This window comes from Xanthomonas cassavae CFBP 4642, assembly GCF_000454545.1.
Lineage (GTDB): Bacteria > Pseudomonadota > Gammaproteobacteria > Xanthomonadales > Xanthomonadaceae > Xanthomonas > Xanthomonas cassavae.
Genome location: NZ_CM002139.1, coordinates 1434109 through 1490919, shown reverse-complemented (window position 1 = coordinate 1490919; position 56811 = coordinate 1434109). Strand labels below are relative to the sequence as shown.

Annotated in this window: 47 protein-coding genes, 1 other RNA gene, 5 pseudogenes and 1 riboswitch (1 of these 54 only partly in view); of the genes and pseudogenes, 19 read left to right on the top strand and 34 right to left on the bottom strand. The window is 65.7% G+C overall.

Going from position 1 to position 56811, the window contains the following annotated elements; translation table 11 throughout:
• Positions 1–661: 661 nt before the first annotated feature.
• The 7 genes and pseudogenes from XCSCFBP4642_RS0106505 to XCSCFBP4642_RS28315 form a co-directional block, all read right to left on the bottom strand.
• The gene (locus tag XCSCFBP4642_RS0106505; protein ID WP_029219092.1) at positions 662–1858 is read right to left on the bottom strand and encodes an OmpA family protein; all 1197 of its coding nucleotides are present in this window, start codon (positions 1856–1858) and stop codon (positions 662–664) included.
• A gap of 108 nt (positions 1859–1966) precedes the next feature.
• Positions 1967–3919 (bottom strand): esterase/lipase family protein, encoded by a 1953-nt coding sequence (locus XCSCFBP4642_RS0106500; RefSeq protein WP_152527332.1) that lies wholly within the window; start codon positions 3917–3919, stop codon positions 1967–1969.
• Positions 3920–3996: 77 nt separating this feature from the next.
• Positions 3997–5034, bottom strand: a complete 1038-nt coding sequence (locus XCSCFBP4642_RS0106495; RefSeq protein ID WP_029219090.1) for an Lnb N-terminal periplasmic domain-containing protein — start codon at positions 5032–5034, stop codon at positions 3997–3999.
• Positions 5031–5603 carry a TetR/AcrR family transcriptional regulator gene (locus tag XCSCFBP4642_RS0106490; RefSeq protein WP_029219089.1) on the bottom strand — a complete coding sequence of 191 codons (573 nt, stop codon included), beginning with the start codon at positions 5601–5603 and terminating at the stop codon, positions 5031–5033. The genes XCSCFBP4642_RS0106495 and XCSCFBP4642_RS0106490 overlap by 4 nt, the downstream gene beginning before the upstream one ends.
• An 80-nt stretch (positions 5604–5683) precedes the next feature.
• Positions 5684–8398, bottom strand: coding sequence for a phosphoenolpyruvate carboxylase (gene ppc / locus XCSCFBP4642_RS0106485; protein WP_029219088.1), 2715 nt, complete (start codon positions 8396–8398; stop codon positions 5684–5686).
• A gap of 281 nt (positions 8399–8679) precedes the next feature.
• Positions 8680–9072 (bottom strand): annotated as a pseudogene (locus XCSCFBP4642_RS0106480) (alpha/beta hydrolase family protein); the annotation flags it as partial.
• Entirely contained in the window at positions 9021–9554 is a 534-nt protein-coding gene (locus XCSCFBP4642_RS28315; RefSeq protein ID WP_152527230.1) for a hypothetical protein, read from the bottom strand. The gene XCSCFBP4642_RS28315 and the pseudogene XCSCFBP4642_RS0106480, both read right to left, overlap by 52 nt.
• A riboswitch (S-adenosyl-L-homocysteine riboswitch) is annotated at positions 9510–9624 on the top strand. (Overlaps the previous gene by 45 nt.)
• Positions 9625–9653: 29 nt before the next feature.
• Between XCSCFBP4642_RS28315 and ahcY the strand changes: the two genes are divergently transcribed.
• The 5 genes and pseudogenes from ahcY (at position 9654) to XCSCFBP4642_RS0106445 (ending at position 12890) form a co-directional block, all read left to right on the top strand.
• A complete protein-coding gene (gene ahcY, locus XCSCFBP4642_RS0106470; RefSeq protein ID WP_029219085.1) occupies positions 9654–11096 on the top strand; it encodes an adenosylhomocysteinase in 1443 nt (480 codons plus the stop codon).
• A gap of 383 nt (positions 11097–11479) precedes the next feature.
• A complete protein-coding gene (locus XCSCFBP4642_RS0106465) occupies positions 11480–11764 on the top strand; it encodes a CopG family ribbon-helix-helix protein (RefSeq protein ID WP_029219084.1) in 285 nt (94 codons plus the stop codon).
• Position 11765: 1 nt separating this feature from the next.
• Entirely contained in the window at positions 11766–12065 is a 300-nt protein-coding gene (locus tag XCSCFBP4642_RS0106460) for a type II toxin-antitoxin system RelE/ParE family toxin (protein ID WP_029219083.1), read from the top strand.
• Positions 12049–12473, top strand: a pseudogene (locus XCSCFBP4642_RS0106455) (type I restriction endonuclease subunit R); the annotation flags it as partial. The gene XCSCFBP4642_RS0106460 and the pseudogene XCSCFBP4642_RS0106455, both read left to right, overlap by 17 nt.
• Positions 12474–12563: 90 nt before the next feature.
• Positions 12564–12890 carry a type I restriction-modification enzyme R subunit C-terminal domain-containing protein gene (locus XCSCFBP4642_RS0106445; RefSeq protein WP_029219081.1) on the top strand — a complete coding sequence of 109 codons (327 nt, stop codon included), beginning with the start codon at positions 12564–12566 and terminating at the stop codon, positions 12888–12890.
• Positions 12891–13250: 360 nt separating this feature from the next.
• On the opposite strand, the pseudogene XCSCFBP4642_RS24225 reads toward XCSCFBP4642_RS0106445, so the two are convergent.
• Positions 13251–13759: pseudogene (locus XCSCFBP4642_RS24225) on the bottom strand (class I SAM-dependent methyltransferase); the annotation flags it as partial.
• Between the two features lie 258 nt (positions 13760–14017).
• A complete protein-coding gene (locus XCSCFBP4642_RS0106430; RefSeq protein WP_029219079.1) occupies positions 14018–14326 on the bottom strand; it encodes a class I SAM-dependent methyltransferase in 309 nt (102 codons plus the stop codon).
• Between the two features lie 734 nt (positions 14327–15060).
• Here XCSCFBP4642_RS0106430 and XCSCFBP4642_RS0106425 point away from each other — a divergent pair.
• The 3 genes and pseudogenes from XCSCFBP4642_RS0106425 (at position 15061) to XCSCFBP4642_RS24215 (ending at position 17940) form a co-directional block, all read left to right on the top strand.
• Positions 15061–16329 (top strand): cytochrome P450, encoded by a 1269-nt coding sequence (locus tag XCSCFBP4642_RS0106425; protein WP_029219078.1) that lies wholly within the window; start codon positions 15061–15063, stop codon positions 16327–16329.
• Positions 16326–17240 (top strand): annotated as a pseudogene (locus XCSCFBP4642_RS24220) (sulfotransferase domain-containing protein). Before XCSCFBP4642_RS0106425 ends, XCSCFBP4642_RS24220 begins: the two are co-directional and overlap by 4 nt.
• Positions 17237–17940: pseudogene (locus XCSCFBP4642_RS24215) on the top strand (sulfotransferase family protein). The pseudogenes XCSCFBP4642_RS24220 and XCSCFBP4642_RS24215 overlap by 4 nt, the downstream one beginning before the upstream one ends.
• A 169-nt stretch (positions 17941–18109) precedes the next feature.
• Here XCSCFBP4642_RS24215 and XCSCFBP4642_RS0106410 read toward each other — a convergent pair.
• Both XCSCFBP4642_RS0106410 and XCSCFBP4642_RS0106405 read right to left on the bottom strand, forming a co-directional pair.
• Positions 18110–18667, bottom strand: a complete 558-nt coding sequence (locus tag XCSCFBP4642_RS0106410; RefSeq protein WP_029219077.1) for a DUF3228 family protein — start codon at positions 18665–18667, stop codon at positions 18110–18112.
• A gap of 228 nt (positions 18668–18895) precedes the next feature.
• Positions 18896–19441 carry a DUF2058 domain-containing protein gene (locus XCSCFBP4642_RS0106405; RefSeq protein WP_029219076.1) on the bottom strand — a complete coding sequence of 182 codons (546 nt, stop codon included), beginning with the start codon at positions 19439–19441 and terminating at the stop codon, positions 18896–18898.
• 113 nt (positions 19442–19554) lie between these two features.
• Between XCSCFBP4642_RS0106405 and XCSCFBP4642_RS29935 the strand changes: the two genes are divergently transcribed.
• From XCSCFBP4642_RS29935 to XCSCFBP4642_RS29925, 4 genes are all read left to right on the top strand, one after another.
• Positions 19555–19929 (top strand): hypothetical protein, encoded by a 375-nt coding sequence (locus XCSCFBP4642_RS29935; RefSeq protein WP_235048276.1) that lies wholly within the window; start codon positions 19555–19557, stop codon positions 19927–19929.
• A gap of 21 nt (positions 19930–19950) precedes the next feature.
• Positions 19951–20244 (top strand): hypothetical protein, encoded by a 294-nt coding sequence (locus tag XCSCFBP4642_RS29930; RefSeq protein ID WP_228325733.1) that lies wholly within the window; start codon positions 19951–19953, stop codon positions 20242–20244.
• 579 nt (positions 20245–20823) lie between these two features.
• Positions 20824–22194: an alpha-amylase family protein gene (locus tag XCSCFBP4642_RS0106390; RefSeq protein WP_029219075.1), complete on the top strand. Its 1371-nt coding sequence runs from the start codon at positions 20824–20826 to the stop codon at positions 22192–22194.
• A 419-nt stretch (positions 22195–22613) separates the two neighbouring features.
• A complete protein-coding gene (locus XCSCFBP4642_RS29925) occupies positions 22614–24281 on the top strand; it encodes a histidine phosphatase family protein (RefSeq protein WP_228325732.1) in 1668 nt (555 codons plus the stop codon).
• A gap of 278 nt (positions 24282–24559) precedes the next feature.
• Here XCSCFBP4642_RS29925 and XCSCFBP4642_RS0106370 read toward each other — a convergent pair whose 3' ends face one another.
• Complete coding sequence (locus tag XCSCFBP4642_RS0106370) at positions 24560–25495, bottom strand: Gfo/Idh/MocA family protein (RefSeq protein ID WP_029219073.1); 936 nt, start codon at positions 25493–25495, stop codon at positions 24560–24562.
• Between the two features lie 378 nt (positions 25496–25873).
• Between XCSCFBP4642_RS0106370 and XCSCFBP4642_RS0106365 the strand changes: the two genes are divergently transcribed.
• A complete protein-coding gene (locus XCSCFBP4642_RS0106365; protein WP_029219072.1) occupies positions 25874–26272 on the top strand; it encodes a VOC family protein in 399 nt (132 codons plus the stop codon).
• A gap of 88 nt (positions 26273–26360) precedes the next feature.
• On the opposite strand, the gene XCSCFBP4642_RS0106360 is transcribed toward XCSCFBP4642_RS0106365, so the two are convergent.
• Positions 26361–27338 carry an NAD(P)H-quinone oxidoreductase gene (locus XCSCFBP4642_RS0106360; RefSeq protein WP_029219071.1) on the bottom strand — a complete coding sequence of 326 codons (978 nt, stop codon included), beginning with the start codon at positions 27336–27338 and terminating at the stop codon, positions 26361–26363.
• Between the two features lie 566 nt (positions 27339–27904).
• On the opposite strand from XCSCFBP4642_RS0106360, the gene metF reads away from it, so the two are divergent.
• Both metF and XCSCFBP4642_RS0106350 read left to right on the top strand, forming a co-directional pair.
• Positions 27905–28732: a methylenetetrahydrofolate reductase [NAD(P)H] gene (gene metF / locus XCSCFBP4642_RS0106355; protein WP_029219070.1), complete on the top strand. Its 828-nt coding sequence runs from the start codon at positions 27905–27907 to the stop codon at positions 28730–28732.
• Between the two features lie 113 nt (positions 28733–28845).
• A complete protein-coding gene (locus XCSCFBP4642_RS0106350) occupies positions 28846–29436 on the top strand; it encodes a hypothetical protein (protein WP_029219069.1) in 591 nt (196 codons plus the stop codon).
• Positions 29437–29655: 219 nt separating this feature from the next.
• On the opposite strand, the gene XCSCFBP4642_RS0106345 is transcribed toward XCSCFBP4642_RS0106350, so the two are convergent.
• The 4 genes from XCSCFBP4642_RS0106345 to XCSCFBP4642_RS0106330 form a co-directional block, all read right to left on the bottom strand.
• Positions 29656–30603: a Nudix family hydrolase gene (locus tag XCSCFBP4642_RS0106345; RefSeq protein WP_029219068.1), complete on the bottom strand. Its 948-nt coding sequence runs from the start codon at positions 30601–30603 to the stop codon at positions 29656–29658.
• Between the two features lie 128 nt (positions 30604–30731).
• Positions 30732–31100 (bottom strand): VOC family protein, encoded by a 369-nt coding sequence (locus tag XCSCFBP4642_RS0106340; protein WP_029219067.1) that lies wholly within the window; start codon positions 31098–31100, stop codon positions 30732–30734.
• A gap of 197 nt (positions 31101–31297) precedes the next feature.
• Positions 31298–34024, bottom strand: a complete 2727-nt coding sequence (secA, locus tag XCSCFBP4642_RS0106335; protein WP_029219066.1) for a preprotein translocase subunit SecA — start codon at positions 34022–34024, stop codon at positions 31298–31300.
• A gap of 176 nt (positions 34025–34200) precedes the next feature.
• Positions 34201–35145 (bottom strand): M23 family metallopeptidase, encoded by a 945-nt coding sequence (locus tag XCSCFBP4642_RS0106330; RefSeq protein WP_029219065.1) that lies wholly within the window; start codon positions 35143–35145, stop codon positions 34201–34203.
• Between XCSCFBP4642_RS0106330 and XCSCFBP4642_RS0106325 the strand changes: the two genes are divergently transcribed.
• The gene (locus XCSCFBP4642_RS0106325) at positions 35146–35592 is read left to right on the top strand and encodes a DciA family protein (RefSeq protein ID WP_024938332.1); all 447 of its coding nucleotides are present in this window, start codon (positions 35146–35148) and stop codon (positions 35590–35592) included.
• A gap of 186 nt (positions 35593–35778) precedes the next feature.
• On the opposite strand, the gene lpxC is transcribed toward XCSCFBP4642_RS0106325, so the two are convergent.
• The 15 genes from lpxC to mraZ all read right to left on the bottom strand — a co-directional run bounded on the left by lpxC (position 35779) and on the right by mraZ (position 53470).
• Complete coding sequence (gene lpxC, locus XCSCFBP4642_RS0106320) at positions 35779–36690, bottom strand: UDP-3-O-acyl-N-acetylglucosamine deacetylase (protein WP_029219064.1); 912 nt, start codon at positions 36688–36690, stop codon at positions 35779–35781.
• A gap of 230 nt (positions 36691–36920) precedes the next feature.
• Positions 36921–38165 carry a cell division protein FtsZ gene (ftsZ, locus tag XCSCFBP4642_RS0106315; RefSeq protein ID WP_029219063.1) on the bottom strand — a complete coding sequence of 415 codons (1245 nt, stop codon included), beginning with the start codon at positions 38163–38165 and terminating at the stop codon, positions 36921–36923.
• Between the two features lie 308 nt (positions 38166–38473).
• Complete coding sequence (ftsA, locus tag XCSCFBP4642_RS0106310; RefSeq protein ID WP_003485272.1) at positions 38474–39709, bottom strand: cell division protein FtsA; 1236 nt, start codon at positions 39707–39709, stop codon at positions 38474–38476.
• On the bottom strand, positions 39706–40533 hold the full coding sequence (locus XCSCFBP4642_RS0106305; RefSeq protein ID WP_029219062.1) for a cell division protein FtsQ/DivIB: 828 nt from the start codon (positions 40531–40533) through the stop codon (positions 39706–39708). Before XCSCFBP4642_RS0106305 ends, ftsA begins: the two co-directional genes overlap by 4 nt.
• 124 nt (positions 40534–40657) lie before the next feature.
• Entirely contained in the window at positions 40658–41614 is a 957-nt protein-coding gene (locus XCSCFBP4642_RS0106300; protein ID WP_029219061.1) for a D-alanine--D-alanine ligase, read from the bottom strand.
• Complete coding sequence (gene murC / locus XCSCFBP4642_RS0106295; protein ID WP_029219060.1) at positions 41611–43044, bottom strand: UDP-N-acetylmuramate--L-alanine ligase; 1434 nt, start codon at positions 43042–43044, stop codon at positions 41611–41613. The genes XCSCFBP4642_RS0106300 and murC overlap by 4 nt, the downstream gene beginning before the upstream one ends.
• On the bottom strand, positions 43041–44306 hold the full coding sequence (gene murG, locus XCSCFBP4642_RS0106290) for an undecaprenyldiphospho-muramoylpentapeptide beta-N-acetylglucosaminyltransferase (protein ID WP_029219059.1): 1266 nt from the start codon (positions 44304–44306) through the stop codon (positions 43041–43043). The genes murC and murG overlap by 4 nt, the downstream gene beginning before the upstream one ends.
• Positions 44303–45667 carry a putative lipid II flippase FtsW gene (gene ftsW / locus XCSCFBP4642_RS0106285; RefSeq protein ID WP_029219058.1) on the bottom strand — a complete coding sequence of 455 codons (1365 nt, stop codon included), beginning with the start codon at positions 45665–45667 and terminating at the stop codon, positions 44303–44305. The genes murG and ftsW overlap by 4 nt, the downstream gene beginning before the upstream one ends.
• Positions 45667–46752 carry a phospho-N-acetylmuramoyl-pentapeptide-transferase gene (gene mraY / locus XCSCFBP4642_RS0106280; protein ID WP_029219057.1) on the bottom strand — a complete coding sequence of 362 codons (1086 nt, stop codon included), beginning with the start codon at positions 46750–46752 and terminating at the stop codon, positions 45667–45669. The genes ftsW and mraY overlap by 1 nt, the downstream gene beginning before the upstream one ends.
• Positions 46742–48298, bottom strand: coding sequence for a UDP-N-acetylmuramoyl-tripeptide--D-alanyl-D-alanine ligase (locus XCSCFBP4642_RS0106275; protein ID WP_029219056.1), 1557 nt, complete (start codon positions 48296–48298; stop codon positions 46742–46744). The genes mraY and XCSCFBP4642_RS0106275 overlap by 11 nt, the downstream gene beginning before the upstream one ends.
• The gene (locus XCSCFBP4642_RS0106270; protein WP_029219055.1) at positions 48295–49770 is read right to left on the bottom strand and encodes a UDP-N-acetylmuramoyl-L-alanyl-D-glutamate--2,6-diaminopimelate ligase; all 1476 of its coding nucleotides are present in this window, start codon (positions 49768–49770) and stop codon (positions 48295–48297) included. Before XCSCFBP4642_RS0106270 ends, XCSCFBP4642_RS0106275 begins: the two co-directional genes overlap by 4 nt.
• Positions 49771–49778: 8 nt before the next feature.
• On the bottom strand, positions 49779–51641 hold the full coding sequence (locus XCSCFBP4642_RS0106265) for a peptidoglycan D,D-transpeptidase FtsI family protein (protein WP_029219054.1): 1863 nt from the start codon (positions 51639–51641) through the stop codon (positions 49779–49781).
• 55 nt (positions 51642–51696) lie between these two features.
• Entirely contained in the window at positions 51697–51960 is a 264-nt protein-coding gene (ftsL, locus tag XCSCFBP4642_RS0106260) for a cell division protein FtsL (RefSeq protein WP_005991913.1), read from the bottom strand.
• Positions 51957–53000 carry a 16S rRNA (cytosine(1402)-N(4))-methyltransferase RsmH gene (rsmH, locus tag XCSCFBP4642_RS0106255; RefSeq protein WP_029219053.1) on the bottom strand — a complete coding sequence of 348 codons (1044 nt, stop codon included), beginning with the start codon at positions 52998–53000 and terminating at the stop codon, positions 51957–51959. Before rsmH ends, ftsL begins: the two co-directional genes overlap by 4 nt.
• 14 nt (positions 53001–53014) lie before the next feature.
• A complete protein-coding gene (gene mraZ, locus XCSCFBP4642_RS0106250) occupies positions 53015–53470 on the bottom strand; it encodes a division/cell wall cluster transcriptional repressor MraZ (protein ID WP_005910933.1) in 456 nt (151 codons plus the stop codon).
• 314 nt (positions 53471–53784) lie between these two features.
• On the opposite strand from mraZ, the gene XCSCFBP4642_RS0106245 reads away from it, so the two are divergent.
• From XCSCFBP4642_RS0106245 to XCSCFBP4642_RS0106235, 3 genes are read left to right on the top strand one after another with little or no spacing between them, the layout of a single operon-like run.
• Complete coding sequence (locus tag XCSCFBP4642_RS0106245) at positions 53785–54573, top strand: NRDE family protein (protein WP_029219052.1); 789 nt, start codon at positions 53785–53787, stop codon at positions 54571–54573.
• A gap of 26 nt (positions 54574–54599) precedes the next feature.
• Positions 54600–54851 (top strand): type II toxin-antitoxin system CcdA family antitoxin, encoded by a 252-nt coding sequence (locus tag XCSCFBP4642_RS0106240; RefSeq protein ID WP_029219051.1) that lies wholly within the window; start codon positions 54600–54602, stop codon positions 54849–54851.
• The gene (locus XCSCFBP4642_RS0106235) at positions 54848–55165 is read left to right on the top strand and encodes a CcdB family protein (RefSeq protein ID WP_029219050.1); all 318 of its coding nucleotides are present in this window, start codon (positions 54848–54850) and stop codon (positions 55163–55165) included. The genes XCSCFBP4642_RS0106240 and XCSCFBP4642_RS0106235 overlap by 4 nt, the downstream gene beginning before the upstream one ends.
• 366 nt (positions 55166–55531) lie before the next feature.
• Here the strand turns inward: XCSCFBP4642_RS0106235 and rnpB are convergent.
• An RNA gene (rnpB, locus tag XCSCFBP4642_RS26025) (RNase P RNA component class A) lies at positions 55532–55881 on the bottom strand.
• A 146-nt stretch (positions 55882–56027) separates the two neighbouring features.
• On the bottom strand, positions 56028–56811 hold the 3' portion of the coding sequence (gene rsmI, locus XCSCFBP4642_RS0106230) for a 16S rRNA (cytidine(1402)-2'-O)-methyltransferase (protein ID WP_029219049.1). Its footprint extends 38 nt past the window's final position; 784 of the gene's 822 nt are visible here — the last part of the coding sequence; its start codon lies beyond the right edge, outside the window; it ends in the stop codon at positions 56028–56030.

The window sequence follows — 56811 nt, the reverse complement described above, 5'->3', positions numbered from 1 at the left end:
CGCGGAGGCTGCGACAGCACCACTGCGAGCAACGAGAAAGCAATGCAGCGACACCGCATCACACCTGCAAGCCGGCTTGCCGCGCATGGTGGTGAGCGGTTGTTGCAATTCGGTGACGCCACCGCAATCCCCGATATCTGCATGCGCAGGACGCATAAGTCGGCACAGTCGCTGAAGCATGGAAACCGGAATCACGACCGGGCTGCGCAGACGACCAGCGTTGGCCCGTCGTGCGCACCTGCATGCACACCGTTGTTCAAATGCGCGCTTCTCTACGCAGGGCGTCACTGCAGTCTTGCTGCCCATCCTGCGGCGCAGTGGCGCTGCGACTGTCACGAGCAACTGCCAGCCAGATCCCTGGCAACGTTGCTTTATCTTTACTTTGTGCGGGAAAAGGCGACTCTGGATGAGGATGAGGCGCAAAGCACGCCAGTGCCCATCGCACACGGGCGGCCAGAGATGACGAGCGAGACAAGCTGCATCCTGCAGGGAGCGGCACGATATGACGCTTTCGTGGCCCCACCACTCCCAAAGCGCGGCATGAGTCCACGTGCCTCCACGCCCGCCAGGCGCTCCTGATCTTTGCGACATGCACACCCATCAACGCGATGCTGCCCAGCCGCCGGTCAGCGGCTACACCGCACCGACAACCAACGCGTGCTCAGGTCCGAAGAAAGATCTCGACACGTCGATTGAGTTGTCGCCCGCCGGGGTTGTCCTGCCCGTTGACGGTATTGGGGGCAACCGGCTGCGTTTCTCCGTAGCCCTTGGCGCCAGCAGCCTGCGCGGTGCCGCGCGTGCGCAGCGCTGCCAGCACCTCAGTGGCACGGCGTTCGGACAGCGCCTGATTGTAGGCATTCTCGCCCTTGGCATCGGTGTGCCCACGCACTTCCATCTCCCTGGCGGTCACGCTGCCAAGCGCCGCAGCCAGCGTGTCGAGCACGCGTGCGGCATCGGGACGGATATCGGACTTGTCGAAGTCGAACAGGATGCGGTCGTTCAAGGTGATCAGATAGCCGCAGGGCGCACCGGGAGGAGCGAATTTCTGCAGTGGCGGGAAGCGGCCGGCCGGCGGCACCTTGGGCAGCGGCGGCATGCGCACCTCGCGTGGCGGGGTGCCCACCGTGCCGGTACCATCGCCACGGTTCTGCACCAGGCCATCGGGGCTGTTCCAGGTGCCCGAGCCGTCGGCATTGATGGTGACCAGACCGCGCGGTCCATTCCAGGTGCCGCTGCCATCGCCGCGATTGTCGATCAGCCCGCTCTTGTCGCTATTCCAGGTGCCGGCGCCCTTGCCATCCAGGCTGATCAGCCCAGCCGGGCCGTTGTAGGTACCGCCACCGTTGGACTGCACATCGATCAGCGCATCGTCGCCATTCTGTCCGGTGGCATTGATGGTGCCGCTGCCATCGGCGTTGACGCTGATCAGGCCACCGTCGAGGTTGGCGGTGCCGCTGCCGTCGGCCTTGAGATTGAACAGACCTCTCTCGCCATTGCGCAGCAGGTTGCCGTTGGCATCGATGCTGGTGATGCCGGCATCGTTGACCAGCGCGCCGCCCGTGCCACAGCGGGCCGGCGCCACACTGATGCCCTCGACCGGGTCGAGCACTTTCTGCAGCGAGGCTTCCAGCGCGCGTTGCGCCGGGGTCACGCCAACGATGTCGGGCACCACGATGGTGGGAATGGCCGGAAATTCCGGCACCGCGTCAGCCGCCGCTGCAGGCGCCTCCGCCGCGTGCATCGCCGCCTGCGGTGCGGAAGCTGCGGTGCCGGCAGCACCTGCATCCTTTGGCGCTTCGCCACGACCGCAACCGACCAACAACACCGGAACCCACAGCACTGCCGACAGCGTGCGCATCGCATCTTCCTTGTTCGAGCCTATTCGAGAGATGGCCTGATACCACGAGCGGGGTAAACACGGCGCTGACAGTGCCGGACATGTACCGGCCCTGGCCGCAGGGTCGACTCACAGGCTCGCGGGCACAGACGCGGGCGCAGGCTGCGGCGAGTGCATCGGTGCAGGCACCGCGCCAGCTTCGGCCTGCAACTGCGCATGCAGGATGCGGCGGATCTCCAGGATGGCCTGCGGCGTTTCCTGCACGCTGTGCCAGGAGGTCACCACCAGTTCGGACGCGGCGCCGTCCAGATGCGCGCTGCGGTACGGCACCAGGCCATCGTCGGAGTCGGCCAGCGGTACCTGCGGTTTTTCGCGGCCCACGATGGTGTGGTAGCGCACCTGCGGCGAGATCGGCAGGTCCATCGTGGCGCGCACGAACGGGTCGGTATCGCGCAGGTTGTCGATGCTGGTCGGTGGCAACAGAGGGCTCTTGCGACGCGGCGGCCCGCCCTGCCCTTCGCGTTCGCTGTTGGCGAGGTCCTGCAGCACATCGCTGAACCGGTCCAGCAAGGCGATCGGCAGGCGTACCATGCGGCCGACGAAACGCCCCAACCCGCCCTCGGCCAGCGGCGTGCCGCGATGCGGCGCAGCGATGAAGATGGCGCGGTCGATCTGCGGCATCGGCGAAAAATGCAGCAAGGGCGACAGCTTGGCGCGCACGCGCGCACCGCGTTCGCCTTCCAGCCGATAGTCCTGCAGCAGTGCATTCCAGATCTGCTCACCGGACGAAGAGACCAGCAGGCGTCCGATCACCCCGCCCATGCTGTGGCCGATCAACACCATGCCGTGCGAGGCGGGTGCGGTGCCGGCCGGGTCGAAGTGCCGCAGGCTGCGCTCCACCAGCGCCTGGATTTCGGCGCGATTGACCGCAATCGGCGCGTTGGTCGGGTAATACACCTGCCAGATCTGATAGTGCTGGCGCAGGGTTTCATCGCCCATCACCTCGTTGGCCACATTGACCCAGGCCTCCGGGCTGCTGGCCAGCCCGTGCAGCATCAGCAGCACACGTCGGTTGGGGTCATAGGGCTGCATCAGATACAGGTGCGCGCGATCGATACCGCGTGCGCTGCCCAGCATGGACCGCAACGACTGCGCGGCAAAACCCGACTTGGCCAGCCACAGCCCGTAGGCCGCAGTGAAGTTGGCCGCCAGCGGCACGCGCTGGCCGTGCAGCACCACTTCGTTCTGGCGATACGGGTCGTACGGCACCACCGTCACCAGATCGGTGCGCAGCACCGCATCCAGGCTGTCTCCCTCGAAGCGCAACAGCAGCGTTGCCGGTGCATACGGCATTTCGCTGAAGTTCGGTAGCGGGCGCCCGGCCGCGGTGCTGGCGGCCGCAGCCTGCTGCACGGCAAGGCCAGCCGGGTCGCCGACCACCTGCGGGTCCACTTCGGCCACCAGTTCGGCGCCGAAGCCGTCGCGTCGATACGTGCTGCGCAATCCGTCAAAGCGTAATGCCGAGGCCGCAAAGATCGCGCGCGGCGCGTTGCCGCCGCCCGGCAGCCGATACGCAGACGTGTCGATGGCGACCTGCCAACCGCCGACGGCGGTCGGTGTCGGGGTGATCTGGCCGGCTTGTTGCGCACGCGCGAACAGGCGCTCGACCACCTGTTGCACGGCGTAGTTGTAGTAGTCGCGCACCTGGGTCTGGCGGTTTTCGAAGGCGCGCGCACCGGGCGCACGTGCAGTGAAAAACAGGTAGGCATAGGCATGCCGCGCGGCTTCCAGCCAGGCTTGCATCGCCGTATCGCTCATCTGCGCCGGGTTGCGGCCGCCCAGGTCGATCGCATGCGCTGTCCACAGCTCGGCTTGCGTGGCCAGGCGGCGCTCGTCGCCGATGCCCGCCACCGTGGCCAGTTGCTGCACGCAGGGCAGCGGCTGCTTGCGGCAGGCCTCGGGTTGCAGGCAGGCCACCTGCAGGGTCTCGCTGCCGGATTGACTGAGTGCACCGGTGCTGAGCACATCGCCGCGCGTCTGCGCGATGTAGTCGCCGCTGCTGCGCGATTGCACCGTGACCATCGCACAGCCGCTCAGCCACGCTCCCAGCAGCGCGGCCGCCAGCAGCGCAGCGCGGCCGCGCAGGCGTGCGTACGGAATCACTGCGCCGCGCTCGCCGAGGCACCGGGTGCGGGTGCCTGCGGCATGCCGGCGCGGATGCGCCCGGAAAAATCCGCGGCAGTATCGGCGGCGATCGCACGCGCAGTGAAATGGCCGCGCTGCTTCAGCGTGGCGAAATCGTAGCCGGGCATCAGGCCCTGGTGATCGTAGGCGTATTGGTCGGCATATCCGGACAGCAGCAGGCGGTGATCCAGCGGCAGGGTGGGCCGCAGCTGGCGTACCAGGGCGAACACGACCGTGGTGCAGTTGCTGGTCAGCGTGTTGTAGAACGCCGGCTTGCGATTCAGATCGTGGGCCAGCCCGACATAACCCATGAACATGCGGCGCAGGCCGGCCTTGGGAATCGCCAGGCGATACAGGTACATGTCCTCGCCGCGCACGTTGGTGCGCACGCGCAGGATGTCGCGCTCGTCGGCTGCCACCAGGGTCTCTTCGAAACTGCGGAAGAAGCCGCCCACGGCCGAGAACGACTCGCCGCGCTCCTTGCGGATTTCCAGCGAAAACACCACGTGCGAGCCGTCGTCGAAACCGAACGACACCAGCGTGTGCGCGATCGCCGGGCCCATCCAGTACGACAAGGCCAGATCGGCGCTGACCAGCCGATCCAGATCGTACTGGCGGGTTTCCCAGCGCGGAACGTGCTTGGTTTCGCTATGCCAGTCGAAATTGCGCACGTTGTGCAGGGTCACGCTGTTGCCGTGCACCTCCGGGCGCAGACGCTGGGCGACATCGTCGGCCCAGTCGCGGTCCTGGCTGGGCTGCATGAGCCCCCACGACACCGCGAGCACCACGAACGCCGCACCGAAGATACCCACCAGGGCCCAGTTCTCGCGGCCACGGCGCAAGCCCCACACTGCGGCCAACGCCATCGCGCACCACGATGCCACCCAGCCGATGCGCACCAGCGCATTGCCGGTGAGCGCGAAATAGATCGCCAATGCGCCCCAGGTCGCGGCCAGCACCAGCGCCACGCGCAATGCCCAGCGGCCGATGACCGCACGGGTGGCCGGTGTCATCGCGTGCCGCCTTCGGGCACCTGCATGCCCAGCGCATGCATCAGCAGATCGGCCGAGCGATGGGCGAGGCGCTTGCGTTCGGACTCATCGCTGCCGCGCAGGCAACTGCCCAGCATGTCGATCACCAGCAGCAGTTGTTCGTCGTCGACGTCGGCCCGGCACAGGCCGGCATCGCGGGCGCGGTGAACGAACGGCAGGAAGATCGCCACCACGCGCCGGTCGGCGGCTTCCACCGCCGGGTGTGCGCGTTCGATCGAGCGCCAGAAGTCCACCAGCGGCGCCGACTGGGCGATGTGCTCGGCCACGTCGTGCAGCAGCACGGCCAGCCCGTCTGGACGGCCGGCCAGGTCGGCGGCCAGCCGCTCCAGGCCATCCAGCCCGCGCGCCATCAGAGCGGTCATCAACGCCACCCGGTCCGGGAAGTTCCGGTACAAGGTGGCGCGGCCCAGGCCGGCGCGCTCCACCACCAGCTCCAACGGGGCATTGACGCCGTGTTCGCTGAACACTTCGTCGGCAGCATCGAGAATCTGCCGGCGGCGCAGCGTGGCATCAGGGCGGGAGGTCATCATGCCGGTATTATCGGACAGATTTGTCCGCTCATGCCAGCGCCCGCTTGCCGATTCTGCGTCCGTGCCGACCAACGGTAGGATCATCCGGTGTTCTGCACCCCTTGCGAGACGCCGTTGACGCAGGCGACCAGCGCGCGCAGCAATTCCTCGTCTTCGCCCTCGCTGGCCCGCCAGCGCTGCAGCAGGTCCACCTGCAGCACGCTGATCGGGTCGATGTACGGGTTGCGCAGGCGGATCGACAAGGCCAGCCGTGGGTCGTGCTGCAACAGCGACTGTTGCTGCAGCAGCGCCTTGACCCAGCCCTTGGTCAGTGCCAGTTCGTCGCGGATCTGCGGGAAAAACCGCTCGTGCAGGTCGCCCGACAGCCGCGAGAACAGCTCGGCAATGGTGAGGTCGCCCTTGGACAGCACCATCGCCACATCGTCCAGGAAGGTGCGGAAGAACGGCCAGTCCTGCGCCATCTCGCGCAAGCTGTCTTCGTGCCCGGCATCCACCGCGGCCTGCAGCCCGCTGCCCACGCCATACCAGCCCGGAATCACCGCACGCGCCTGGCTCCACGCGAACACCCACGGAATCGCGCGCAGGTTCGACAGCGCGGCATCCTGGCCCAGCCGGCGCGAGGGCCGCGAGCCCAGCGTCATGCGTTCGATCACATCGATCGGCGTGGCCAGGCGGAAGTACTGCATGAAGTCCGGCGCACCGACAAAGGCGCGGTAGGCGACCGTGCTGCGCTCGGCGACCAGATCCATCACCGGGCGCCAGCGATCCTCGCGCGGCTCGGGCGCACGCGGGCGCAGGCTGGACAACAGCACCGCGCCGGTCATCTGTTCCAGCGAGCGCAGCGCCAATGCACGGATGCCGTACTTGCGGTGGATCACCTCGCCCTGCTCGGTGACGCGCAGGCGGCCATCCACGCTGCCGCGCGGGGCCGCATCCAGTGCGCGGCTGGTCTTGCCGCCGCCGCGGGCGATCGAACCGCCGCGACCATGGAAAAACGTCAGCCGCACGCCCAACTCGTCAGCGGCTTCCAGCAGCTCCACCTGCGCGCGTTGCAGGCCCCAGCGCGAGGCGGCAATGCCACCATCCTTGCCGCTGTCCGAATAGCCCAGCATCACCATCTGAGTGTCGCCGCGCGCGGCCAGATGCTGGCGATACACCGGGTCGGCCAGCAGGTCCTGCACGGTGCCGGTACCGCCACGCAGATCGTCCACGGTTTCGAACAGCGGCACGATGTCCAGCGGCACCGCACCGGCGGCGTCGACCAGCCCGCCGCGGCGCGCCAGCGCCAGGACGGTGAGCACGTCGGCGCGGTTGTGCGCCATCGAGATGATGTAGCTGCCCAGCACATCGGCGCCGTGGCGCGTGCGGGCATCGGCGAGCGCGGCGAACACCGCGTCCAGCCGCGTATTGCCATCCTCGTCCACCCGCGGCAGCGCCTGTTCGCCGGCAGCATACGGGCCGAGCACGGCGGCGCGCTGTGTCGCATCCTGGCCTTCCCAGTCGCCCTGGCCCAGCGCATCGGCAACCGCGCGGGCATGCACGCTCGATTCCTGGCGCACATCCAGCCGCGCCAGATGAAACCCGAAACTGCGCACGCGCCACAACAACCGGCGCACTGCAAACCAGCCGGCATGCAGACCCTTGTTGGCCTGCAGGCTATCCAGGATCAGCTGCAGATCGTGTTCGAGTTCGGACGGTGCGGCGTAGGCGCCGTCGGCATCGTCCAGCGTGGCCTGCAGGCGTGCACGCATCAGGTCGTTGAGCAGCCGGTACGGCATGTCGCCGTGGCGCGGGCGCGAACGGGCGGCGGCCTCCGGCAGCAGCGCACGGTAGCGTTCCAGCTGCACAGCGAGCTCGGGGCTGACCGGCACCAGCGTGGTCGACTGGCTGAGCAGACTGGCCAGTTGCCAGAGTTCCTTCTGGTAACGGTCCAGCACTGCGCGGCGCTGCGCATCCAGTGTGCCGGCGATGGTGGCGGCATCCACATTGGGATTGCCGTCCATGTCTCCGCCCACCCAGGTGCCGAAGCGCAGCAGGCGCGGCAGCGGCGGCACGCTGCCGTAGGCTTCTTCGATGGCGTGTTCCAGGGTTTCGTACATCACCGGGATGACGCGATAGAGCACCTGGGTGAGATAGAAGCCCACGTGCTCGCGCTCGTCGTCCACGGTGGGCCGCACCGGCGAGGAATCGGCGGTCTGCCAGGAGGCGGTCAAGGCCATGCGGAAGCGTGCCGCATCGCTGGCGCGCTCGTTGGGCGTGCGCATGCCGTCCAGGTTGTCGACCAGGCTGGCGACCATCAACTGCTCTTTTTCCAGCAGCGCGCGGCGCACCGCCTCGGTGGGATGCGCGGTGAACACCGGCTCCACGTCGATGCGCGGCAGCCAGTCGCTGAGTTCGTCCAGGGTCACGCCCTGCGCCTTGAGCCGGCGCAAGGCATCGTGCAGGCCGTCGGGCTGCGGCGTATCGGTACCGCTGCGCTGGTAATCGCGCCGGCGGCGGATGCGGTGCACGCGCTCGGCGATGTTGACCACCTGGAAATAGGTGCTGAAGGCGCGCACCAGCGCCTCGGCATCGCGCGGCGCGCGCCCGGTGAGTTGTTCGCTCAGCGTGGAAGGCGGCGCATCGCTCTCGCGACGCGAAATGGCGGTGGTACGGACGCGTTCGATTTCGTCGAGGAATTCCGCAGACACCTGCTCGGCGAGCAAGTCGCCGACCAGCGCACCAAGCCGGCGAACATCGTCGCGCAAGGGCAGATCGGGAGTAGCGAACACAAGACTGCTGCGGTACTCGTTCATCGGAAACGCACACCCTCTTCAAGCGCAAAGTCGTCGAAGACTAACCCAAAAGGATTAGAGGGTTTCGTTGCGCAAGACGGTTTCAGAGCGAACCATCCTGCGCCAGTCCCACTCGCGCTCGTATCCGCCACTGAAATCCGTCGCCCGACGCCAGCATCAATGCGTAGGAGCGCGCCCGGGCGCGCCAAGGTTACCGGCAAAGCTCCATCGCGCCCGGGGGCGCTCCTACCTGCGACGCGCTGATCCGACACGCTTTCCCACACCATTGCGTGCGACGACGCTCATCGCTTGGATGGCGCTGCAGCCTGTGCAGCGGGATCGCCGACATGCGTCTTCAACCATTGCTCGCTCTCGGCCAGCATCTGCAGGATCGATTGCCGCGCACGGCAGGCCTGCGATTCGTTGGGCAGCAGTACCAGCCGCGCGGTGCCACCCAGCCCCTTGATCGCAGCGAACATGCGTTCGCTCTGGATCGGGAAGGTGCCGGTGTTGTTGTCGTCCTGGCCGTGGATCAGCAGCAGCGGGACCTTGATCTTGTCGGCATGGTTGAATGGCGACATCGCCTGGTAGACCGACTGTGCCTGCCAGTAGTTGCGTTCTTCGGCCTGGAAACCGAACGGCGTCAGCGTGCGATTGTAGGCGCCGCTGCGCGCGATGCCGGCCTTGAACAGGCGCGGCGGATCTTGCTCTCACGCGCCGGGTCGCCACCATCCTGCGCTTCAACCCAGACCAGCGTGGCCGGCGCATCGTGCCGCCAGGTGATGTCGCACACACCGGTCGGCACCGCATCGTTGCCGGTGCGCAGGCCTTTCACCAGCGACAACGGAGCAGGCAGCCCGGCAATCTGCCGCTCGCTACCGCCTCTGATCCATTGCAACCACAGCTTGCCGGCGAAGGAACACCGGCTGCTGGCGAAGGTTTGGGGATCCAGTTCCGTGCTGCCATCTGTGATGCGCGTTGCGTTTCGCCTGCATTGCCGCTTCCCTGTTCTGGATCGAGCCCGGACCATAGCAGCCGCCCGCTGCCCGCTCTCCTGCCGTTGGTTGAAGGACATGCCAATCAAGCAGGCCAATTCATGCCGGAGGAGGGTGCTGCCGATATAATCGGCGCTCTTGTCGAGGGGCGCTGCGACCGGTAAGGCGGACTGATCCGCCATCTGCACCACCAGGTGCGGGGCATACGGCCAGGCTCGACCAGCATTCACCGTTCAACGGCGCCCGGAACTGCAGACAACGCCTGCTACCGGAGCTATCGCATGAACGCTGTGACCAAGATCGACCCGCATACCGATTACAAGATCGCCGACATCTCCCTGGCCGATTGGGGCCGCAAGGAGCTGGACATCGCCGAGCACGAAATGCCGGGCCTGATGTCGATCCGCCGCAAGCATGCGCAGACCAAGCCGCTGAAGGACGTACGCGTCACCGGCTCGCTGCACATGACCATCCAGACCGCGGTGCTGATCGAAACGCTCAAGGACATCGGCGCCGACGTGCGCTGGGCCTCGTGCAACATCTTCTCCACCCAGGACCACGCCGCTGCGGCGATCGCCGCCACCGGCACCCCCGTGTTCGCCTGGAAGGGCGAGACGCTGGAAGAGTACTGGGACTGCACCCTGGACGCGCTGACCTTTACCCTGCCCGACGGCACCCAGACCGGCCCGGAGCTGGTGGTGGACGACGGCGGCGACGTCACCCTGCTGATCCACAAGGGCTATGAGCTCGAAAACGGCAGCACCTGGGTCGACGAGCCGGCCTCCTCGCACGAAGAAGGCGTGATCAAGGCGCTGCTCAAGCGCGTGGCCGTCGAGCGTCCGGGTTACTGGACCCGCGTGGTCAAGGACTGGAAGGGCGTCTCCGAAGAGACCACCACCGGCGTGCACCGCCTGTACCAGATCGCCGAAGCCGGCAAGCTGCTGATCCCGGCCATCAACGTCAACGACTCGGTCACCAAGAGCAAGTTCGACAACCTCTACGGCTGCCGCGAATCGCTGGCCGATGGCCTCAAGCGCGCGATGGACGTGATGCTGGCCGGCAAGGTCGCCGTGGTCTGCGGCTACGGCGACGTGGGTAAGGGCAGCGCCGCCTCGCTGCGTGCTTATGGTGCCCGCGTGGTGGTCACCGAAATCGACCCGATCTGCGCCCTGCAGGCGTCGATGGAAGGCTTCGAAGTCAATACCATCGAATCCACCCTGGGCCGCGGCGACATCTATGTCACCACCACCGGCAACAAGGACATCATCACCGTCGAGCACCTGCAGGCGATGAAGGACCAGGCCATCGTCTGCAACATCGGCCACTTCGACAACGAGATCCAGGTCGATGCGTTGAACGCGCTCAAGGGCGTGGAGAAAATCAACATCAAGCCGCAGGTCGACAAGTACGTGTTCGACAACGGCAATGCGATCTTTCTGCTCGCCGACGGCCGCCTGGTGAACCTGGGCTGCGCCACCGGCCACCCGAGCTTCGTGATGTCCAACTCGTTCGCCAACCAGACCCTGGCGCAGATCGATCTGTGGGAAAAGCGCGACAGCTACGAAAAGAAGGTCTACATCCTGCCCAAGCACCTGGACGAAGAAGTCGCACGTCTGCACCTGGAAAAGATCGGCGTCAAGCTGACCACCCTGACCAAGGACCAGGCCGACTACCTCGGCGTGCCGGTGGAAGGCCCGTTCAAGCCGGATCATTACCGCTACTGAGTCTTTGGCAAAACATCGCCATGCAGACAAGAACGGGCGCCGCAAGGCGTCCGTTTTTTGTGTGATCAGTGGACCAGGCGCGCCTGAAATGTTCTGCCACCGGCACTGCCCCATCAGCTGAGGATGCCGACGGCCCGCTCGCTGCGACAGTGCCCGCCCGATCCGAACCTGCTCCCCTTGCCCGATGTCGCTGGAGACCCAAGCCGAACGATTTATGCAGGCCATGGAGGTGCTGGCTGGCTCTGCAGGCAACGGCACGTTGGGGAGTGCACTGGGCTGGACGAGCGGCCTTTTCCGGCCAGCTGACCTGACGTTCTTGCTTAGTCCGGCCACCCGTACCACAACTGTGCTACAGTGCCTGCGACACATCGTTGGGAGGCAGCATGAGCACCACCACCATCCGCCTGCCGGACGCGCTCAAGGCCCGCATCGCCAAGGCCGCGCAAGCGGCCGGCACTACCTCGCACAACTTCATCCTGGAAGCCATCGCAGAGAAGGCCGAGTTGGCCGAACGGCGCGCCGACTTCCATGCAGAGGCCGAACGCCGTTGGGCCGAATTCCTCGATACCGGCGAGAGCATCCCCTGGGACGAGATGCGTCGCTATCTGATGGGGCGCATTCAGGGCACGGACACTCCACTTCCCGTCCCCCGCAAGTTCGCGAAATAACATGGCGCGCGTCGAGTTCCTACCCTCTCTCAACGAGGACCTGCGGCGTATCATCGGCCACCTGGAACAGAACGAGGCGGCGCACATCCAAGAGCGTCTTGGCGAGATCGTGAGCGCATCTGATGTGCTCACGAACAATCCGCTGATCGGGCGCCTGACGCATAACGATCTGCGTGAATTGGTCATTGGCCAAGGCGCCCGCGGATACATTGCCCTCTACCAGTACGTAATGGCGCTGGACACCGTATTTGTCCTGGCGATCCGCGCGCAACGCGAGACCGGCTATGCACGCGAGGCATGAAACCGAGGCCGACACCCGCGCCAACCGCATCGACCCGGTGCTGCGCGATGCCGGCTGGGGCGCAATGGAGGGCGCGCAGGTCCATCGCGAACTGATTTGCCCTGGCCGCATCCTCGGCGGCGGCCAGCGCGGCACCGCGCTGTCGGCGGATTACGTGCTGAGTTATCGCGGTCGCAGACTGGCGGTGATCGAGGCCAAGCGTGCAGGACTAGGCCACACCGCCGGCGTCGCCAGGCCGAGGACTATGCGGCGCGGCTGCAGGCGCGGTTCGCATATACCACCAACGGGATCGGCTGGTGTGGCATCGACATGAACAGTGGCGTCGAGGGCGACATCGCCTTGCCGTTCCCGACGCCGGAGCAACCCTGGCTGCGCGGCTTTCCCGACGGTAACGACTGGCGTGAGCGCTGAGGACCAACTGCGCGCCATCTGGAGCGATCCGGACCGGCGCGAGGCCTTTCCACGGACCTGGGTTACGACAACGAGCGCCTGGACGACATGCGGCGCCTGATCGATGCCCCGCACAGCGACATCTTCGATGTGCTGGCCTACGTGCGCTTCACCCTGGCGCCGCTGTCGCGGACGCAGCGGATGCAGTCGGCCATGTCCACCGGCCTGAGCGGGCACGAGAGTGAGATGCGCTCGTTCCTGGACTACGTCCTGGGCAACTACGCGCGCAACGGTACCGGTGAGCTGGCCAGCAGCCGGATCGGCGACGTCCTGCGGATCCGCTACGGCGGGGTCAACGCTGCCAAGCGAATGCTTGGCAGCGTTGCTGACATCCGCAATGCATTCGTCGGGATCCAGGCGCACTTGTTCCGCTGATTGGCAGACGCATACAACGCGGGCGGCACAATCAATATCACGGCCGCCAATTCACATTCGCTTCCCAAAACGCCCCGCTGCGCTGGTATGCATCGCAGCCCCTGATATGGTCTAACCACCCACCCCATACGAATTACGCAGCATCATCATCGGCGCTATCGGTATCTCTTTGAGCGAGATGCTGCGCATGCACCCAAACACGTATGAGCCCTCTTTAATAGCAGTCCTTCTTTCACTAGATGCACTGCTACTGATGTCGGCGGCGCCGGTAGCACGTGCACCAACCTTGGCATAACAGACGTCGCAAGGCGTCCGTTACACTTTTCGCCAGCCTGCGATTGAAACCGCCAAGTAGCTAACTCACTCCATGACGGTATCCGCCAGCACGTACACCGAGATCTGGATACGGCTGCGCGCGTCATACGGCTCGCGGCCCCAGCCTCCCCATCGCGCGTGCAGTCGCAAACTGGCGATCTGCGCCATGAGGTCGAGTTCCGACGGCCAAACGTAACGTCGACGCTCGGAAAAGATGCGCGTGCCGTCCTCGCTCAGAACGACCACCCGCTGATCGATTCGCTGTTTCACCGGATCGGGTTGCGAGCACACCAACATGACGGCGGCGCCCTCGCTCTGCGTCTCCGGCATGTCGAGCACCTGGCTTATCTTTCTGCTGCCGTCGAACACTTCAGCACCGGGCACCGCTGTCTGGATCACCAGCATGCCATCGGGCGCCAGGCATTGCGCGGCATTGACGACGCAGCGCAACTGCTCGGACTGAGTAAGCAGGTAGCCAAACGCGTTCACCGCGTAGATCAGACCAAACGGCCCGCTCAACGGCATGTCGGCAAATCGGCGCAGATCAGTTGAAGGGAACCTCTAAAAACCCCAGCATCCTGTCATCATTGACGTAATGCGATGCTAGCGGAGGGTGCTACAGATGATCAGTTTGTTCGCCGGTGANGCCATAACCTGCTGCGTCTGGCACGATTGCAGCAGGCCGGGATGCGGCCGGTATGAATGCCGCAGGCCAGAAGAACGCCTCGCGCGCTGCGTCGGCGAGCTGAGAGCTTGGCCGACCATGTCAGCGATGTTTCCAAGCATCGTCACCTCGATGTTTCCAAGCATCGTCACCTCCATGCATGCGCCACATCGACTCCGGCATGGTTATTGGAGGTGCCCTGAAGCTGATCGCTGCCGGGTTTGGCGCGCAATGCATCGAGCATTGCGCGCGCATTGTCGATGCCGGTCACTGGCACGCCGCATTGGGACAACGGCAGTGCAATGCGCCCGCTGCCAATGCCCAACTCCAGCGATGCACGGCCACCGGCGAGGTCGGCCAGGGTCTGCACGCAGCGCTGCAGTACCTGCGTCGGCCAACGATCATGGAAGCTGTCGTAGGACGCAGCCATCCGATCGTAGTGAGCATTGCCGGTCATGCATCGCGCTCGCGTTCAAAACAGTTCGGCAATAGTACGCGGCGATGCAGCTGGGCGCCTTCGCGACAGAGACAACGAATAGAACAACTACGTCTGCCGCGACAGATTTGCGCAATCCAGTTTGACCAATTCAAGTCATCCCTATTCTATTAAGGGCACCTCGAATAACCATGCCGGAGTCGATGTGGCGCATGCATGGAGGTGACGATGCTTGGAAACATCAGCACTCTGACATGGTCGGCCAAGCTCTCNTCACGTTCTTCACCGGCGAACAAACTGATCATCTGTAGCACCCTCCGCTAGCATCGCATTACGTCAATGATGACAGGATACTGGGGTTTTTAGAGGTTCCCTTAAAGATGTTCAGATCATCTTCATAGCTGAACAAATCCCTCCAAAATCAACCTGCTGTTAGCTTCAGCCTTTATAAGGAAATCGTTATGACACGTCTTTTTTATACTTTTTCACGCTGGCTCCAGGTCTTCGGTGGCCGCAAGCTCGGCTACATCTACACCTACTGACCATGACCATCCGCGCTGTCGCGGGAGGGGAGACATCCTCTCGCGACACCACGTGGCACGGCCGCCAATCCGCTCCGCGTCGATAATGCGCCGCCTACTTGGCCGCAGATGACGTCCCAAACGCGTATGAACTCAGGTCGCAGGCACGCTATCCCGCCTGGCCCAGCCGGTCATTGGGCATTCGGCAACCATCGGCAGTTCTCTGATGATCCCTTGGCCTTCCTACAATCCTGCGCGCGTGTGCACGGCGACGTGTCCAGGGTCGCAGAACGTACGTATCTGCTCGCTGCACCGGCCACGATCGGGACGGTGCTGGGTGATGACGGGACGCTTTACGGCAAGACTGATCCTGACCCGAGCGCGCGGCGCGCGGCGTTTCCCGCTTCGGTGATGAACAGCACTGGCGCAGCCTGGCGGCACAAGCGGCAGACGCTGCAGCCTGCGTTTCGTGCAGCCTTGGTGCGCAACTCCGCAGCACAGGGAGCGGCTGTCACCCTGTCGCTTCTACGCGAACAGGGCGAGTCCATCGTTGCACAGGACATGCGCACGCTGATGACTGCGCTATGCGCGCAATTGGGCGCCGGCGTTCTGCTGGGGAATCCGGCACATGCACCGGACCTGCTGCGCATGTTGCCGATGGTCGATGCGATCCTGCAGCAGACGCGCCATCAATCCCTGACGCCGACGTGGTGGCCATCGGCGCATCGGTATCGCCTGCGCCGCGCACGCGCGGATCTCGACATGGCGCTGGAACGCATTTTGGCGCGCAGTACGCAGCAGCCCCCGCATGCAGCATCGGTCCTAGCGCTATTAATGGCCGACGCTACGCGAGGCGGCAGCGACTGGTGCCGCGACGAAGCGGCAGCGATGCTGATGTCCGCACTGGAACCGATGGCGGCAGCACTGACCTGGACCTTGCTGCTACTGGCGCAGCATCCGCACGTGGCGCAGCGAGTTGCGCAGGAAGCAGCCGGACTGGACGATGCTGACGCCGCAGCCGGCACCGGGTTGCTCGACCGCTTGCCGCACGCGCGGGCCTGCGTGAAAGAGGCGATGCGCCTGTATCCGCCGGCCTGGATGACCGCGAGGATCGCGCAACGCGACACCACCCTGGACGGCTTCCATGTCCCCTGCGGCACCCAACTGCTGATCAGTCCGTGGGTCGTGCACCGCGACGAGCGTCATTTTTCCGATCCCGCGGCTTTCCTGCCCGAACGCTGGCTGGACGAGACCGCCACCCACGCGCTGACGCGCTACAGCTACTTCCCATTCGGCGGCGGCCCACGCAGCTGCATCGGCAGCATGCTGGCCCTCACCCAGATGACCGCGGTCATCGCCACCGTGTTGCGTGCGCGCAGCCTGCATCTGGCTGCCGACGCTCGCCCCACGCCGTTCCCCGCGCTCGTGCTGCGGCCACTGGATGTGCGCATCGCACTGCGGCCACGACCCGACATCGCATCTCGCTTGGGCACCATCACATGAATCATCCACACGTTCGCAGAAAAAGCAGGGAATATCCAAACCGATTCTTCGACTCCAGCGTGTGGAACGATCTGGCTCTGCGCGAAGGAGATATCGTGATCGCCAGTTATGCCAAGGCCGGCACGACCTGGCTGCAGCAGATCGTGGCGCAGCTGATCTTCCGCGGCGACGCGGAGATCGACGTCTCGGCCATTTCTCCCTGGGTCGACGGCGTCTATCCGGACAAGGCCACCAAGCTCGCGCTGCTGGACGCGCAGAGCCACCGACGCTTCATGAAGACGCACTTGCCAGCCGATGCACTGGTCACCAGCGCACTCGTCAAGTATCTATACATTGGCCGCGATGGACGCGACAGTGCGCTGAGTCTGTATGACCATCAATGCGCGTTGCGCCAGGATGCGCAGGCAGGTCTGGACGTTGGCGCTGCCGAACCCGGCAAGCTACGCGTGCTGCCACCGCCGCGCCTGACGCGCGATGCCTATGTGGCGCAGTGGCTGGAGCAGGATGGGGCGCCCTTCTGACCGTTGTGGGAAGGCGTCCGTTCGTGGTGGGAGCGGCGCGCGGATGCGAACGTGCTGCAACTTCACTACAACGACTTGCTCGACGACCTGCCCGGCCAAATCCGCCGCATCGCCGCCTTTCTCGACATCCCGATCCCGCCCGGCAAATGGGACACGATCGTGGCGCACTGCAGCTTCGACTACATGCGACAGCATGCAGCGCGCTACGTGCCGCAGGGGTCCGGACTATGGCGCGAAGGCGGCAAAGCGTTCTTCAACCAGGGCCGCAGTGGCCGCTGGCGCACTGCCCTGCCGGATGCACTCAATCACGCATATGTTCAACGCGCACATGCGGAACTCGGCTTAGACGCAGCACAGTGGCTGGCCCACGGCCAGGCGCGACCGGCGTGAGTCTCCAACTCATTGGCGCCGGCCTGGGCCGCACTGGCACCCTCTCCCTGAAGCTGGCGCTTGAGCGGCTCGGTGGGGCCGCTGCTATCACGCGATGGAATTGGCAGCGAATCTGCGTCACGACTTGCCGCGCTGGGAGGCGGCGATCGACGGGCACCCGGATTGGGACGCACTGTTCGCTGGCTATGCGGCGACGACCGACTACCCCGGCTGCTGTTTCTGGGAGGAGTTGTCCGCGCACTTTCCGCGCGCCAAGGTGATCCTGACCGTGCGCGACCCCGATGCGTGGTTCGACTCGGTCAGCGCGACGATCTTCTCCGGCGACGGCAGCGTGCCATCTCTGTTTGGCGCTCATGGTCAACGCGTGAGCCGCTTCTTGCGTCGCGATCTGGAGGCGAATCTCGGTGATCGCGCCTTCATGACCGACTACTTCCGCCGCTGGAACCAATCAGTGATCGCGCGTGTACCGGCGCCGCGCCTCTTGGTGCTCGATGCCGACGCCGAATCGCACTGGGAACGCCTGTGCGCATTCCTAGCGCTGCCAGTGCCGGCGCTCCCCTATCCGCGCGTCCATGCCCGTGGCATCGGTGGCGCACCGGCGCGTCGGCTTCCGACGGAACCGGCACTGATCGAACACTGCATGCGCGACTACCTGGAACGGCTCGCAGAAGAGGCCTTCCTGCCGCCGACCGGCCCATAACCGCTTTGGGGTGCGTGGATCATGCCACGCCGAACGCCGCGCCCTACCCCGCAAACAGCGAGCGGACGGTACGCATCACGTCTCCGGCAACTGCGCTGAAGGCATGCGGCTGGTCGTGAATCACACGCGTGGCCTGTGGCAATCTGCCATTGCAGTGTCGCCAAATGCGTCAGGGCCGCCAGTTCGCATTCGCTTCCCAAAACGCCACGCTGCACCGGTACGCATCGCGGTCCAGCGGCGTGCCGGAGCCGCCTTCTTCCACGCCCAAGGCATTGCGCAACATGGTGATTGGCGCCATCGGAATCTCATCCGGCTCTGCGGTATACAGACACCCCACCACACCCCAGTCTGCATCGATCGGCGTACCTTCCTTGGCCAGCTGATCGCGGCTGTAGAGGATGGGCAGTAGATACGCGGCCACCGGCGGCTCGACACCTTCGAACCAACGTACCAGCACGGGCAATTCCTGCGAACTGCGCGCCTCGTAGCCGGAACGCAGCAGCTGCCGGTTGTCATCGATGATGGGAACAGTGAGGCAGCGGGTGGAGGTCCAGTTGCGGTGCACATGGAGCTGGCAAAACGGCGCGTAGCCCTGGATCACGCGGAGCGGCGCCTCGTCGTTGAGCCGCTGGATGAACTGCTCGGGCGTGCAGTCCTGGATGGCATTGCGACGGCCATCGCGCGGGAACAGGCGGGTGCGGGCGAACTGGGTCAGGACGATCGACATAAGTGGGCTGCGCGGCGACAAAGAGCATCAGGGTAGCGCGCAGGCTGGACTGCGACTACGTTGCGCGACAACTCAGCCAATGCGCGGCGGGCAAGCAGGCACCAACAGGTATTCGGAATCGATTTTCGGCCGTCGCAGAACGCTCGCCGCTAACGTGCAGGGACGCACCACGCAGCGAAGACGCGAACACGATGCGGGGAGACCCCTATCTGCAGTAGCCCGTCAGCGCTACCAGATCAGATCGTCCGGTACCTTGAACTGGCTGTAGTAGTCGTCATCGCTATCGGCCGCGGCCGGCGCGCTGTTGCGCCCGTGATCAAGCACAACGGTATCAGCATCGCGGCTGTAGACCTTCTCGGCCGCCGCACGTGGAATCAGCTCGAAACCGTCGCCATGCCGCACGATCACCAGCGCGCCACTGGCCAGCTGGCTACGCAAGGTGGGATTGACCAGCACGCTGCGAATGACGCTGCCATCGTTGAAACGGTAGTCGATCTCGCCTTCGCACTTGATCTTGCTGGTCTCCACAATCTGCCGCACCTGGGCCAGCACTTCCTGCTTGCGCAGCTGCGCATTGCGCTCTTCGGCCAGCGCGCGATCGCGCTCGGCGCGCTCAGCCTGCAAACGCGCCGCATCCACCCTGTCGGTATCGGCCGGCACAGCCGCCCCGCCCTTGGCATGGCGCTGCTTGACCTGCTCACGCGCCACCTTGTCCACCTGGGCCTTCTTGACCAGCCCGGCCTTGAGCAGCTGTTCTTGCAATGGATTACGCATGGAAAGGGTCGGCAATGAACTGGCCGCTAGTTTAGCGCGCCGGGCCGGCGCCGCCGGGCAACCAGCCGCAAGCGCACACCGTTCGTCGTCAAGCCGGCCAGGATTCTGCCCAAATGCCTGAACACCCACTATCATGCGGCGCTCACAACCACTCAAGGACGAAGGATGATCATCTGGAGATCAGGCAGCGACGCGATCGCGCTTGGCCAGCAGACGGCGCACATTGCAACCAGTGCGCGCAGCAGCGCAGCTTCCGGCATGTGCTGCATTACCGCTATGCGCACCTGTGGTACGTCTTCAGCTGGGTAACCAAGAAGCAGTACCTGCGCGTCTGCGACGGCTGCAATCAGGCTGCTCCGCTGGACACCAAGACCTTCGAACAATCGCGCGGCAAGCCTCCCATCCCGGCCTATCGCCGTTTCGGTGGGCTGGTCCTGCTGGGCCTGATCGCGGCCGTGGTTGCTTTCGGTGTCTACAGCGACTCGTAGACATCCAAGCGCGATGACGCCTTGCTGGCCCAGCCGGCACAGGGCGACCGATACACCGTCGATCTGCAGACCGTGGCACCCGGAGCCTATGAAGGACATGCGTACGGCGTGGTGCGGGTCGATAGCGTCAGCGGGCAGACCATTACCCTGGCGCTACCGAGGAAGGGCTACGACAAGTGGAAAGGCGCCGAGCGCGATGCGGGCGGCAGCAGTACCAGGCAGCCGACGTATTGCACCGACGATCACGTCGAGATACCGCTGTCCAAACTGCAGTCCCTGCACGCAAGCAATGAGCTCCGCCACGTCTATCGCTGAGCACTGCGCTGTTGCCGGTACAGCGAACGCTGCACCGACGACCTGGGCGGCGGCGCATGCCACGGGCAATGCCCCGCACGTCGGTTTCACTGCGTAAGCCTTCAGCCACGCGCCGGTCGCTATCGGCCGGATGCGAGCTTGCCATCCTGTAGATCACCTGCTTTTGCAGGGGCCTGCGCTGCCACGCGACGCCACGTGCTGGTGCCAGCCCCATCCGCGATCTCCACGCGCCATCTGTGCGTACGGGGCCATCGCTGAAAGACCGCCCAACGCACCCGACGACATCCGCACTGCCCATCGCAGTGTGCGAGCGGCCACGCTATTGCCGCCGAGCCGCGCGCACTTCAACGGCGCGCTGCATTGAATACGTATGCACAACACCGATGCTGCGCCGCGATGGGCGCTTAGCATCGCCGCGCGCTGCACGCCGTGCGCGCGCTTTCCGGAACAGGGGCCGGAGGCCTTGCTGCGGGCAGCGTGATGCACACGCCAAGCCTGTGCCTACCACTGGAGAACCACTCGATGCGCACCACACTTGCACACGCTCCCCCCTCAGTCCTGCAGCGCGGCGCCCGCGCATTGCTCACGGCGCTGGCATTGCTGCTGGTGACGGCCAGCGTACAGGCCGATGTCATCCTGCACGCGTTCAACTGGCCGTATGCCACCGTGGAAGCACGCGCCAAACAGATCGCCGATGCCGGCTATCGCAAGGTGCTGGTTGCGCCTGCGTACCGTTCCGAAGGCAGTGCCTGGTGGGCGCGCTACCAGCCGCAGGACATCCGACTGATCGACAATCCACTCGGTGACACCATCGCGTTCAGGCGCATGGTGCAGGCGCTGGCCAACAACGGCGTGGAAACCTACGCCGACATCGTGTTCAACCACATGGCCAACGAAGCGGCCACGCGCCCGGACCTCAACTATCCCGGCAGCGCCGTGCTGGCACAGTACGCCGCCAACCCAGGCAGGTACGATTCGCTACGCCTGTTCGGCACCTTGCAATCGAACTTCCTCGGCGCCAGCGATTTCGGCCCGGGCCAGTGCATCAGCAACTACAACGACGCCTTCCAGGTCCGCAATTACCGCATCTGTGGCGGTGGCAGCGACCCGGGCCTGCCCGATCTGGTCGGCAACGATTGGGTGGTGCAACAACAGCGCGCCTACCTGCAGGCGCTCAAGGGCATGGGCGTGACCGGCTTCCGCGTGGACGCGGCCAAGCACATAACCTTCGACCACCTCAACCGCGTGTTCGATGCCGGCGTCCGCTCCGGCGTGTACGTGTTCGGCGAAGTCATCACCGGCGGGGGTACCGGCAATGGCGATTACGACCAGTTCCTGGCGCCATACCTGCAATCCACCCCGCATGCGGCCTACGACTTTCCGCTGTTCAACGCGGTGCGCAACGCGTTTGCCATCGGCGCCAGCCTGCAGCAGCTGGTGGACCCGGCCGCGTCCGGGCAGGCGTTGCCGGGCAACCGTGCGGTGACCTTCGCCGTCACCCACGACATCCCCAACAATACCGGCTTCCGCTACGCCATTCTCGACCCGGTCGATGAAACACTGGCCTATGCGTATGTGATCGGACGCAATGGCGGCATGCCGATGATCTACACCGACAACAACGAAAGCGGCGACAACCGCTGGGTCAACGCGTACCAACGCGACGATCTGCGTCGCATGATCGGTTTCCACAACGGCGTGCAGGGCACCGACATGCAGGTCCTGTCGTCCAGCTCCTGCCATATCCTGTTCCGCCGCGGTAGCCTGGGCATCGTCGGCATCAACAAGTGCGGCAATCCGGTCACCACCACGGTGGGCATGAACAACAGCGTGTTGTACTGGAATGCCGATTACACCGATGCACTGGGCTCCGGGAATGTGGTCCGCATCACCAGCAGCGCGTACACCTTCACGCTGCCGGCACGTGGCGCGCGCATGTGGCGTCGCTGAGCAATCGCCATGAGCAGTTGAATCGCTTGTACGCAGATGGCGTTCGACCGCGCAGGTAAGCGCCTGCGTCCCTGTGTTGCACCAAGCCATCACTTGTTCGACAGGAGGCCTCCGCCGCGGCAAGCGTGCGGAGGCCTCCTACATGCAGGCGCGCATCCGCGTGTGGCGATAGCGCCATTGCGCCGTATAGCGGCTGCTACTGTATCCAGTGGCTATCAATACAAAGTTGGACACACACTGAATAATCAGAGAACGACAATCTGTTGATGCAACACATCTTGCTGCACCCCGGACCTACGTGGCAGCCACCTGCATGCCCTGCTACCGGCCTGCGGGCGGGCTGAGCGCAGTAAACGGCGTTGCCACGCAAGCCGGCAACGCTCTCGATCGTCCACCAATCGAGCAACCGGAGCAGCCCGATGCCTTTGTACTTCGTCCGTCATGGCGAGTCGCTCGCCAACGAGCAGAACTATTTTGCCGGTGCACAGAACTCGCCATTGACGCCACTGGGGCGTCGGCAGGCCAGGCAGGCTGCCGATTTCGTCCGGCAACGCGCACTACGCTTCGACGAAGTGCATGTCTCCACGCTCGAACGCGCACGCGCCACGGCGGCCATCATCCTCGAAGGCGTCTCCGATGCACCGCCGGTGATCTACAGCGACGCATTGAAGGAACGCGACTTCGGCATCTTTGCAGGCAAGAACAAGACCCTGATCAAGAAGTCGATCGGCCATCGGCTCTTCGACGCCTGTTTCCACGACGCCAGTGGCGCGCCGCCCGACGGCGAGCACTGGATGGACATGTACGCGCGCTGCACGCAGTACTACGACACGGTACTGGCGCCGCTGGACCGCCAGGGCAAGCAGATCCTGGTGGTGGCACACAAATACATCGTCGAGGTGTTCGCCTTGATCGCCTCGGGCCTGCCACCGGCCGAGTACATCGATTTCCGCCTGCCCAATTCGCGCCCATTGTCATGGGAGGAACTCAAGCGCATGACCGCGCGCAGTTCCTCGCGTCTGAACTACCTGGGCGAGCAGAGCGAAATCCATCTGCTGCAATGGATGCTGATCGCCGCTATGGCAGGCTTTGCGTTGTCCTGCCTTGGCCTGGCAGTGCCGCATGGCCTTGGCTCCACCGCCATCGTGGCGCTGCTGGCAGTCAATGCGTTCTTCCTGTCGGTGCGCATCGAACCCGGCGCGTTGCGCTTGACCCGCGGACCGGAAAACCGTGCGCTGAGCATGCTCAGCATTGCACGCGCCGGACTGGCCATGCTGCTGCTCACGCAATCTCACAACGAATGGGTGCATGTCCTTGGCTTGCTGCTGATCGTGCCGCCTGCGCTGTCGGTACCGACCTTTTCGCTGGCGCGCGGCGGCGATTACTTCTTTGCGGCACGCTACACCCTGGTGCTGTCGATCCTGCTGCCGGTGGCATTGCTGTTGTTGTTCCTGGATCACCGCGATGTACTGGGCGCGCACGCACTGGAACGCTTCTTCGTGGTGTTGCTGCTCGCGTTGGCGTTACCGTCGCTGCTCGCACAGGGCTGGCGGCGTGCGCGCCCGATCGCAGCCGGAAAACTGGCCACCAATTGGGGCTGGGTGGGCGCACTGACGCTGGTGCCGACGGCCTTGCTGGTGGCACTGCGCGCCGGAGGGACGTCGTTGGCAGACGCATTGATGCATGGCCGATGGCAGGCATGGGCTGCCTTGGTGTTGCCATTTGCGCTACTGCTGGCCTGTCGCCTGGCAAGCGTGGTGTATCTCGCCGTCCATCAGCGCGTGACCGGCAAGCCCATTCCCGCGGCGATCGTGTCGGACATCCACCTGCTGCAGACCTCGCCGAATATCTTCCTGTGGCTGAGCCTGCTGCTGCCTGGCACGTTCGCACATGCGCCAACGCTGGTAGCCGGCACGCTGCTGGGCTTTTTCGCCTTCGCGCTACTGGACGAGACATGGGTGGTGCGGCGCTTCCGTGCACAGATCACGCCAGCACTGCGGCAGCACGCTGCGCGCGTGGCAATGCCGGCCAAGCCGTTGGATACGGGCGCCAGACCGCCTGGCAAGGTGGCGCTGGACAGCAGGTAAGCCGCGCGGCACCGGGCGCATCGCTGGATGCGTCTGATGCCATTGCATTCATCGGGTCATCAAGACCTCACCTGAAAGAACCGCGCACTGCGTACTCCCACCCATGCACCATCGCAGCAGCAGCGATGCGTGCTACTTGGAGCAACTCGCACAGCGTAGCGAGCGCCCATCGAGCGGATGTGGACGGCACACTCGCAACTGGAGTGCAGGCACGCTAACCGATGGGTCCGAGCAGCGGCTGCGTGCGCCTGGCGGCGCAGCCGCTTTGTTTGCCGCTCTTACCAGGCAAACGGCGCGGTGATTTTGCGTGCGCCCAGCAGGAACGCGTCGGCCACATGCACGAACGGCGCGACATCCACTTCCGACTCGCCGGCCCGCACCAGTTGCACGAAGCGCTGATACAACCCGTCGTATTCGCTGGATGCCGGCACCGCCTGCGCGTGCCCATCGATATGCAGTTTGGCACCGCCTTCGCTGAGCACCAGCTGCCCCCGGGTGGTGTCCACCTCGATGTTCCAGCGCTGGTGGCCGGTCTGCAAAAAGTCGAATTCGGCCGTCACCGGCACGCCGACGGTATCGACAAAGGCCAACCTGGCGTACAGCGGTGCCTGGCGATTTTCCGGCGTGTGCAGCTCGGCCTCGCGCAAGGCGAACGCGCGCGGCAACATGTAGGTGGCGATGGAAAGCGCATTGATGCCGGGATCGAACACCCCCATGCCGCCCGGCTCCAGAATCCAGTCCTGGCCCGGGTGCCAGTGGCGAATGTCTTCCTTCCAGGTGATGTGCGCGCGCAGGATCTGCTTGTCCGCCAGCCACGCGCGCGCGGGCTCCACGCCAGCGGCGCAGCGCGAATGCCAGCTGGTGAACAGGCTGCGTTGCGCCGTGCGTGCCACCTCGCGCAGGTCGTTGATCTCGGCGAGCGTGGCAGTTGGCGGCTTTTCCAGGAAGACATGACGGCCGGCGCTCAGCGCCGTCTGCGCCAACGCATGCCGTCCAACCGGTGGCGTGCACAGGGCCACTGCTTCCAGCTCCGGATGCGCGGCAAATGCGTCCTCCAGCGTCTGATACGCCGGCACCCCGTCGACAGTGCCATGCCGGCTGACGGTGGCGACCAGCTGCACATCGGCGCGCGCGGCAATCGTGGGCACATGCTGGTCGCGGGCGATCTTGCCGATACCGACAAGGGCAATGCGCAATGCGTCTGGATGCTTCATCGAAACCTTCGTGCTGATGAGTGAAGTGAGCGTGCCCACGCCGGTGCGGCTGCAATCTGCCGGGCCTGCGATGCCACCGCAGCCGCGACCCGGAGGCAACCACGGCCGGTGGGATCGCAGTGTACGGCGCCCCGCTGGCCGGCCGCGAGACATCGCTCCTGCTTGTTTTGCTATACCTGCACGCGGCCATGCGGGGCTGCTGGGTGATCGGCTCGCCGGCAGCGGGCAGCCCGATGATGACCGGCGACATTGCGGCTGCCCGCGAAGTCCGCACGCCGGGCACGCGCAGCTGCACCGGCCTTCCGATTGGCGCGCACCCGCGACGCGGCACACTTGCGCTTCCGGCACGCGGGCGTGCCGCTACACAGAGCCGCACCGATGCTGCATCACGTTTCGCTGGGGGTTCGCACGATCGAGACATCGGCCGCGTTCTACGATGCCGTCCTCGGTGCGCTGGGCTATGTGCGCGTGTGGTCGGACCTGGAGCCGGGCACGCTTGATCAGGCCGTTGGCTATGGCAGGCCGGGAGGCGAGGACTGCCTGGCCCTGAAGCAACAGCAGGCCGCGCAGTGCGCTCCCGGCGCCGGCTTCCATCTGGCATTTGCCGCCCGCGACGCGGCGGCAGCGAAGGCCTTCCACCTGGCCGCGTTGCAGCACGGTGGGCGCTGCAACGGCGCGCCCGGCCCGCGACCGGACTATGGCGATGCCTACTACGCCGCGTTCGTCATCGACCCGGATGGGCACCGGATCGAAGCGGTGGTCGAGCGCGCGGCTTGAGTGTCGCTCAGCGCCACGCAACGCGCGAGATTGCGTGCGGATCGCCGCACGGCCTCAGACGCGTCGTCGACAAGGCCAACGCAGACACCTACATCTCCAGCACCACCTTGCCCAGATGGCTGCCCTGTTCCAGATACCGATGCGCTGCGGCCGCATCGGCAAGCGCAAAGCGCTTGTCCAGCAGCACGCGGATCTTGCCCTGCTCGATCCACGGCCACACCACACGCTCCACCTGTGCGGCCAGCCGGGCTTTTTCGTCAGCATTGCGTGGACGCAGGGTGGACCCGGTGAGGATGGCCTGCTTGCGCATCAGGTGCGGAATCGGCACCTGGAGGGTGGCACCGGCTTGGGACGCGATATAGACGATGCGTCCACGCGGGTTGAGCGCTTCCAGCGTGTCGGCGAACACCGCAGCGCCCACCATGTCCAGCGCCACATCCACCCCGCCGTGCACCTTGGCCACTGCGACGAACGACTCGGCGGTGGAGTCGATCGCCACATCGGCGCCCAGCTCACGCGCCTGCGCAGCCTTGCCGGCAGAACGGGCGGTGGCCAGCACGTGCGCGCCGGCGGCCTTGGCCATCTGGATCGCGGTCACCCCGATGCCGGACGTGGCGCCATGCAGCAGCAACCATTCGCCGGCAGCGAGCTGGCCGTGCGCGAACAGGTTGGTGTAGGCGGTGAACATGGTTTCGGGCAGCGCTGCGGCGTGGACAAGATCCATGCCGGCCGGAATCGGCAATACATGACGCGCGTCGACCGCCACGTACTGCGCATAGCCACCGCCGCCGAGCAGCGCGCAGACGCGGTCGCCCACGTTCCAGCGACCGGCCGGCTCCACGATCTCGCCGGCCACTTCCAGACCCAGCGTCTCCGGCGCACCTGGGGGCGGCGGGTAGTGCCCGGCGCGTTGCAGCAGGTCCGGGCGGTTGATGCCGGCGGCGTGCACGCGGATCAACACCTGACCCGGCGCAGGACACGGGCGCGGTTGCTCGGTCGGGTACAACGCGTCGGCGTCGCCCTTGCCATCGCGGATGGCGATGGCGGTCATGGTGGTGTCGCTCATGCGAACGCTCCGGTGAGAAAGCGTCCAGTGTAGGCATGCGGGTGTGATGTCTGGCGCAGCGGGTGCGTGCGAGGCGTAGACCGTCACTGACGCGCGCCGGACAGCGACAGACGCGCGTTGCAGACAGGTCGCTCTGCCGGGAGCAGCGCCCTGATCGCTGTCGGCGGGACGTTTCGACTAGCGTGGATGCGCGCGCGTCCTTGCCCCATGGCAACCGCGCCGCAAGGTCGCTCGGCAACTTGGCGCCATCCACGCCCGGCTGCCTGCGCAAGCGCAAGATCGCCGACGTCCCCCGGATGCGACACCACGCTTTGGCGATGACGTCCTTCTCCGTTCCCGACGCTTGCGCCGGGACGCGGAATGGCGGGACACGCCTCCAGTGCAATGGTCGTCCATCGTCTTGCGCATGCGCTCGTCGCGGGTGGCAGCGACCCACACCGCCCAAGCAGCCCCGAGCGCCTGCCTTCAGCCAAGGCGACCACAGCGAACCGGGACATCCGCAACCAAATATGCATTCATCGCGATGGAGCGATATTATACCGACACGCTCTGCCGGATCCGCTGCGATGACGCATCTCAGTTTCGAGTTCTACCCCCCGAAGACAGACGACCAGCGCGCGCAGCTGGACCGCACTGCAGCCAAGTTGAAGGGCTATGCGCCGGAATACGTGTCGTGCACCTTCGGCGCCGGCGGCTCCACGCTCAGCTACACCTCCGAAACCGTGCGTCATCTCAAGCAGAAGCATGGCTTCGAAGCGGCGCCGCATCTGTCCTGCGTCGGTGGCAGCCGCCAGGAGATCCGCGAGTTGCTCGAGCTGTACCGCGCCATCGGCTGTACCCGCATCGTGGCGCTGCGCGGCGACCTGCCCTCGGGCATGGGCCACCCCGGCGACCTGCGGTACGCCTCGGATCTGATTGCCTTCATTCGCGCCGAACACGGCGATGCCTTCCGCATCGAAGTGGGTGCCTATCCGGAAACCCACCCGCAGGCGGCAGATGCGCTCAGCGACCTGCGCTATTTCAAGGCCAAGGTCGATGCCGGCGCGGACGCGGCGATCACCCAGTATTTCTACAACGCCGACGCCTACTTCCATTTTCGCGATGCGGTGGAGCGCCTGGGCGTGGCGGTACCGATCATTCCCGGCATCATGCCGATCTCCAACTTCTCGCAACTGCGCCGCTTTTCCGAGCAATGCGGCGCCGAGATTCCGCGCTGGATCGGCAGGAAGATGCAGGCCTACGGCGACGATGCCGATGCGGTCCGCGCCTTCGGTGCCGAAGTGGTCGCCGCCCTGTGCGAACGCCTGATCGCCGGTGGCGCACCGGCACTGCACTTCTACACCCTCAATCTGGCCAAGCCGACCACCCAGGTGCTGCAGCTGCTCGGACGTTGAACGCAGCCGGCAACACCCGCTCCTGCCCAATCATCGGGGACGCGAATGCCAGCACCGCACACACGGCCCGCTTCTTCCTCGCCAGCTCACGCGTGCCCGGCTACGCTGCGCCGATGCCTCGCCTCTTCTTGCCCTTGCTCGCCTTGCTGCTCTGCCTGTGCCCCATCATGCGCGTGCAGGCGCAGGAGATTCGCCGCTGCGTGACGCCGGATGGGCGGACCATGTTCACCGACCGCCGCTGCGAAGACGTAGGCGCCGCCACCCGCGCGCCACCGGTGGTGCGCAGCCAGGCCAATACCGGTCTGTACCGTTACGGCTGCCCACGTCGGCTGAGCGAACTGGTGTCGCTGCTGCAACTGGCGGTGGACAGCCGCGACGTCAACCGCCTGTCCAGCCTGTACCTGTGGAGCGGCCAGTCCGATGCCGCTGCGAATCAGGTGCTGAGCCGGCTGGAAGCCATCGTGCAACGCCCGCTGCTCGACATCGTGCCGATGTACCCACAGACCGACACGCCCACCTGGGAGAATGGCGGCGCAGCGGCAACGCCTTCGCTCGATGGCAGCCCGATCGATGCACCGCTACCGGCTCCCACGCGTCCGCGCCCCTGGGGCCTGCGCCTGGAACAGAATCTGGCCAGCGGCACACCCGCGCGCAGCGTGTTGCGGCTGCGCCGGCAGTACAACTGTTTCTGGGTGACGTTCTAGCTGCATCGGGCGATGCGCGAGGTGCCTGCCGACCAGGTTCTGCGCGCGCTCTACGCATTGCGTCAACAGCAGCGGATCGCACCGGCAACGTTGAGCGATCGCAAAGCGCCTTTGCTGCGTCGATCCGACGTATCGCCGACCGCCGAGCCCCCAGCGCGATCCGACAATCCGGCTGTCGATCGCATCGCCAGAGGCAACACCACGGCGTCAGCGTCGCCGTCAGGCCGGCCACAGGCCCCGAATCGCCGCGATGCCCTGCGCCCCGTGCGAACGCGCCTTGCGTAGATCGTCGACACCCATGCCGCCGAGCGCGTAGATCGGCAGCGATACCTGCTCGCGCAGGCGCTCGAAGCCGTCCCACCCCAGCGGCGTGGCGCCCGGATGCGACGCGGTGGCCTGCACCGGTCCCAGCACGGCGACATCGCAGCCGAGCCGCTGGGCATGGCGCAGGTCTTCCACCCCGTGACAGGACGCGGCCACCAGGTGCTCGGCCGGCAACGGGCGCTCCTGCAGGCCGGCCAGTTGCTCGGCACCCAGGTGCACGCCAATGCCCAGCTCGGTGGCCAGGGCGATATCGCGATTGAGCAGCAACTGCGCACGGTGACGGCCACGCAGGCGCATCACCTTCTGCAGCAGGGCCTGCCAACGGGCCGGCTCGCACTGCCGCGCACGCAACTGCAGGCGCGTCACGCCCGCCTGCAACGCACGCTCCAGGCCGTCCAGCCAGTGCGCCTCGTCGTCGGGCTCGGGAGTGATCAGGTAGCAGTCGGGCTGGCGCAGCACGCCCACCACCGGCACATCCGCCGGCGGCATCGAATAGCGCGCCAGTTTGTCGGCCGCTACCCAGGTCATCGCCTGGCCTTCGCGCCCACGTGGACTGCCCTTCCAACCGCTGATGTGACGCACTTCCAGGCGCAGGCGCTTATCCGGGTAGAGCTGCGGTACTTCCATCACCCAATCGCCCACCTGTGCCTCGATGCCCAGTTCTTCATTGAGCTCGCGCACCAGCGCCTGCTCGGAGGTTTCGCCGGGCTCGCGCTTGCCACCAGGGAACTCCCAGAGGCCGGGCATATCGCGGGTTTCGGTACGGCGGGTCAGCAGGATGCGGCCGCGGGGGTCGGTGATCACGCCGGCAACGACGTGAATGGATCTGAGGGAATCGGGCATGCAATAAGAGTGCCGCGAGTGAGCGGTCCAGCGCAATCGCTTGGGGGCTGGGATTAGTGATTGGGGATTCGTCAAAGCGGGGCATGCGTGCTTTTGCCAATCCCGATTCCCGAATCTCCAATCCCGGCCTACAGCGGATGCCCGATGCGCCAGAGCACCCCGCTGGGATCGTGCAAGGTGAAATCGCGCGCGCTCCAGGGCCGGTCTTCCGGCGCGCTGACATTCACGCCGAATTGCTCGTCCAGTCCGATGTCATGCATGTGCTGGCACCAGACATCGGCATCGTCCATCCACAGATGCAGCATCAGGTTTTCGGCCGGCTCGCGCACATAGAAATCCTGCAGCAGAAACGCACAGTGCGCACCGTGCCGAAAGCAGGTCACATTGCCGACCTCGTCTTCCTGCACGAACCGCAGCGCACGGTAGAACTGCTGCGACAGCGCATAGTCGTGTGCAGGCACGAACACCTTCAGTTGCTGGCTCGACAGCTGCGACATGAGGCACTCACGCGGGACGTGGATCGCGCATACGCCCCGCAGTGGCGCAGGCGGACAAGCCTGGGTGCGCGGGCACAGCGAGCAGCAGCAGCTCCAACGAATCCCCCAAAATGCAACGCCCCCCTTGGTAAGGGGGGCGCGCCGAAGGCGCGGGGGATCGGAAGCGAGGACCCGTGCACCCAGCGGTCAGCTCAGCATCAGCTGAGCTGACCGTGGCAGTGCTTGTACTTCTTGCCGCTACCGCACGGGCAGGGATCGTTACGGCCGACCTTGGGCTCGTCGCGGGTGACCTGCGACACCGGCACCGGCGCGTTGCCGCCCTGCATCTGTTCCACTTCCTCGTCGGCGCCGTAACCGCCGGCATCCTGATGCTGGAATTGGCGAGCTTCGGCCTGGCGGCGTTCCTGCTCTTCCAGTTCGGCCACTTCTTCCTCGCTGCGGATGCGCACGCGCGCCAGCAGGTTGATCACCTCGCGCTTGACGCTCTCCAGCATCTCGGAGAACAGCTCGAAGGCTTCCTTCTTGTATTCCTGCTTGGGCTGCTTCTGCGCGTAACCGCGCAGGTAGATGCCCTGGCGCAGGTAATCCATCTTGGCCAGATGCTCCTTCCAGCCCTGGTCCAGCACGGTCAGCATCACGTGCTTTTCCAGTGCGCGCATGGTGTCGTTGCCCACCGCCGCTTCCTTCTGGGCAAAGTGCGCATCCACCGCGGCCTGCACCTTGGCGGCAATCTGTTCGGCGTCCAGCTCCTCCTGCGTGCGCGCCATCTCGCGCAGCGCCAGCGGCATGCCAAGCTCCGATTCCAGCGTGGCTTCCAGGCCCTGCAGGTCCCACTGCTCGTCCACCGAATTGGGCGGCACGAAGCGCGCGACCAGGTCGTAGATCACATCGCCGCGAATGCCATCGACGTTGTCCTTGACCGATTCGGCGTCCAGCAACTCGTCGCGCTGGGCATAGATTACCTTGCGCTGGTCGTTGTTGACGTCGTCGAAGTCCAGCAGGTTCTTGCGGATGTCGAAGTTGTGCGCTTCCACCTTGCGCTGCGCCTTTTCGATCTGCCGGCTGACCAGGCGATCCTCGATGACGTCGTCTTCCTTCATGCCCATCATGCGCATCGCCTTCTGGACCCAGTCCGAGGCGAAGATGCGCATCAGGTTGTCTTCCAGCGACAGATAGAAGCGCGAGGAACCCGGGTCGCCCTGACGACCGGCCCGGCCGCGCAGCTGATTGTCGATGCGCCGTGATTCGTGGCGCTCGGTACCGATGATGTGCAGGCCGCCGGCCGCCTTGACCGCGTCATGACGACGCTGCCATTCGGTCTTGATCTGGAAGCGCGCGTCTTCGCTGGCGTCTTCGCCGAGGGCGTGATACTCCGATTCCAACGAGCCGCCCAGCACGATATCGGTACCGCGACCGGCCATGTTGGTGGCGATGGTCACCGCGCCCGGCTGGCCCGCGTTGGCCACGATGGTGGCTTCGCGCTCGTGCTGCTTGGCGTTGAGCACTTCGTGCTTCACTCCGGCCTTGCGCAGATGCTCGGACAGCATCTCCGAGGTCTCGATCGAGGTGGTACCCACCAGCACCGGCTGGCCGCGCTTGGCGCAGTCTTCGATGTCGGCCAGCACCGCATTGAACTTGCCCTTGCGGTTGAGGAACACCTGGTCCGGATGGTCCTTGCGCACGGTCGGGCGGTTGGTCGGGATCACCACCACTTCCAGGCCGTAGATGCTCTGGAATTCGTAGGCTTCGGTGTCGGCCGTACCGGTCATGCCGGACAGCTTCTTGTACATGCGGAACAGGTTCTGAAAGGTGATGCTGGCCAGGGTCTGGTTCTCGCGCTGGACCGGCACGCCTTCCTTCGCTTCGACCGCCTGGTGCAAGCCGTCGGACCAGCGACGCCCGGTCAGCGTGCGGCCGGTGAATTCGTCCACGATCACCACTTCGCCATCGCGCACGATGTAGTCCACGTCGCGCTGGTAGATCGCATGCGCGCGCAGCGCAGCGTTGAGGTGATGCACCACGCTCAGGTTCTGCGCGGCGTACAGGCCGTCTTCGGCGTTTTCCAGGATGCCGGCCTGCAGTAGCAGTTCTTCGGCGTGGCCCATGCCCGCCTCGGACAGATGCACCTGCTTGCCCTTCTCGTCGATCCAGAAGTCGCCCTCGCCCTCTTCGCTTTCCTGCTTGGTCAGCTGCGGCACGATGCGGTTGACGCGGATGTACAGCTCCGGCGATTCGTCGGCCGGGCCGGAAATGATCAGCGGGGTGCGCGCTTCGTCGATCAGGATCGAGTCCACTTCGTCGACGATGGCGTAATGCAGATTGCGCTGGTAGCGGTCGGCGCGCGACAGCGCCATGTTGTCGCGCAGGTAGTCGAAGCCGAACTCGTTGTTGGTGCCGTAGGTGATGTCGGCGGCGTAGGCGGCATGCTTGTCGCTGTGCGGCATGCCCGGATACACCACGCCCACGCTCAGGCCCAGCCAGTTGTACAACTTGCCCATCTGCGCGGCGTCGCGGCGCGCCAGGTAGTCGTTGACGGTGACCACGTGCACGCCTTCGCCCTGCAATGCGTTGAGGTACACCGGCAGCGTGGCGACCAGGGTCTTGCCTTCGCCGGTACGCATTTCGGCGATCTTGCCCAGGTGCAGCACCATGCCGCCGATCAGCTGCACATCGTAATGGCGCATGCCCAGCACGCGGCGGCTGGCCTCGCGGCACACCGCAAAGGCTTCGGGAAGAATCTTGTCCAGGGACTGCCCGGCGGCAAGTCGCTGCTTGAACTCCGGGGTCTTGGCTTGCAGCTCGGCGTCGGAGAGCTTCTCGATCGTCGGCTCCAGCGCATTGATCTGGGTGACGAGGCGGGTGAGCTGGCGCAGCTGGCGTTCGTTACGACTGCCAAAGACACGGGTAAGCAGACTGTTGATCATTGAAAAAACCGGTTGAAAAGGAACGGTTTGACCGACGCCGGTCCCCAAGACCCGACCGCCGTAAACGAAACAGGGCGCACTGCGCCCTGTCGATGGCAACACCCTATTGTAGCTTGGGGCGAGCCCTCACGAATCAAGCACCGCCATTGCGGCGTCTCATCCGCTCCATTGCCGCGTCAGCCGCGCCCGCGCCGGCCCACCGGGGTATTGGTGTCGCCCAGGAACTTGCGTGGATTGACCACGTGCCCGTCCGCCCACACCTCGAAGTGCACGTGCGCACCGGTGGAGCGGCCACTGGAGCCGGCCCTGGCCACCTGCTGCCCGGCACGTACCAGATCGCCCACCTTCACCACCAGCCGCGAGTTGTGCGCGTAGCGGGTGACGTAACCGTTGCCGTGGTCCACTTCGACCACGTTGCCGTAGCCACCACGCACACCGGCGTAGCTGACCACTCCATCGGCCACCGACAGCACCGGGTCGCCCACGTTGGCATGGAAGTCCACGCCCTTGTGGAAGGCCGAGCCACCATCGAACGGGTCGGCACGGCCACCGAAGCCGGAGGTGATGTAGGTATTGCGGATCGGCATGCGCGAGGGCACCGAATTCTGCTCGAGCTGGTGATCGAACATCAGCGAGGCCAGCACGTTCAATTGCTGCCCGGAGGCGGAGAACTGCTGCTCGACTTGCCCTAGCGTCTGCTTGAGGTCTTTCACCGGCATGTCGCTGACCGGCTCGTCGCCGCCACCGACGCCGACCGGCGCGTCGAAGTCGAACTCGCCGTCCTTCAACTTGCCCATTTCGGTCAGGCGCTCGCCCAGGGCATTGAGGCGGGTAGCCTGTGCCTGCAGCTCACCCAGCCGGGCAGCCAGGGCGTTGACCTGCGCCTGCGACGCGCGCTGCGCCTGCGCAAGCTCGGTCTGCTGCTGCGCGACCTTGGCCTGCAGCGCGGAATTGGTCACCATGCCGGTGGCGGTGCTGGCACCGACGCCGATCAGCATGCCCAGGCCAAGCACGGCCCCAAGCACCACCATCGGCCGATCTGCTGCAAAGCCCTGGAACTGTCGGGCCACACGCTGGGCCCGGGTCTGCCGAGATTTGATTACAACTTTTTTCAACGCCATATGAGTGTCATGTCCAAGCCCAAGTCCAACGCACGCAACCCTTCCGTCCCACAACCGGCCATCGAGGCCGCGTTGGGTGAAAAGGCTGGCGACCCCTTGCGCCGAGCGTTGTGGCTCGATGCGCTGGACCGACAGTTGCGCCCCCTGTTACCGCCTCATCTGGCCACCCGTTGCCGGCTGGCCAATGTCAGAGACGAACAGCTCGTTTTTCTGGTTGATTCACCTGTCTGGCATGCCAAATTGCGACTTGCCGAGACCCAATTACTGGATGCCGCCCGATCCATCGGACTGAAGGCCACCGCAGTGACCATCAAGACCACTACCACCCCGCTGCATTCCCCAATGCAGCAGAATCGCGAGCGTCCGCGCCCCGTCTCGGAGGCCACGCACAGAGGTCTGCGCGATGCGCTGGCCTCCCTGCAGGATGTTCCACCCACCAAACGGTGAGCACCGCGCCGCTGGTGCGAAGCGGCCGCCGCAGCGTGAAAGAATTGCGAAGACCGCGCACGACCCGACGCATCCTAGCGGGCCTCAGCCACGCAGGAGTTAGAGAAGTCTTAAATAAAAGTTAAGAACGGGCCGGTAATCCGACGCAGTTCACACTTCGAACGCCGACTGCGGCATTCCCCGACATCAGGCGTAGACGGGGCTGGCGTAGGTGACCGGTGGCGGCTCGGCGCCCTCGGCAAAGCTGACCCATTCCCAGGCGCTCTGGTCCGCCAGCAGCGCGCGCACCAGCTTGTTGTTGAGCGCATGCCCGGATTTGAAGCCTTCATAGGCACCCAGGATGGCACCGCCAGCCAGATACAGGTCGCCGATGGCGTCCAGGATCTTGTGGCGGACGAATTCGTTGGTATAGCGCAGGCCGTCCTCGTTGAGCACGCGGAACTCGTCCAGCACGATGGCATTGTCCATCGAGCCGCCCAGGCCCAGGTTGCGCTCGCGCATGTACTCCAGATCGCGCATGAAACCGAAGGTGCGCGCGCGCGAGATTTCCTTGACGTAGGCCGAGGTGGAGAACTCGATTTCCTGGCGCGACTGCTTGGCCGGGATCATCGGGTGATTGAATTCGATGGTGAAGCCGAGCTTGTAGCCCTCGTACGGCTCGAAGCGCGCGATCTTGTCGCCCTCGCGCACTTCCACCGGCTGCTTGATGCGGATGAAGCGCTTGGCCTTGTTCTGCTCGACGATGCCTGCCGACTGCAGCAGGAACACGAATGGGCCGGACGAGCCGTCCATGATCGGCAACTCGGCCGAGGACAGCTCGACGATGACGTTGTCCACACCCAACCCGGCCAGCGCCGACATCAGGTGCTCGACCGTCTGGATCTTGGCGCCGTTACAGGTCAGGCCGGTGCACAGCGTGGTCTCGGTGACCAGCTCGGCATCGGCGGGGACTTCGACCACCGGCTCCAGGTCCACGCGCCGGAACACCACGCCATGATCGACCGGGGCCGGTCGTAGCGTCATGTACACCTTGTCGCCACTGTGCAGGCCGACGCCGGTGGCGCGAATGGTGTTCTTGAGAGTGCGTTGCTGGGTCATAGGACGAAGTCTGGGGGAGCAATGCAGACAGACGCTGAACAGGCTGTCTAATTCGGTGAGGTTAGCCGAATTTTAACAAGTTACGCGTGACGAGGCGAAACCCAGCGGTCACGCCACTGCAAAAGCTGCCGGATCGCGACCGATCCGGCAGAAAGGACATGGCATGGCAGACCCGACGCAATCGCCGGGCTGGACGGGCTGCGCCACCGTGGCGACGCAGCCGGCGCCCGTCAGTCGGCCTGGCGGCGCAGGAACGCCGGGATATCCAGGTAGTCGTTGGGCAGATCGGCTGCCGGCGCCGAAGCACCGCCGCTGTTTTGGTTGCCAGCGCTGCTGCCGACCGAATCGCTGCTCGGACGACGCAGGCCCAGGCCCATGCTGCCGCCGACCGCCTTGGACACCGCGTCGCCGTTGCTGGTGTCGAAGTCGCCGAATTCCGGCTGGCCGGTGGTGGCATTGCGCACCAGCTTAATCGGCGCGCGCTGGTCCGGACGCTGGGTCTGACGGGCGACCGCACGGTTCAGGCCGGTGGCGACTACGGTCACGCGCACTTCGTCCTGCATGTCCGGGTCCAACACGGTGCCGACGACCACGGTCGCGTCTTCCGAGGCGAACGCTTCGATGGTGCGGCCGATCTCGTCGAACTCGGACATGGTGAAGTCCGGGCCGGCGGTGATGTTGACCAGGATGCCGTTGGCGCCGGCCAGATTCACATCGTCCAGCAGCGGGTTCTGGATGGCGGCTTCGGCGGCGGCCTGCGCGCGATCGTCGCCGCGTGCCGACCCGGTGCCCATCATGGCCAGGCCCATTTCCGACATCACGGTGCGCACGTCGGCGAAGTCGACGTTGATCAGGCCCGGACGCACGATCAGGTCGGCGATGCCCTGCACCGCGCCCTGCAGCACGTCGTTGGCGGCGCGGAACGCCTGGATCATGGTGGCGTTGCGGCCCAGCACGGTGATCAGCTTTTCATTGGGAATGGTGATCAGCGAGTCGCAATGCTGGCTCAGTTCCTCGATGCCCTTGAGCGCGACCTGCATGCGGCGACGGCCTTCGAACGGGAACGGCTTGGTGACCACGGCCACGGTCAGGATGCCCATTTCCTTGGCCAGCTGCGCAACGACCGGTGCAGCACCGGTACCGGTGCCGCCGCCCATGCCGGCGGTGATGAACACCATGTCCGCACCCTGCAGCGCGTCCATGATGCGCTCGCGATCTTCCAGCGCCGCCTGACGGCCGACTTCCGGATTCGCGCCTGCGCCCAGGCCCTTGGTGACGTTGGTGCCGAGCTGCAGCTGCAGCTTGGCGCCGCAGTTCTTGATCGCCTGCGAGTCGGTGTTGGCGGTGATGAATTCCACGCCATCGACATTGGTGTTGACCATGTGCGCGACGGCATTACCGCCACCGCCGCCCACGCCAACGACCTTGATGACCGCGTTGGGAGCCATTTTTTCAATCAGTTCGAAATGTGCCATGTCAGTGTCCTCTTGAGCCGGGATTGGGGAGTGGGGATTGGGGATTCGTAAAAGCGCTGGCCCCTGCCCTACTCCGCATCACGGCGAGTGTTGTTGTTTGAAAGTCGGGATTCGTGTGCCGGGGCCGTAGATTCGCTGTTGCGCTCCACGGCTCGTGTCACCTACTCCTCGACGCAATGCCTGCAAATAATTTTACCGCCTACCTGCTCGCCGCTCTCTACTTAATCTTCGCAACCGCCGCCGCTTTGCCTTTCGCTCTTGTTCTTGCTCTTGCCAATCCCGAATCCCAACTCCCGAATCCCAGCCCCTCAGAATTCCCCGCGATACCAGTTCTTCAATTTCTTGAACAAGCTGCCCGCGCGTCCGGTCGGGATCGACGGGCGGCGCGGATGTTCGATCTGACTGCCCATCAGCAGCAGGCCCACGCCGGAGGCGTGTACCGGGTTGCCGACGACTTCGCCCAGGCCGGTGACGTGCTGGGGGATGCCCACGCGCACCGGCATCTGCAGCATTTCTTCGGCCAGTTCCACCACGCCTTCCATCTTCGAGGCGCCGCCGGTGAGCACCATGCCGGCGCGCACCATTTCTTCGAAGCCGGAGCGGCGCAGTTCGGCCTGCACCATTTCGAAGATTTCTTCATAACGGCCCTGCACCGCCTGCGCGAGCGCGTGGCGCGGCATGCGGCGCGGCGGGCGGTCGCCCACCGATGGCACCTGGATGCTCTCTTCGGCCGTCGCCAGCTGCGCCAGCGCGCAGGCGTAGCGGACCTTGATCTGCTCGGCTTCCGGCGTGGGCGTGCGCAGCATGTGCGCGATGTCGTTGGTGACATGGTCGCCGGCGATCGGCAACGAAGCGGTGTGGCAGATCGCGCCCTGCACATACACCGCCAGATCGGTGGTGCCGGCGCCGATGTCCACCAGCACCACGCCCAGCTCGCGTTCGTCGGCAGTCAGCACTGCGACTGACGATGCCAGCGACGACAGCACCAGATCGTCGACCTGCAGGCCGCACTTCTGCACGCACTTGGTGATATTGGCGGCGGCCGACTGCGCGCACACCACCAGGTGCGCATGCACCTCCAGGCGCACGCCGGTCATGCCGACCGGATTGCGGATGCCTTCCTGCGAATCGTCCAGCACGTACTCGCGCGGGATCGCATGCAGGATGCGCTGGTCGGCCGGAATGGCCACGGCCTTGGCCGCATCGAGCACACGCTCCAGATCGCTCCAGGTCACTTCGCCATCGCGAATCGGCACGATGCCGGGCGAGTTCTTGCACTGCACGTGGTTGCCGGAAATCGACGCGTACACCGAGCGGATCTCGCAACCGGCCATCAGCTCGGCCTCTTCCACCGCGCGCTGGATCGACTGCACGGTGGACTCGATGTCCACCACCACGCCGCGCTTGAGACCGCGCGATTCATGCGAACCGATGCCGATCACTTCGATCGGATTGCCGGGCGAGTATTCGCCGACCAGCGCGACGACCTTGGAGGTGCCGATGTCCAGTCCAACGATGAGGGATTTGTCGCCTTTGCGGTTCATGTCTTAAAGCCGGGATTCGAGATTCGGGATACGGGATTGGAAAAACGCGGAAGTGCCAGGGCGACGGGAGGTGCGGAAGGTGCTGCGCGATGCCGGGGCTGCGCTTTTTCCAATCCCGAATCCCCACTCTCCAATCGCTGCCGTTCAACGGTAAATCCATTGGTATAGCGCAGGTCGGCGCGTATGATCGGGCGCTGCGGGTCGGCCAGTTGCGGCAGCACGTGGGCGAAGCGCTGCAGGCGGGAGCGCGCATCGTCGCGGCCGATCACGATCTGCACGCCGTTGCTCAGGCCCAGCGACCAGCTGCCGCGCGCGTCCATTTCCAGGCGCTCCACATCCAGCCCGGTCGGCGCGAACAGCGCGCGCGACTCGTTGTAGAGCGCCACCACGTCCTGGGTCTTGCTGTCAGGGCCGCCGAGTTGCGGCAACTTGAAATCCTTGAGCAACGGCGGGCTGCGGAACAACCGGCCCTGCTCGGACAACATGCGGTCGGTGCCCCAGCGCGCGAACGGTTTATGCTCGGTCACGCGCACTTCCAGCACGTCCGGCCAGCGCTTGCGCACCTGCGCGCTTTCCACCCACGGCAGGCGCGCGATGGCGTCCTGCGCGTTCTGCAGCTTCACCGCAAAAAAGCCTGCGCGCGCATACGGCAGCACCACTGCGCGCAACTCCTCGGCCGGCACCCGCTTGAAGTCGCCGGACACCCGCAACTTCGCCAACGGCCAGCGCTCGGCACCGACCCAGCCGTTGAGCACAGCCACCACCGGCAGCGCAACCAGCGCCACCGCGAGCAACCAGGCCAGGATGCGCAGGGTGGCGTTCATTGGCGCGCTCCGCGCGCGGGATTCGGCATTGGGGATTGGAGATTCGTCACGGCAGCAGCAACAGCAAAGGCGCGCATGGCGCCGCTGTTCACCAATCCCGAATCCCCAATCCCCAATCCCCGCGTCATAGCGTCTGCTCCAGCACGCGCCAGACCAGCTCTTCGAACTCGATGCCGAGCTGGCGGGCGGCCTTGGGCACCAGCGAGTGGCTGGTCATGCCCGGGGCGGTGTTCACTTCGAGCAGATACAGCTGGCCGCTGCTGCCATCGCGCATCACGTCCACGCGGCCCCAGCCGCGGCAGCCGGCAGCACGGAAGGCGTCGAGGGCGAGCTGGCGGATCTGCGCCTCGGCCTCGCCTTCCAGGCCGGGGCACAGATACTGCGTGTCCTCGGCGATGTATTTGGCGTTGTAGTCGTACCACTGCCCCTTGGGCACGATGCGGATCGATGGCAGCGCGGTGTCGCCGAGCACGGCCACGGTGAGTTCATCGCCCTCGATCAGCTGCTCCATCAACAGCGCGCCGTCGTAGCGCGCAGCCAGGGTCACCGCTTCTTCGAGCTGTGCCTGGTCGAACACGCGGCTGACGCCGACGCTGGACCCTTCGTTGGCCGGCTTGACGATCACCGGCAAGCCGATCTGCCGGGCGGCAGCGTGAATGTCGTTGGCGCTGGCACCGGCAGCCAGGCGCGCATAGCGCGGCGTGCTCAGGCCCAGCGACAGCCACACCTGCTTGGTGCGGATCTTGTCCATGCTCAAGGCCGAACCCAACACGTCCGAGCCGGTGTACGGGATGCCGAAGGCTTCCATCAAGCCCTGCACGATGCCGTCTTCGCCGCCGCCGTCATGGCCGTGCAGCACGTTGAAGACCCGATCGAACTGCTGTGCGACCAATGCCTGGGCCAATGCCGGAATGCCATCGACCGGCTGTGCATCAACACCGCGTGCGCGCAGCGCTTCCAGCACATTGCTGCCGGAGTTCAACGAGACTTCACGCTCGGACGAGGTGCCACCGAGCAGCACCGCAACGCGGCCGAATGCGGCCGGGTCGCCGGTGCGGGCATTGGCGATGACAGCACTCATGCCTGTTCTCCAACAAATCCGTTGTTGATGATGTGCTGCGCCACATAGCCGATGTCGCCAGCACCCATCATCAGCAACAGATCGCCGTCCTGCAGCACGTCCGGCAGCACTTCGGCCAGGCCGGCAATCTGCCCGACCACCACCGGTTCGCTACGGCCGCGCGCACGGATGGCACGCGCCAGTGCGCGCGAGTCGGCACCGGGAATCGGTGCTTCGCCAGCGGGATAGACTTCGCTCAGCACCAGCGCATCCACGGTGCTGAGCACCGCGGCAAACGCGTCGAACTGATCGCGGGTGCGGCTGTAGCGGTGAGGCTGAAAAGCCACCACCAAGCGCTTGTCCGGCCAGCCGCCACGGGCGGCGGCGAACACCGCTTCCAGCTCGCGTGGGTGATGGCCGTAATCGTCGACCACCCGCACGCGTGCGCCGTTGCTGGTGGTGACTTCGCCCAGATCGTTGAAACGGCGGCCGATACCGGCGAAGTTTTCCAGCGCGCGCGCAATGGTCTGCGGCTCCACGCCGAGCTGCCAACCGATCGCGGCAGCGGCCAATGCGTTGAGTACATTGTGACGGCCCGGCAACGCCAGCGACACCGCCGTGGTGGTGCCTTCGGGCAGGCGCAGGGTGAAGCGCATGCGCGGGCCGTCCTGCACCACATCTTCGGCGCGCACGTCGGCGTTTTCGCTCATGCCGTAGCTCATCACGTGACGCGGCGTCTTGCCGGCCAGCGCGGCCACCTCCGGATCATCGATGCACAGCAGTGCCAGGCCATAGAACGGCAGGCGCTGCAGGAATTCGGCAAACGCGGCCTGCACGCGGGCGAAATCGTTGCCGTAGTTTTCCAGGTGATCCGAATCGATATTGGTGATCACCGCCATCAACGGATTCAGCCGCAGGAAGCTGCCGTCGCTTTCGTCGGCTTCGGCCACCAGCCACTGGCCACCGCCGAGCTTGGCGTTGGCACCGGCGGCCAGCAGCTGGCCACCGATGACGAAGGTCGGATCCAGGCCGCCTTCGCTCAGTACCGCCGCGGCCAGACTGGTGGTGGTGGTCTTGCCGTGCGTGCCGGCCACCGCGATGCCGCGACGGAAGCGCATCAGCTCGGCCAGCATCGCCGCACGCGGCATGATCGGAATGCGCTGGCTGCGCGCTTCCATCAGCTCGGGGTTGTCTTCGCGAATCGCGCTGGAGACCACCACGCAATCGGTGCCGAGCACGTTGGCGGCCGAGTGGCCGCGCATCACGCGCGCACCGAGCCTGGCCAGCCGTCGCGTGGCCGCGTTATCGGCATTGTCCGAACCGGAGACTTCGTAGCCCAGCGTCAGCATGACCTCGGCAATGCCGCTCATGCCTGTGCCGCCGATACCGACGAAATGCACGCGCGGGAACGCACGCACCAGGTCGCCACTGTCCTGCAGACGGCGGATCACTGAGCACCTCCTGCTGAGGTGCCGGGATTGGGAATTCGGGATTGGGGATTGGTGGCGATCAACTGCGCCGAACGGTCGCCATTTACGGATGTCTGCATGCTGTCCTGCTTGTGCGTTTGCTTGTTACGAATCCCCAATCCCGAATCCCCACTGCCGGCTTCTTGAAGAATGATGTCGGCAATGCGCTCGGCAGCGTCCGGCTTGGCCAGGGTGCGGGCGGCTTGGGCCATCGACAGGCGGCGTGCGGGGTCGGCGAGCAGGGTCTGCAGGACCTGCTGCAGGCGCACCGGCAGGCTGTCGTCCTGCTTGAGCAACACGGCGGCGTCCGCGCCGACCAGGTATTGGGCATTGCGGGTCTGGTGATCGTCCACGGCGGCGGCAAAGGGCACCAGCACGCTGCCGACACCGGCAGCGCATAGCTCGGCCAGCGTGGAGGCGCCTGCACGGCACACCACCAGATCGGCCCAGGCATAGGCGTCGGCCATGTCGGCAATGAAGGGTTCGACGCTGGCATCGACGCCGGCCTGCGCATACGCCGCATCGGCTTCGCCGCGCAGCTTTTCACCGCACTGGTGGCGTACCTGCACGTCCGGGTGACCGAGCGCGGCCAACGCCGACGGCACGGCTTGATTGAGTACGCGTGCGCCCTGGCTGCCGCCCAGCACCAGCACCCGCACCGGGCCGCCGCGGCCCACCAGACGCACCGCCGGATCCGGCAGCGCGGCGATTTCCGCGCGCACCGGGTTACCCACTGCTTCTTCGCCAGCGAAGCTGCCCGGAAAACCGGTCAGCACGCGGCGCGCGAAGCGCGACAGCACCTTGTTGGTCATGCCGGGCGCGCGATTCTGTTCGTGCACCAGCAAGGGTACGCCGAGCAGGCGCGCGGCCAGACCACCGGGTCCAGCCGCAAAGCCACCAAAACTGATCACCGCACGCGGCTGGCGCTCGCGCAGCACGAAACCGGCGGCGCGCACGGCGCGCATCACCCGCACCGGTGCGCCAAGCAACTTGATCACGCCCTTGCCACGCAGGCCACTGATGGCCAGCGTGTCGATCTGGATCGCGTGCTGCGGTACCAGTCGCGTCTCCATCGCCCCGTCGGCACCCAGCCAGGTCACTGGCACGCCGCGCGCGCGCAGCACCTTGGCCACGGCCAGGCCCGGGAAAATATGTCCACCGGTACCGCCAGCCAGAATCATCACAGGTTGAGTCTCCGCACATGAATGTGCGGGCTGTTGCGCGGGATTCGCATAGACGCTCATGCAATCCTCCCGAAGGTCGGTTCCACGCGCGGCTGCATCCGGCTGGTACCGCGCAGGATCGCCGACGCTGGTGCGACCGGCGCCGATGCAGCAGGTGCGGCGGCAGCGGTGTCGCGTTGCGGTGTGCGCGGCGGCGGCGCGTGCGCGGGTGGCTCCGGCTCGCCGGCGGGTTCGGACGGCTCGGCGGATGCAGCGCCCGCGCCCTGTGGCGACAACTTGCTGCGCAGGCGCTCGGCGCGGTCCATTTCATAGGACACCCGCAGCAGCAGGCCCATCGCCACACAGGTCATCAGCACCGACGAACCGCCGGAGGAAATCAGCGGCAGGGTCAGGCCCTTGGTTGGCAGAATCCCCAGGTTCACTCCGATCGACACGAAGCTCTGCATCGCCACCCACAGGCCGATACCGAAGGCGACGTAGCCGGAGAAATGGCGCTTCATTTCCACACAGCGCATGCCCAGCCAGAACGCCCGGCCGACCAGCAGTGCATACAGGGCCACTACGCCGCAGACGCCGATGAATCCCAGTTCTTCGGCGATCACCGAAAAGATGAAGTCGGTATGCGATTCGGGCAGGTAGTTGAGCTTCTGCACCGACGCGCCCAGGCCCACGCCCATCCACTGGCCACGGCCGATGGCCATGAGTGCGTTGGACAGCTGGTAGCCCGAGCCGAGCTGATCGACCCACGGATCCATGAAGGACGTGACGCGCCGCATGCGGTACGGCTCGAAGATCACCAGCGCCACCAGCGCCGGCAGCAGCAGCAGGATCGGCAGGATGATGCGCCCGATCGGCGCTCCGCCCAGCACCAGCATGCAGGCGGTGACGCTCAACAGCAGCATCGACGAACCGAAGTCCGGCTGCAGCAACAGCAGGGCCACCAGGAAACCGACCACGAACACCGGCTTGAGCATGGCCTGCCAGGTCGCGTTGACCTCGTCGCGAAAGCGCACCAGGTAACTGGCCAGCCAGATGATGTAGAGCACCTTGACCGACTCGACCACCTGGAATCTGGACACGCCCAGATTGATCCAGCGCTTGGCGCCGTTGACGGTGCTGCCCAGGCCAGGCACGAACACCATGATGAGCATGACAAAGCAGCCCAGCAGCAGCATCTGGTTGTGCTGCTCGATGGTCTTGAGCTCGGTACGCATGGCCCAGAAGGCCAGCCCGATGCCGACGCCCAGGAACAGCAGGTGGCGGGTCAGGTAATAGAACGGGCTTGCCTCCAGCTCGATCGAGCTGGAAGCCACCATCACCACGCCCAGCGAGGCGAGCGTGACCGCGGCCCCGAGCAGCCACGGATCGTAGCGGCCGCCGATGGCGTCCAGTCGCGTGGCCTGGCGGGACATGTCGTTCATCAGCGCACCTTCAACGTGGCCAGGCCGATCAGCACCAGCACCACCGAAATGATCCAGAAGCGCACGATCACCCGCGGCTCCGGCCAACCCTTGAGTTCGAAGTGGTGGTGGATCGGCGCCATGCGGAACACGCGCTTGCCGGTCAGCTTGAAGCTGGCCACCTGGATCATCACCGACAGCGTTTCGATCACGAACACGCCGCCCATGATCACCAGCACCATTTCCTGGCGCACGATCACCGCGATGGTGCCCAGCACCGCGCCCAACGACAGCGCGCCGATGTCGCCCATGAACACCATCGCCGGGTAGGTGTTGAACCACAGAAAGCCCAGCCCTGCCCCGGCGATCGCCGAACAGATGATGATCAGCTCGCCGGCCCCGGGAATCAGCGGGATCTTCAGGTAGTCGGCAAACACCACGTTGCCCGAGGCGTAGGCGAACACGCCCAGCGCGCAGGCCACCAGCACGGTCGGCATGATCGCCAGGCCATCCAGGCCGTCGGTGAGGTTCACCGCATTGGAGAAGCCCACGATCCAGAAATAGGCGATCACCACGAAGCTCACGCCGGCCAGCGGCAGCGCGATCGACTTGAACATCGGAATGTAGAAGGTGATCGCGGCCGGCACGTCGGCGGTGTAGTACAGGAACAGGCCGGCGGCCAGGCCGAAGATCGACTGCAGCAGGTACTTCCAGCGCGACTTCAGGCCGTTGGGATCGCGACGCACGATCTTGATCCAGTCGTCGTACCAGCCGATCGCGCCGAAGCAGATCATCACCGCCAGCACCAGCCACACATAACGGTTGCGCAAGTCGCCCCACAGCAGCACCGACAGGGTGACGGTGAGCAGGATCAGCGAGCCGCCCATGGTCGGGGTGCCGGCCTTGGAGAAATGCGTCTGCGGACCGTCCTGCCGGATCGGCTGGCCACCCTTGAACTGGGCCAGCTTGCGGATCACCGCCGGGCCCATCCACAGCGACAGGAACAGCGCGGTCAGCGCGGCCAGGATGCCGCGGAAGGTCAGATAGTTGAACAGCCCGAACAGGCTCTCCAGTTGCTGCAGCCAACGCGCCAGCTCAAGCAGCATGGGAGGCGTCCTCCACAGGTGCGAGCAACGCGGCGACGATGCGGTCCATGGCGCTGCCGCGGGAGCCCTTGATCAGCAGGGTGATGGAGCCGGAAGGCGTAAAACCGGGACCCGGGACCCGGGACCCGGGACTCGTAAGAGCATCTGCGAATTGCGATTGGTGTTGTTGAATCAAAGCGTGTTCCTGCGTACTTCCCGATACCTGCTGTTGCTCCTCCCCGGGTCCCGGGTCCCGGGCCGCGACTTCCAAGAGATCCGCCTGCAATGCCGCCGCCAGCTCCGCATGGGTGGCGAACACACGGCCGCCCTCGCCGAATGCCTGCGCCGCGGCGGTGCTGAGCTCGCCCAGCGCGTACAGCCGCTGCAGCTTGGCCGCGCGGGCGCGACGTCCGGCAGCGGCGTGCAATGCGGCGCCTTCCGGGCCGAGTTCGCGCATATCGCCCAACACCAGCCAGCCAGCGCCAGGCGCGGCGGCCAGTGCATCGATGGCGGCATCCAGCGACCCGGGGTTGGCGTTGTAGCTGTCGTCGATCAGTACCGCCCCGCCTGGCAGACGGTGGGCGATCTGCCGGCCAGCCACCGGGCGCGCCTGCGCCAGGCCGGCGGCAATCACCGCCAATGCGATGCCCGCACCCAACGCCAGGCCGGTGGCGGCCAGCGCATTGAGCACGTTGTGGCGACCCGGCAGCGGCAGCGCAATCTGCGCCTCGCCCTGCGGCGTCACCAGCGTGAACTGCGCGCCCTCGGCATGCAGCCGCAGCCCGCGCGCGGTGATCTCGGCGCTGGCCTGCAGGCCGTACCGCAACACGCGACGGCCCTGCACCGGCTGCGCCAGCATGTGCTGCTCGAACCAGGCACCGAAGGCGTCGTCGGCATTGATCACCGCCACGCCATCGGCCGGCAGCGCGGTGTAGATGGCGCCCTTGGTCTGTGCAACCCCGAGCAGGCTGCCCAGGCGCTCCAGATGGGCCGGTGCGATGTTGTTGACCAGGGCCACGTGCGGCCGCGCGATCTCGGTGAGATAGGCAATGTCGCCGGGCTTGCCGGCCCCCATTTCGTACACCGCGATATCCGCATCGTCCGGCGCGGCGATCACCGCCAGCGGCAGGCCGATTTCATTGTTGCGATTGCCCGGCGTGGCATAGACGGTGGTGCCGTCGACACGCCCGGCTTCGGTCAGGATGGCCAGCAGCAGCGCCTTGACGCTGGTCTTGCCGTTGGAGCCGGTCAGTGCGATCACGCGGCTGGCACGGTCGCGCTGCAGGCCGGCAGCGATGCGCGCCAGGGCCAGTTCGGTGTTGGCCACCAGAACCTGCGACACGCCCAGCGTCGGCAGCAGGCGCTCGACCAGCACACCGCTGGCACCACGCGCTACCGCGTCGGCCGCAAAATCGTGCCCGTCAAAACGCTCGCCACGCAGCGCCACGTATAGGCTGCCGCTGCCGAGCGTGCGGGTATCGTTGCCGACCGCATCGATCATGGCGTCGTCGCCATGCAGTTCGCCGCCGGCAAAATGCGCGATCAGCGACAGCGGAGTGAGCTTCATGCGCGCACTCCCAGCACGGTGCGCGGCAGCAAGGCCTGCGCCGCCACTGCCGCGTCGTCGAAGGCATGCCGCACGCCTGCCACTTCCTGGTAGGGCTCGTGGCCCTTGCCGGCGATCAGCACGATGTCCGAAGCGCCTGCCATGCCGATGGCCTGGAGGATGGCCGCGGCGCGGTCGCGTTGCACGATGGCCGCATCCGGGCGCGCAAAGCCGCGCAGGATGTCAGCGACGATCGCATCGCCGTCTTCGCCGCGCGGGTTGTCGTCGGTGACGATCGCCACGTCGGCATTGAGTTCGGCAATGGCCGCCATCTGCGGGCGCTTGCCGGTATCGCGCTCACCGCCGCAGCCGAACACGCAGATCAACCGGTCCTGCGCATGCGAGCGCAGGCTGGTCAGTGCCTGTTCCAGCGCATCGGGGGTGTGCGCGTAGTCGACCACCACCAGCGGTGCGCCGTGCGCGCCGCCAAGGCGATTCATGCGGCCGTGGATCGGCTGCAGCTGGCCCAGCACCTGCGCGATCTGCGCCGGGGCGTAATTCAGCGCATGCAGCGCGCCGGCCACCGCCAAGAGATTGTCTACGTTGAAGCGGCCCAGCAGCGACGAGCGCACCGGGTGCACTGCGCCAGCAAGATGCAGCGCGAAACCAATGCCGTTATGGTCCAGCTGCAGGGCTTGCGCGCGCACACCAGCCTGGGCCTGCCCGCGCGAACTCACGCCGACCGCGCGCAGTGCCGGATCGAGCGAGGCGAACAGGCTGCGGCCGAACGCATCGTCCAGATTCACCACCGCCGCCTTCAATCCGGCGCGAGAGAACAGCTTGGCCTTGGCCGCGCCGTACTGCGCCATGTCGCCGTGGTAATCGAGATGGTCGCGGGTGAGATTGGTGAACACCGCCACGTCGAAATGCACCGCATCCACGCGGCCCTGATCGAGTGCGTGCGAGCTGACTTCCATCGCCACCGCCTGCGCGCCTTCATCGCGCAGCTGCGCCAGCAACGCGTGCATGGGCAGCACCAGCGGCGTGGTGAATCCGGTCGGCACGGCCGCGCCGTACAAGCCCACGCCCAGCGTGCCCAGCGTGCCGGTCGGTGTGCCGAGCAAGGTCAGCGCCTGCGCCAGCAGTTGCACGGTGGAGGTCTTGCCGTTGGTCCCGGTGACGCCAGCCATGCGCAGCGCGCGCGACGGGTGACCATGGAACTGATCGGCCATCGCACCCAGCCGTGCACGCAGGCCGGGCACCGCGATCGCATCGGCAGGTGCCGGCAGTTCGGCCGGCGCCGGCGGTTCGAACAACACCGCTGCCGCACCATTGGCGCGCGCCTGCTCGACAAAGCCCAGCCCATGCGCACCGAAGCCGGCGATCGCCACGAAGGCATCGCCCGGGCGCACCGCACGGCTGTCCATCACCAAGCCGGAGACCTGCACATCGCGCGCGAGCGTCAGGTCCGGCAATAGCTGCGACAGCGGCATGCTGCGGCTCACTGGCGGGTCTCCTGCAACGGTGCCGGCTGCGCGGGCGCGGCCGGCGGTGCGATCGCAGTCGGAATGCCCGCAGACACTTCGTCTACCGGATCGGGCACCAGCGCCGGATCCGGCTCGGCCGGCTGCGGCTTGACCACCGGCTGACCGGTCTTGCCGGCCGCCTGCGCAGCCAGCCACGACTGGATGTCGTCCGGCGGCACGTCCATCAGGCGCAGCGCGCCTTCCATCACCTTGTGGAACACCGGCGCCGATACCAGCCCGCCGTAGTACACCTTGCCCTGCGGATCGTTGATCACGATGACGGTGGCAAAGCGCGGGCGACTGGCCGGCACCAGGCCGGCAAACAGCGCGTTGTAGTGGCCGCGTTCGTAGCCGCCGGCGCCGTTCTTGCGCGCGGTGCCGGTCTTGCCGGCCACGTGATAGCCCAGGATCGCTGCGCCCTTGGCGCCGCCCTGGGTGACCACGGTTTCCATCATGTCGATGACTTCGCGCGCCACTTCCGGCGTGACCACCTGGCGCGACTCGTTATGTTGGCCACGCACGAAGGTCGGTGGTGTCAGCTTGCCGCCATTGCCCAACGTGGCATAGGCCTGCGCAATCTGCAGCGGCGTCACCGACAGGCCGTAGCCGTAGGACATGGTGGTCTTGGACGAGCCGCTCCACCGCTGCGGCTGCAGTACCACGCCGGACGATTCGCCCGGAAATCCGCTATGCGGCGCGCTGCCGTAACCAAAGTTGCGGATCGACTGGTAGAAGGTCTGGTCCGGCACCTTGGCCGCGATCTTGGCCGCGCCGATGTTGGAGCTGCGGGTGATCACCCCGGTGACGTTGAGGACACCGTTGTTGCGCGGCACATCGCGAATGGTGAAGCGCCCCACCGACATGTAGCCGGGGTTGGTGTCGATGACGGTGTCCTTGGTCACCACCCCGGCAGTCAGCGCGGTGGCCACGGTCAGCGGTTTCATCGTCGAACCCGGCTCCACCAGATCGGTGACCGCGCGGTTGCGGCGCGCCGACGGGTTGATGCCGGTCACCGAATTGGGGTTGTAGGTCGGCAGGTTGACCATCGCCAGCACTTCGCCGGTGGCCACGTCCATCACCACTATCGACCCGCCCGCGGCGTTGTTTTCGACCAGCGCGTTGCGCAGTTCCTTGTAGGCCAGGAACTGGATGCGGCGGTCAATGCTCAGGGTCAGGTCCTTGCCCGGCTGCGCCGGACGCACCAGGTCCACGCTCTCCACGATGGCGCCGCGCGCATCGCGCACCACCTTCTTGGAGCCCGGCTTGCCGCGCAACCATTCGTCGAAGGCCAGTTCCAGTCCTTCCTGGCCGCGGTCGTCGATGTTGGTGAAGCCCAGCACGTGGGCCATCGCCTCGCCCTGCGGATAGAAGCGGCGGAACTCGCGCTGCGAGAACACGCCGGGAATCTTCAGGTCCACGATCGCATGCGCCTTGTCCGGATTGATCCGGCGCTGCAGGTACATGAATTCCTTGCTGGCCTTCTGCGCCAGCCTGGCATTCAACTCGTCCAGCGGCTGGCCGAGCGCAGTGGCGAGCTCGGGGATGCGGTCCGGGTTGCGCAGCAGTTCCTGCGGATTGACCCAGATCGATTCCACCGGCGTGGACACCGCCAGCGGCTCGCCGTTGCGGTCGGTGATCATGCCGCGCGAGGTGGCGATGGGCAGCTCGCGCAGGTAACGCGCTTCGCCCTGGCGCTGGTAAAAATCGCGGTTGATCAGCTGCACGTACGCCGCCCGGCCGATCAGGGTGACCGAGCACAGGCCCAGCGCCACGCCGACCAGGGTCAGGCGGCCGCGCAGGTTGAAGTTGCTGCGGGGACGGTTGCGGCCGGCCTTCACCGCACATCTCCCGGCAGGCAGCTTGGCCGTGCAAAACGGCTGTCCTGCAGATGTGTCATGGGCGCACGACCACGATGTCGTTGGTCTCCGGGAACTTCATCCCGATGCGCGCGCGCGCGACCTGATCGACCCGGTTGCTTTCGGCCCAGGTGGCCTGCTCCAGCTGCAGCCGGCCGAACTCGATATTCAATTCATCGCGCGTGTGTTCGAGCTTGGACAACTGCACGAACAACTTGCGATGCATGTGGCGCATGTACACCACCCCGATCGCCGAGGCGATGCTGCAGGCCAGCAGCACGATGAGCAGCAGGCGGCTCATTGGGCGTCTCCTTGAGACGCCGGGATTCGGGATTCGGGATTCGGGATTCGCTCAGAGCGCTTTTCCAATCCCGAATCCCTACTCCCGAATCCCAGCTTTTCAGCCACCCGCAACACCGCGCTGCGGGCGCGCGGGTTGATGTTCAATTCGGCGTCGTCGGCCTTGATCGCGCCGCTGATCAGCTGCAGCGTCGGCACGAACGGCTGCGCTTCGGGCAGGCGACGGTTGCTCGGCGGGGCCTTGGCGTAGCGGGCCATGAATTGCTTGACGATGCGGTCTTCCAGCGAGTGGAAGCTGATCACTGCCAGTCGGCCGCCCGGCTTGAGCGCGTCCAGCGCAGCGTCCAGCCCGGCTTCCAGATCGGCCAACTCGCGGTTGATGTGGATGCGGATGGCCTGGAAGCTGCGCGTGGCCGGATGCGTCTTGCTGTCGCCGCGCGGCATCACCGATGCGATCAGATCGGCCAGCTGGGCGGTGCGCAGCAGCGGCTGTTCGGCGCGACGCGCCACGATGGCCCGCGCGATGCGCCGGCTCTGGCGTTCTTCGCCATAGGTCCACAGCACATCGGCGATCTCGCCATCGGTCGCCTGCGCCAGCCACTGCGCCGCGCTCTGGCCGCTGTCCGGATCCATGCGCATGTCCAGCGGGCCGTCCTTGCCGAAGCTGAAACCGCGCCCGGCCACATCCAGCTGCGGCGAAGACACGCCCAGGTCCAGCAGGATGCCGTCCACCGTTGCGGCCGCGACCACCTGGCCAAGCGTGGCGAAACTGCCGCGATGGATGGACACGCGCGCATCGCCACCGAACGTCTGTTCGGCCACCGCGATCGCTTCAGGATCCTTGTCCATCACCAACAGTCGACCTCCCGGTCCAAGGTGTTCCAGCACGCCACGTGCGTGTCCGCCACGCCCGAACGTGCCATCGAGATACGTTCCGTTGTCGGTCACCTGCAGGCCGTCCAACACCTGCGTGTACAGCACCGGCACATGTGCCGCCGGCGGCTGCGACACCGGGTGACCGGGCTGCGCTTCACCGCGCATCCGGGCACCCCGGCTCACAACCTGAGATCGAGCAATTCATCGCCCAGATCCCCGTCAGACAATGTCTGCTGGATCAGTGCGCGATGTGCCTGCTCGCTCCAGAGTTCGAACTTGTCGCCCATGCCCAGCAGCACGGCCTTTTTTTCGATGCCAACCGCATTGCGGTGGCTGGCCGGAATGCTCAGACGGCCATTGGCGTCCAGCTCCAGCACGGCGGATGAACCCACCAGCTTCTGTTGCAGCGTGCGGACCACGCGCTGGGTGTTGGGTTTGGACATCACATCGTCGCGCACCCGCTCCCACTCCTTTTCCGCATACAGCCACAAACAGCCGGCTTCGAACGGGTTGTAGGTGAGCACAAGGCGGTTACCGCTCACGCGCGCAACAAGGTCGCGGTATGCGGTAGGTACCGCCATGCGCCCTTTGTCGTCCACCGTGATGGCAGTCTCGCCCTGAAACACCGAATGCAACCTCGAATACCCGCTGGTGGATCATTGAACCACGAAAAACCACAAAACACCTGGTTTTCCCTCCGATGTCCACCTTAGCAGCGCGTCAAAGGTTGTCAACAACTTCGACGACCCCAAATCGCCAGCCACATCAATGAGTTGCAGCACTCTTTAGAGACTTGTTCAAAGCTTATCCACAAGTTGCTGTTTCGTCTCATATTTTGAGATTGAACGAAAATTCAGGGCCGTGAAGACCATGTAAACCCCACCCCGGTCTCACTTCACGCTGCGCCAGCTGCACATCGCAATTGCGCAAATCGGCGACAATCGAGGGTATGTGCCTGATCGCTCTTGCCTGGAGAACCCACCCGCGCTGGCGCCTACTGCTGGCCGGCAACCGCGACGAACTCCATGAGCGGCCGACCGCCCCACTGGCGCGCTGGGCGGCGCCTGCCGACAGCGTGCTGGCGGGACGCGACCTGCGCTCGGGCGGCAGCTGGGTCGGGCTGGGCAGCGACGGCCGCGTTGCCGTGGTGGCCAACGTGCGCGATCCGCTCGTCACCGCCTCGGGTCGCTCGCGTGGGCATCTGATTGCGGACTACCTGTCCGGCAGCCTGGACGCCGCCGGCTATGCCCACGACCTGGCAGGCGCCGGGCACGCGTTCCCGCCGTTCAATCTGCTGCTGTGCGACGCAGATCGCTGCGAGCACCTGAGCAACCACCCGCCGCTGGCACGCCAGCTGGAGCCGGGCATCCACGGCATGTCCAATGGCCCGCTGGACATGCCGTGGCCAAAGACGCGCGCATTGACCGGTGCCCTGCACGACTGGTGCGCCCACGGCAGCGACGACCTGCAACCGCTGTGGGACGCGCTGGGCAACCCCGCCACCGCGCCCGACCACACCCTCCCGAGCACCGGCGTGGACCTGTCCACCGAACGCCTGCTCTCGGCCGCCTTCATTGCCGGCCCCCGCTACGGCACCCGCGCCAGCACCATCGTGGCGGTGGACCAGCACGGCGGCGGTTTCATCCACGAGCGCCGCTTCGGCCCGGATGGCATCTTCCAGGGCGAAACACGGCTGGACATTCCCGAACACGTTGACAACCCACGATCATGCGCATAGCGTGCGCATGACCTAGGAGCCAACGCATGAACCGCTATTACGATGCTTCTGCACAGAAGAAGCCGCTGAACCTGACCATCAATGCCGACCTGGCCTCCCAGGCCCGCGCGATGACCGGCAACCTGTCGGCCAAGGTGGAGGAACTGCTGGCCGAGTACGTGACCAGGGAGCGCGACACCCACAGCGCCAGGGCGATGGAGTTGCAGCGCGCCGCGAGCGAATGGAAGACCTTCACCGACGCGCACGGCTCCTTTGCCGACGAGTTCTCCACGTTATGACCGACCAGTTCGATGTCTATGCCAACGTCGGACGCAACAAGAACATTCCTTATGTGGTGGTCGTGCAGTCGAAGATCTTCGATGCCTCACCGCGCCGCGTCGTCGTGCCATTGGTCAGCACATCCGCGCACTCCCCAACGCCATCCCGCTTCACCCCCGAATTCGTGGTTGCCGGCCACCGCGTCGTCCTGCAACCGCTGGAAATGACCTCGGTCCCGCTCGCGGTACTCACCCAGCCGGCTGGCTCACTGAAGGACGAAGGACAGCGCATCGTCGATGCCCTGGACGAGCTGTTCACTCGCTCGTTTGGTTAGGCAGCACGCTGGCAACTGCAGCGTGAGCGAGACGCCCATGACGCAGATCGCGGCAGGTTGCGCACACTAAAGCATCCGCTGATCAGGATCGCAGCGCGTGACGCCCGATTTGCCGCCAGGACGGCCAGAGCTAAAAGCTCGCCCCCATCCGCCCTTCGGGCACCTTCCCCCGCAAGCGGTGGAAGGGAGTTGATCGCGTAGCGAGAGCCCCTCGACCAACCAACTACCTGCAAGCCCCCCCTTGAGTCAAGGGGGCGCGGCGACAGCCGCGGGGGTTGTGGCATGCCCGGAGCGGGACCCGCGTTTTGTGCCGCCTGCGGCGGTACAAAGCGTGGGCGCCTTCTGAGGGCGAACGCCCAAAGAAGGCGGCGGAGCCGGCCGATAAGCCGGGTTCTGTCGTGGACAGTCATTCGTCTAGGCGCTACGTCACCGCAGCGCTCAAGCAACCTACCCGGATCCAGCGCGGGCCACGCCAATGGATCCCTATCTGGTCTTGCTCCAGGTGGGGTTTGCCGTGCCGGTCCGTTACCGGACTCGCGGTGCGCTCTTACCGCACCATTTCACCCTTACCGGCTCCCCGAAAGGAACGTAGGCGGTATCTTTCTGTTGCACTGTCCGTCGGCTTGCGCCGCCCAGGCGTTACCTGGCACCTTGCCCTATGGAGCCCGGACTTTCCTCGGCACTCTTGCGAGTGACGCGACTGTCTGGCCGACTCCGCCAGGGCGCATTCTACGCTATCGCCGCCATGCAGCACGGCGCAGCGCATCCAGCCTGCGATTGCGCGGTAGGAGCGCACCCGGGCGCGAAGAGGCCTTGCCGAGAAATCACGGCCACAGCCGAACGCGCTCCGGCGATGTCAGACCTAGCCGCCATACAACGCCTTGCGCGGCGCACCGGTCAGCTCGGCGGCCAGCTTGGCGGCGGTGGACGGCGGGAGGTGCTCGGCGAGCTTGGCGTAGACGCGGCGACCTTCGGCCAGCTGGCCGTCGGCGGCGTCCGCGGCGCCCTGCACCATCACCACGAACTCGCCCTTGCGCTGGTTGTCGTCGGCTTCGACCTGGGCCTGCAGCTGCGCCAGGCTGCCGTCGAGCACGGTTTCGAACAGTTTGGTGAGTTCGCGGGCGATCACCGCCGGGCGGTCGTCGCCGAATGCCAGGCGCAGGTCGGCCAGCGACTCGACGATGCGGTGCGCCGATTCGTAGAACACCAGGGTGCGGGTTTCGCCGGCCAGTCGCGCCAGGCGCTCGCGGCGGGCAGCACTCTTGGCCGGCAGGAAGCCTTCGAAGCCGAAGCGGTCGCTGGGCAGGCCGGCCACGCTGAGCGCGGCAATCGCCGCACAGGCGCCGGGTACGGGGCTGACCTTGATGCCGGCCGCGCGGGCGGCACGCACCAGCTTGAAGCCGGGGTCGCTGACCAGCGGGGTGCCGGCGTCGCTGACGATGGCCAGCGACTCGCCATCGCGCAGGCGCGCCACAATGCGTTCGGACATGGCCTCTTCGTTATGGTCGTGCAGGGCCAGCAGCGGGCGATCGATGCCGAAATGGCTGAGCAACTGGCGGGTGTGGCGGGTGTCTTCGGCGCAGATCGCGGCCACGCCACGCAACACCTCCTGCGCGCGCGGCGACAGGTCGGCCAGGTTGCCGATC

Coding starts and splice junctions, on each gene's coding strand:
- rsmH (WP_029219053.1), bottom strand. CDS start 53,000: ATGCGCGGTGAAGCGCAGCCCGGTCACCCGGTGTCGCAGCCGCCGGCG.
- XCSCFBP4642_RS0106365 (WP_029219072.1), top strand. CDS start 25,874: ATGCTGCATCACGTTTCGCTGGGGGTTCGCACGATCGAGACATCGGCC.
- XCSCFBP4642_RS0106460 (WP_029219083.1), top strand. CDS start 11,766: ATGGCGCGCGTCGAGTTCCTACCCTCTCTCAACGAGGACCTGCGGCGT.
- ftsL (WP_005991913.1), bottom strand. CDS start 51,960: ATGAGCCGCCTGCTGCTCATCGTGCTGCTGGCCTGCAGCATCGCCTCG.
- XCSCFBP4642_RS0106465 (WP_029219084.1), top strand. CDS start 11,480: ATGAGCACCACCACCATCCGCCTGCCGGACGCGCTCAAGGCCCGCATC.
- XCSCFBP4642_RS0106340 (WP_029219067.1), bottom strand. CDS start 31,100: ATGTCGCAGCTGTCGAGCCAGCAACTGAAGGTGTTCGTGCCTGCACAC.
- XCSCFBP4642_RS0106235 (WP_029219050.1), top strand. CDS start 54,848: ATGACCGACCAGTTCGATGTCTATGCCAACGTCGGACGCAACAAGAAC.
- secA (WP_029219066.1), bottom strand. CDS start 34,024: ATGATCAACAGTCTGCTTACCCGTGTCTTTGGCAGTCGTAACGAACGC.
- XCSCFBP4642_RS0106240 (WP_029219051.1), top strand. CDS start 54,600: ATGAACCGCTATTACGATGCTTCTGCACAGAAGAAGCCGCTGAACCTG.
- XCSCFBP4642_RS0106305 (WP_029219062.1), bottom strand. CDS start 40,533: ATGAACGCCACCCTGCGCATCCTGGCCTGGTTGCTCGCGGTGGCGCTG.
- ahcY (WP_029219085.1), top strand. CDS start 9,654: ATGAACGCTGTGACCAAGATCGACCCGCATACCGATTACAAGATCGCC.
- mraY (WP_029219057.1), bottom strand. CDS start 46,752: ATGCTGCTTGAGCTGGCGCGTTGGCTGCAGCAACTGGAGAGCCTGTTC.
- XCSCFBP4642_RS0106495 (WP_029219090.1), bottom strand. CDS start 5,034: ATGACACCGGCCACCCGTGCGGTCATCGGCCGCTGGGCATTGCGCGTG.
- XCSCFBP4642_RS29935 (WP_235048276.1), top strand. CDS start 19,555: ATGCCTGAACACCCACTATCATGCGGCGCTCACAACCACTCAAGGACG.
- XCSCFBP4642_RS0106500 (WP_152527332.1), bottom strand. CDS start 3,919: ATGGTCACGGTGCAATCGCGCAGCAGCGGCGACTACATCGCGCAGACG.
- ftsA (WP_003485272.1), bottom strand. CDS start 39,709: ATGAACCGCAAAGGCGACAAATCCCTCATCGTTGGACTGGACATCGGC.
- murG (WP_029219059.1), bottom strand. CDS start 44,306: ATGAGCGTCTATGCGAATCCCGCGCAACAGCCCGCACATTCATGTGCG.
- XCSCFBP4642_RS0106245 (WP_029219052.1), top strand. CDS start 53,785: ATGTGCCTGATCGCTCTTGCCTGGAGAACCCACCCGCGCTGGCGCCTA.
- metF (WP_029219070.1), top strand. CDS start 27,905: ATGACGCATCTCAGTTTCGAGTTCTACCCCCCGAAGACAGACGACCAG.
- XCSCFBP4642_RS0106490 (WP_029219089.1), bottom strand. CDS start 5,603: ATGATGACCTCCCGCCCTGATGCCACGCTGCGCCGCCGGCAGATTCTC.
- XCSCFBP4642_RS29925 (WP_228325732.1), top strand. CDS start 22,614: ATGCCTTTGTACTTCGTCCGTCATGGCGAGTCGCTCGCCAACGAGCAG.
- XCSCFBP4642_RS0106410 (WP_029219077.1), bottom strand. CDS start 18,667: ATGTCGATCGTCCTGACCCAGTTCGCCCGCACCCGCCTGTTCCCGCGC.
- XCSCFBP4642_RS0106350 (WP_029219069.1), top strand. CDS start 28,846: ATGCCTCGCCTCTTCTTGCCCTTGCTCGCCTTGCTGCTCTGCCTGTGC.
- XCSCFBP4642_RS0106505 (WP_029219092.1), bottom strand. CDS start 1,858: ATGCGCACGCTGTCGGCAGTGCTGTGGGTTCCGGTGTTGTTGGTCGGT.
- lpxC (WP_029219064.1), bottom strand. CDS start 36,690: ATGACCCAGCAACGCACTCTCAAGAACACCATTCGCGCCACCGGCGTC.
- XCSCFBP4642_RS0106370 (WP_029219073.1), bottom strand. CDS start 25,495: ATGAAGCATCCAGACGCATTGCGCATTGCCCTTGTCGGTATCGGCAAG.
- ppc (WP_029219088.1), bottom strand. CDS start 8,398: ATGAACGAGTACCGCAGCAGTCTTGTGTTCGCTACTCCCGATCTGCCC.
- XCSCFBP4642_RS0106325 (WP_024938332.1), top strand. CDS start 35,146: ATGAGTGTCATGTCCAAGCCCAAGTCCAACGCACGCAACCCTTCCGTC.
- XCSCFBP4642_RS0106360 (WP_029219071.1), bottom strand. CDS start 27,338: ATGAGCGACACCACCATGACCGCCATCGCCATCCGCGATGGCAAGGGC.
- XCSCFBP4642_RS0106300 (WP_029219061.1), bottom strand. CDS start 41,614: ATGAGTGCTGTCATCGCCAATGCCCGCACCGGCGACCCGGCCGCATTC.
- XCSCFBP4642_RS0106345 (WP_029219068.1), bottom strand. CDS start 30,603: ATGCCCGATTCCCTCAGATCCATTCACGTCGTTGCCGGCGTGATCACC.
- XCSCFBP4642_RS0106275 (WP_029219056.1), bottom strand. CDS start 48,298: ATGAAGCTCACTCCGCTGTCGCTGATCGCGCATTTTGCCGGCGGCGAA.
- XCSCFBP4642_RS0106445 (WP_029219081.1), top strand. CDS start 12,564: ATGCGGCGCCTGATCGATGCCCCGCACAGCGACATCTTCGATGTGCTG.
- XCSCFBP4642_RS0106270 (WP_029219055.1), bottom strand. CDS start 49,770: ATGCCGCTGTCGCAGCTATTGCCGGACCTGACGCTCGCGCGCGATGTG.
- XCSCFBP4642_RS0106330 (WP_029219065.1), bottom strand. CDS start 35,145: ATGGCGTTGAAAAAAGTTGTAATCAAATCTCGGCAGACCCGGGCCCAG.
- XCSCFBP4642_RS0106405 (WP_029219076.1), bottom strand. CDS start 19,441: ATGCGTAATCCATTGCAAGAACAGCTGCTCAAGGCCGGGCTGGTCAAG.
- XCSCFBP4642_RS28315 (WP_152527230.1), bottom strand. CDS start 9,554: ATGGCGGATCAGTCCGCCTTACCGGTCGCAGCGCCCCTCGACAAGAGC.
- ftsZ (WP_029219063.1), bottom strand. CDS start 38,165: ATGGCACATTTCGAACTGATTGAAAAAATGGCTCCCAACGCGGTCATC.
- XCSCFBP4642_RS0106430 (WP_029219079.1), bottom strand. CDS start 14,326: ATGACCGGCAATGCTCACTACGATCGGATGGCTGCGTCCTACGACAGC.
- ftsW (WP_029219058.1), bottom strand. CDS start 45,667: ATGAACGACATGTCCCGCCAGGCCACGCGACTGGACGCCATCGGCGGC.